Source organism: Streptomyces rubiginosohelvolus, from assembly GCF_014649875.1.
Classification (GTDB): Bacteria; Actinomycetota; Actinomycetes; order Streptomycetales; family Streptomycetaceae; genus Streptomyces; species Streptomyces rubiginosohelvolus.
The window spans coordinates 1-56,296 of the sequence record NZ_BMTW01000023.1; the positions used below are offsets into that span (position 1 = coordinate 1).

Annotated in this window: 53 protein-coding genes and 1 pseudogene (1 of these 54 cut by a window edge); 40 read left to right on the forward strand and 14 right to left on the reverse strand. The window is 72.0% G+C overall.

Annotation, left to right across the window (positions count from 1 at the left end):
* The 3 genes and pseudogenes from IE134_RS32245 to IE134_RS32255 form a co-directional block, all read left to right on the forward strand.
* Positions 1–168, forward strand: a pseudogene (locus IE134_RS32245) (allantoinase AllB); the annotation flags it as partial.
* Between the two features lie 99 nt (positions 169–267).
* Positions 268–1,389 carry an allantoicase gene (alc, locus tag IE134_RS32250; protein ID WP_030722873.1) on the forward strand — a complete coding sequence of 374 codons (1,122 nt, stop codon included), beginning with the start codon at positions 268–270 and terminating at the stop codon, positions 1,387–1,389.
* A gap of 202 nt (positions 1,390–1,591) precedes the next feature.
* A complete protein-coding gene (locus IE134_RS32255; protein ID WP_189432516.1) occupies positions 1,592–1,921 on the forward strand; it encodes a putative quinol monooxygenase in 330 nt (109 codons plus the stop codon).
* A gap of 9 nt (positions 1,922–1,930) precedes the next feature.
* Here IE134_RS32255 and IE134_RS32260 read toward each other — a convergent pair whose 3' ends face one another.
* The 3 genes from IE134_RS32260 to IE134_RS32270 all read right to left on the reverse strand — a co-directional run bounded on the left by IE134_RS32260 (position 1,931) and on the right by IE134_RS32270 (position 4,495).
* Positions 1,931–2,761 (reverse strand): aldo/keto reductase, encoded by an 831-nt coding sequence (locus tag IE134_RS32260; protein WP_030722867.1) that lies wholly within the window; start codon positions 2,759–2,761, stop codon positions 1,931–1,933.
* Between the two features lie 166 nt (positions 2,762–2,927).
* Positions 2,928–3,743, reverse strand: coding sequence for an SDR family NAD(P)-dependent oxidoreductase (locus IE134_RS32265; RefSeq protein WP_179888192.1), 816 nt, complete (start codon positions 3,741–3,743; stop codon positions 2,928–2,930).
* A 110-nt stretch (positions 3,744–3,853) separates the two neighbouring features.
* Entirely contained in the window at positions 3,854–4,495 is a 642-nt protein-coding gene (locus tag IE134_RS32270) for a TetR/AcrR family transcriptional regulator (protein WP_030722862.1), read from the reverse strand.
* Between the two features lie 185 nt (positions 4,496–4,680).
* On the opposite strand from IE134_RS32270, the gene IE134_RS32275 reads away from it, so the two are divergent.
* Complete coding sequence (locus IE134_RS32275; RefSeq protein ID WP_189432518.1) at positions 4,681–5,619, forward strand: DMT family transporter; 939 nt, start codon at positions 4,681–4,683, stop codon at positions 5,617–5,619.
* On the opposite strand, the gene IE134_RS32280 is transcribed toward IE134_RS32275, so the two are convergent.
* Positions 5,609–5,812, reverse strand: coding sequence for a hypothetical protein (locus IE134_RS32280; RefSeq protein ID WP_030722854.1), 204 nt, complete (start codon positions 5,810–5,812; stop codon positions 5,609–5,611). The genes IE134_RS32275 and IE134_RS32280 overlap by 11 nt on opposite strands.
* A gap of 145 nt (positions 5,813–5,957) precedes the next feature.
* Here IE134_RS32280 and IE134_RS32285 point away from each other — a divergent pair, with 145 nt between their 5' ends.
* The 4 genes from IE134_RS32285 to IE134_RS32300 all read left to right on the forward strand — a co-directional run bounded on the left by IE134_RS32285 (position 5,958) and on the right by IE134_RS32300 (position 10,583).
* Positions 5,958–7,178: a sensor histidine kinase gene (locus IE134_RS32285; RefSeq protein WP_089117041.1), complete on the forward strand. Its 1,221-nt coding sequence runs from the start codon at positions 5,958–5,960 to the stop codon at positions 7,176–7,178.
* Positions 7,179–7,320: 142 nt separating this feature from the next.
* On the forward strand, positions 7,321–8,058 hold the full coding sequence (locus tag IE134_RS32290; protein ID WP_030722848.1) for a response regulator transcription factor: 738 nt from the start codon (positions 7,321–7,323) through the stop codon (positions 8,056–8,058).
* Between the two features lie 52 nt (positions 8,059–8,110).
* Positions 8,111–9,283: a cytochrome P450 family protein gene (locus IE134_RS32295; RefSeq protein WP_189432520.1), complete on the forward strand. Its 1,173-nt coding sequence runs from the start codon at positions 8,111–8,113 to the stop codon at positions 9,281–9,283.
* 103 nt (positions 9,284–9,386) lie between these two features.
* A complete protein-coding gene (locus tag IE134_RS32300; protein WP_098019978.1) occupies positions 9,387–10,583 on the forward strand; it encodes a cytochrome P450 family protein in 1,197 nt (398 codons plus the stop codon).
* Between the two features lie 19 nt (positions 10,584–10,602).
* On the opposite strand, the gene IE134_RS32305 is transcribed toward IE134_RS32300, so the two are convergent.
* Positions 10,603–11,622, reverse strand: a complete 1,020-nt coding sequence (locus IE134_RS32305) for a Gfo/Idh/MocA family protein (protein WP_098895303.1) — start codon at positions 11,620–11,622, stop codon at positions 10,603–10,605.
* A 128-nt stretch (positions 11,623–11,750) separates the two neighbouring features.
* Between IE134_RS32305 and IE134_RS32310 the strand changes: the two genes are divergently transcribed.
* From IE134_RS32310 to IE134_RS32355, 10 genes are all read left to right on the forward strand, one after another.
* A complete protein-coding gene (locus IE134_RS32310; protein ID WP_189432522.1) occupies positions 11,751–12,509 on the forward strand; it encodes a GntR family transcriptional regulator in 759 nt (252 codons plus the stop codon).
* 358 nt (positions 12,510–12,867) lie between these two features.
* Positions 12,868–13,872 carry a sugar ABC transporter substrate-binding protein gene (locus tag IE134_RS32315; RefSeq protein ID WP_441350154.1) on the forward strand — a complete coding sequence of 335 codons (1,005 nt, stop codon included), beginning with the start codon at positions 12,868–12,870 and terminating at the stop codon, positions 13,870–13,872.
* On the forward strand, positions 13,869–14,924 hold the full coding sequence (locus IE134_RS32320) for an ABC transporter permease (RefSeq protein ID WP_030722836.1): 1,056 nt from the start codon (positions 13,869–13,871) through the stop codon (positions 14,922–14,924). Before IE134_RS32315 ends, IE134_RS32320 begins: the two co-directional genes overlap by 4 nt.
* On the forward strand, positions 14,921–15,766 hold the full coding sequence (locus tag IE134_RS32325) for an ATP-binding cassette domain-containing protein (RefSeq protein WP_032787113.1): 846 nt from the start codon (positions 14,921–14,923) through the stop codon (positions 15,764–15,766). Before IE134_RS32320 ends, IE134_RS32325 begins: the two co-directional genes overlap by 4 nt.
* Before the next feature lie 133 nt (positions 15,767–15,899).
* Entirely contained in the window at positions 15,900–17,066 is a 1,167-nt protein-coding gene (locus IE134_RS32330) for an ROK family glucokinase (RefSeq protein ID WP_189432531.1), read from the forward strand.
* Between the two features lie 77 nt (positions 17,067–17,143).
* Positions 17,144–17,740 (forward strand): hypothetical protein, encoded by a 597-nt coding sequence (locus tag IE134_RS32335; protein WP_032787115.1) that lies wholly within the window; start codon positions 17,144–17,146, stop codon positions 17,738–17,740.
* A gap of 621 nt (positions 17,741–18,361) precedes the next feature.
* Positions 18,362–19,678: a bifunctional 3-oxoadipate enol-lactonase/4-carboxymuconolactone decarboxylase PcaDC gene (gene pcaDC, locus IE134_RS32340; protein WP_189432563.1), complete on the forward strand. Its 1,317-nt coding sequence runs from the start codon at positions 18,362–18,364 to the stop codon at positions 19,676–19,678.
* 12 nt (positions 19,679–19,690) lie between these two features.
* Positions 19,691–20,344: an MBL fold metallo-hydrolase gene (locus tag IE134_RS32345; RefSeq protein ID WP_030722822.1), complete on the forward strand. Its 654-nt coding sequence runs from the start codon at positions 19,691–19,693 to the stop codon at positions 20,342–20,344.
* 42 nt (positions 20,345–20,386) lie between these two features.
* Positions 20,387–21,166, forward strand: a complete 780-nt coding sequence (locus IE134_RS32350) for an exodeoxyribonuclease III (RefSeq protein ID WP_030722819.1) — start codon at positions 20,387–20,389, stop codon at positions 21,164–21,166.
* A gap of 88 nt (positions 21,167–21,254) precedes the next feature.
* The gene (locus IE134_RS32355) at positions 21,255–22,001 is read left to right on the forward strand and encodes a Clp protease N-terminal domain-containing protein (RefSeq protein WP_189432533.1); all 747 of its coding nucleotides are present in this window, start codon (positions 21,255–21,257) and stop codon (positions 21,999–22,001) included.
* A 35-nt stretch (positions 22,002–22,036) separates the two neighbouring features.
* Here IE134_RS32355 and IE134_RS32360 read toward each other — a convergent pair whose 3' ends face one another.
* A complete protein-coding gene (locus tag IE134_RS32360; protein ID WP_030722813.1) occupies positions 22,037–22,816 on the reverse strand; it encodes an SDR family NAD(P)-dependent oxidoreductase in 780 nt (259 codons plus the stop codon).
* 109 nt (positions 22,817–22,925) lie between these two features.
* Here IE134_RS32360 and IE134_RS32365 point away from each other — a divergent pair, with 109 nt between their 5' ends.
* The 5 genes from IE134_RS32365 (at position 22,926) to IE134_RS32385 (ending at position 26,774) form a co-directional block, all read left to right on the forward strand.
* Positions 22,926–23,366 carry a DUF6278 family protein gene (locus tag IE134_RS32365; protein ID WP_030722810.1) on the forward strand — a complete coding sequence of 147 codons (441 nt, stop codon included), beginning with the start codon at positions 22,926–22,928 and terminating at the stop codon, positions 23,364–23,366.
* A gap of 169 nt (positions 23,367–23,535) precedes the next feature.
* Positions 23,536–24,279 carry an amino acid ABC transporter ATP-binding protein gene (locus tag IE134_RS32370; protein ID WP_030722807.1) on the forward strand — a complete coding sequence of 248 codons (744 nt, stop codon included), beginning with the start codon at positions 23,536–23,538 and terminating at the stop codon, positions 24,277–24,279.
* A gap of 11 nt (positions 24,280–24,290) precedes the next feature.
* A complete protein-coding gene (locus tag IE134_RS32375; protein ID WP_030722804.1) occupies positions 24,291–25,220 on the forward strand; it encodes a glutamate ABC transporter substrate-binding protein in 930 nt (309 codons plus the stop codon).
* Positions 25,221–25,236: 16 nt separating this feature from the next.
* Positions 25,237–25,881, forward strand: a complete 645-nt coding sequence (locus tag IE134_RS32380; RefSeq protein ID WP_030722801.1) for an amino acid ABC transporter permease — start codon at positions 25,237–25,239, stop codon at positions 25,879–25,881.
* The gene (locus IE134_RS32385; RefSeq protein WP_189432535.1) at positions 25,878–26,774 is read left to right on the forward strand and encodes an amino acid ABC transporter permease; all 897 of its coding nucleotides are present in this window, start codon (positions 25,878–25,880) and stop codon (positions 26,772–26,774) included. The genes IE134_RS32380 and IE134_RS32385 overlap by 4 nt, the downstream gene beginning before the upstream one ends.
* A gap of 32 nt (positions 26,775–26,806) precedes the next feature.
* Here the strand turns inward: IE134_RS32385 and IE134_RS32390 are convergent, their stop codons facing one another.
* Positions 26,807–28,420 carry a CocE/NonD family hydrolase gene (locus tag IE134_RS32390; RefSeq protein WP_098019983.1) on the reverse strand — a complete coding sequence of 538 codons (1,614 nt, stop codon included), beginning with the start codon at positions 28,418–28,420 and terminating at the stop codon, positions 26,807–26,809.
* Between the two features lie 148 nt (positions 28,421–28,568).
* Positions 28,569–29,777 carry a L,D-transpeptidase gene (locus IE134_RS32395; protein WP_098895307.1) on the reverse strand — a complete coding sequence of 403 codons (1,209 nt, stop codon included), beginning with the start codon at positions 29,775–29,777 and terminating at the stop codon, positions 28,569–28,571.
* 144 nt (positions 29,778–29,921) lie between these two features.
* On the opposite strand from IE134_RS32395, the gene murJ reads away from it, so the two are divergent.
* Entirely contained in the window at positions 29,922–31,580 is a 1,659-nt protein-coding gene (gene murJ, locus IE134_RS32400) for a murein biosynthesis integral membrane protein MurJ (RefSeq protein ID WP_098895308.1), read from the forward strand.
* Positions 31,581–31,595: 15 nt separating this feature from the next.
* Here murJ and IE134_RS32405 read toward each other — a convergent pair whose 3' ends face one another.
* Positions 31,596–32,339 (reverse strand): hypothetical protein, encoded by a 744-nt coding sequence (locus tag IE134_RS32405; RefSeq protein WP_189432537.1) that lies wholly within the window; start codon positions 32,337–32,339, stop codon positions 31,596–31,598.
* Positions 32,340–32,444: 105 nt separating this feature from the next.
* Here IE134_RS32405 and ggt point away from each other — a divergent pair, with 105 nt between their 5' ends.
* On the forward strand, positions 32,445–34,262 hold the full coding sequence (gene ggt, locus IE134_RS32410; protein ID WP_189432540.1) for a gamma-glutamyltransferase: 1,818 nt from the start codon (positions 32,445–32,447) through the stop codon (positions 34,260–34,262).
* Between the two features lie 81 nt (positions 34,263–34,343).
* Entirely contained in the window at positions 34,344–35,057 is a 714-nt protein-coding gene (locus tag IE134_RS32415; RefSeq protein ID WP_189432542.1) for a glycoside hydrolase family 75 protein, read from the forward strand.
* A 33-nt stretch (positions 35,058–35,090) separates the two neighbouring features.
* Here IE134_RS32415 and map read toward each other — a convergent pair whose 3' ends face one another.
* Positions 35,091–35,858 carry a type I methionyl aminopeptidase gene (gene map / locus IE134_RS32420; protein WP_189432545.1) on the reverse strand — a complete coding sequence of 256 codons (768 nt, stop codon included), beginning with the start codon at positions 35,856–35,858 and terminating at the stop codon, positions 35,091–35,093.
* A gap of 73 nt (positions 35,859–35,931) precedes the next feature.
* Here map and IE134_RS32425 point away from each other — a divergent pair, with 73 nt between their 5' ends.
* From IE134_RS32425 to IE134_RS32460, 8 genes are all read left to right on the forward strand, one after another.
* Positions 35,932–36,225, forward strand: coding sequence for a helix-turn-helix domain-containing protein (locus tag IE134_RS32425; RefSeq protein ID WP_010064058.1), 294 nt, complete (start codon positions 35,932–35,934; stop codon positions 36,223–36,225).
* Between the two features lie 41 nt (positions 36,226–36,266).
* On the forward strand, positions 36,267–36,647 hold the full coding sequence (locus IE134_RS32430) for a PPOX class F420-dependent oxidoreductase (RefSeq protein ID WP_030722778.1): 381 nt from the start codon (positions 36,267–36,269) through the stop codon (positions 36,645–36,647).
* A gap of 143 nt (positions 36,648–36,790) precedes the next feature.
* Positions 36,791–38,401 carry a hypothetical protein gene (locus IE134_RS32435; RefSeq protein WP_126931722.1) on the forward strand — a complete coding sequence of 537 codons (1,611 nt, stop codon included), beginning with the start codon at positions 36,791–36,793 and terminating at the stop codon, positions 38,399–38,401.
* A gap of 196 nt (positions 38,402–38,597) precedes the next feature.
* Complete coding sequence (locus IE134_RS32440) at positions 38,598–39,440, forward strand: nitrilase-related carbon-nitrogen hydrolase (RefSeq protein ID WP_030722694.1); 843 nt, start codon at positions 38,598–38,600, stop codon at positions 39,438–39,440.
* Positions 39,437–40,720 (forward strand): aspartate aminotransferase family protein, encoded by a 1,284-nt coding sequence (locus tag IE134_RS32445; RefSeq protein ID WP_098019942.1) that lies wholly within the window; start codon positions 39,437–39,439, stop codon positions 40,718–40,720. Before IE134_RS32440 ends, IE134_RS32445 begins: the two co-directional genes overlap by 4 nt.
* 103 nt (positions 40,721–40,823) lie before the next feature.
* Positions 40,824–42,224 carry a dihydropyrimidinase gene (gene hydA / locus IE134_RS32450; protein WP_030722698.1) on the forward strand — a complete coding sequence of 467 codons (1,401 nt, stop codon included), beginning with the start codon at positions 40,824–40,826 and terminating at the stop codon, positions 42,222–42,224.
* A gap of 11 nt (positions 42,225–42,235) precedes the next feature.
* A complete protein-coding gene (locus IE134_RS32455; protein WP_030722699.1) occupies positions 42,236–43,237 on the forward strand; it encodes a TIGR03842 family LLM class F420-dependent oxidoreductase in 1,002 nt (333 codons plus the stop codon).
* Positions 43,238–43,321: 84 nt separating this feature from the next.
* On the forward strand, positions 43,322–44,869 hold the full coding sequence (locus tag IE134_RS32460; protein WP_098895373.1) for an NCS1 family nucleobase:cation symporter-1: 1,548 nt from the start codon (positions 43,322–43,324) through the stop codon (positions 44,867–44,869).
* Here IE134_RS32460 and IE134_RS32465 read toward each other — a convergent pair.
* Entirely contained in the window at positions 44,856–45,620 is a 765-nt protein-coding gene (locus IE134_RS32465; RefSeq protein ID WP_098895372.1) for a LolA-like protein, read from the reverse strand. The two genes, IE134_RS32460 and IE134_RS32465, sit on opposite strands and share 14 nt — an antisense overlap.
* Before the next feature lie 200 nt (positions 45,621–45,820).
* Here IE134_RS32465 and IE134_RS32470 point away from each other — a divergent pair, with 200 nt between their 5' ends.
* On the forward strand, positions 45,821–46,207 hold the full coding sequence (locus tag IE134_RS32470) for a hypothetical protein (RefSeq protein ID WP_030722707.1): 387 nt from the start codon (positions 45,821–45,823) through the stop codon (positions 46,205–46,207).
* A 170-nt stretch (positions 46,208–46,377) separates the two neighbouring features.
* A complete protein-coding gene (locus IE134_RS32475; protein ID WP_189432547.1) occupies positions 46,378–47,871 on the forward strand; it encodes an amidase in 1,494 nt (497 codons plus the stop codon).
* Between the two features lie 69 nt (positions 47,872–47,940).
* On the opposite strand, the gene IE134_RS32480 is transcribed toward IE134_RS32475, so the two are convergent.
* The 3 genes from IE134_RS32480 to IE134_RS32490 form a co-directional block, all read right to left on the reverse strand.
* Positions 47,941–48,768 carry an RNA polymerase sigma factor SigF gene (locus IE134_RS32480; protein WP_050513863.1) on the reverse strand — a complete coding sequence of 276 codons (828 nt, stop codon included), beginning with the start codon at positions 48,766–48,768 and terminating at the stop codon, positions 47,941–47,943.
* Between the two features lie 263 nt (positions 48,769–49,031).
* Positions 49,032–50,039 (reverse strand): GDP-mannose 4,6-dehydratase, encoded by a 1,008-nt coding sequence (locus IE134_RS32485; protein WP_189432565.1) that lies wholly within the window; start codon positions 50,037–50,039, stop codon positions 49,032–49,034.
* A 38-nt stretch (positions 50,040–50,077) separates the two neighbouring features.
* Positions 50,078–51,286, reverse strand: a complete 1,209-nt coding sequence (locus tag IE134_RS32490; protein WP_030722715.1) for a UDP-N-acetylglucosamine--N-acetylmuramyl-(pentapeptide) pyrophosphoryl-undecaprenol N-acetylglucosamine transferase — start codon at positions 51,284–51,286, stop codon at positions 50,078–50,080.
* A 90-nt stretch (positions 51,287–51,376) separates the two neighbouring features.
* Between IE134_RS32490 and IE134_RS32495 the strand changes: the two genes are divergently transcribed.
* The 4 genes from IE134_RS32495 to IE134_RS32510 all read left to right on the forward strand — a co-directional run.
* The gene (locus IE134_RS32495; protein WP_030722718.1) at positions 51,377–52,063 is read left to right on the forward strand and encodes a response regulator transcription factor; all 687 of its coding nucleotides are present in this window, start codon (positions 51,377–51,379) and stop codon (positions 52,061–52,063) included.
* Positions 52,060–53,520 carry a sensor histidine kinase gene (locus IE134_RS32500; RefSeq protein ID WP_189432548.1) on the forward strand — a complete coding sequence of 487 codons (1,461 nt, stop codon included), beginning with the start codon at positions 52,060–52,062 and terminating at the stop codon, positions 53,518–53,520. The genes IE134_RS32495 and IE134_RS32500 overlap by 4 nt, the downstream gene beginning before the upstream one ends.
* A 132-nt stretch (positions 53,521–53,652) precedes the next feature.
* Positions 53,653–55,875 (forward strand): NADP-dependent isocitrate dehydrogenase, encoded by a 2,223-nt coding sequence (locus tag IE134_RS32505; RefSeq protein WP_030722724.1) that lies wholly within the window; start codon positions 53,653–53,655, stop codon positions 55,873–55,875.
* A gap of 160 nt (positions 55,876–56,035) precedes the next feature.
* Positions 56,036–56,296 carry the 5' portion of a molybdopterin-dependent oxidoreductase gene (locus IE134_RS32510; RefSeq protein ID WP_189432550.1) on the forward strand. It continues 1,323 nt past the right edge of the window, so 261 of the gene's 1,584 nt are visible here — the first part of the coding sequence; it begins with the start codon at positions 56,036–56,038; its stop codon lies beyond the right edge, outside the window.

The window sequence follows — 56,296 nt, forward strand, 5'->3', positions numbered from 1 at the left end:
ACCTTCACCGTCGACCCCGCCGAGCTCTTCCACCGCAACCAGGTCACCGCCTACGCCGGGAAGACCCTGCACGGCGTGGTCCGCTCCAGCTGGCTGCGCGGCGTCCGCATCGTGTCCGACGGCGTCCTCGCCGAGCCCACCGGCCGCCTCCTGGAACGGGACCGCTGAACCGGCCCCACCGGCCTCCCCTCGACCGGTACCGCTGACCGGCCCACCGGCCCCCTCCTCGAACGCGCCCCCCGACCGTGCCCGAAAGGACCCCCGACCATGACGGACGCCTCGATACCCCGCTTCACCGGCGACGCCAGCCCGTATGCGGGCGGCGACCCGTACGCCGACCACCGCACCGCAGACTTCCCCTTCACCCACCTCGTCGACCTCGCCGACCGCCGCCTCGGCGCGGGCGTCATCGCGGCCAACGACGAGTTCTTCGCCGAGCGGGAGAACCTCCTCAAGCCCGAGCCCGCCGTCTTCGACCCGGAGCACTTCGGCCACAAGGGCAAGATCATGGACGGCTGGGAGACCCGCCGCCGCCGGGGCGTCAGCGCCGCCGAGCCCCACCCGACCGCCGACGACCACGACTGGGCCCTCGTCCGGCTCGGCGCGCCCGGTGTCATCCGGGGCATCGTCCTGGACACCGCCCACTTCCGCGGCAACTACCCGCAGGCCGTCTCCGTCGAGGCCGTCGCCCTGCCCGGCTCCCCGTCCCCCGAGGACCTCCTCGCCCCCGACGTGAAGTGGACGACGCTCGTCCCCCGTACGGCGGTCGGCGGCCACGCGGCCAACGGGTTCGCCGTCGACGCCGAGCAGCGCTTCACCCACCTGCGGGTCAACCAGCACCCGGACGGCGGCATCGCCCGGCTGCGCGTGTACGGAGAGGTCGCCCCGGACCCCGACTGGCTCGCCGCCCTCGGTACGTTCGACCTCGCGGCCCTGGAGAACGGCGGCCAGGTCGAGGACGCCTCCGACCGCTTCTACTCCCCGGCCACCAACACCATCCAGCCCGGCCGCTCCCGCAAGATGGACGACGGCTGGGAGACCCGCCGCCGCCGTGACAAGGGCAACGACTGGATCAGTTACCGGCTCGCCGCGCAGTCCGGGATCCGGGCCGTCGAGATCGACACCGCCTACCTCAAGGGCAACTCGGCGGGCTGGGCGAGCCTTTCGGTACGGGACGGCGAGGACGGCGACTGGACCGAGGCCCTGCCCCGGACGCGCCTCCAGCCCGACACCAATCACCGCTTCGTGCTCGACGGGACCGTCCGCGCCACCCACGTACGGATCGACATCTTCCCGGACGGCGGCATCTCCCGCCTCCGGCTGTACGGATCGCTCACCGACGAGGGCGCGGCCGCGCTGGCGGCCCGTCACCGGGAGCTCGGCGGCTGACCCGAGCAGGGCACAAGGGTCGGGCGCACCGCGATCGCAGGGGGATCGCGGTGCGCCCGGCCGAACTCGTTGGGTGGGGGCGTGTCACCCTGGGTGAGGTGTGGGGAGCGGGCCCGGAGGGCAGGCGAACCGCACCTTTGACGCTTCCGCGTTCCCGTCCACTGACGTTTCCGGCGTTCCGCCCGCCCGACCAGGAGCCCCCATGATCTTCATCGCCGTCAAGTTCACCGCCCTCGTCGCCGAGCGCGACAACTGGCTGCCCCGGCTCGAGGACTTCACCGTCGCCACCCGCAGCGAGCCCGGGAACCTCTTCTTCGACTGGTCCTACAGCGTGGAGAATCCCAACGAGTTCGTCCTGCTGGAGGCGTTCGCCGACGCGGCGGCGGGCGAGGCGCACGTGAAATCCGACCACTTCACGGCGGCGATCGAGACGATGTCGGAGATGGTGGCAGAGGTTCCCGAGATCATCAACGTCGAGGTCGAGGGATCCGGCTGGTCCCGGATGGCGGAGGTCACTCCGCGCAACCGGTGACGACAAGCCCTAGAACTCCTCGTGGGACTCCGGGTCGCCGCCGAACCGCCGCTGCCGCCCGGACGCGATCGTCGTCAACTCCTGCGCCGTCAGCTCGAACCCGAACAGATCCAGGTTCTCGCGCTGCCGTCCCGGATCCGCCGACTTCGGGATCGGCACCGCGCCCACCTGGGTGTGCCAGCGCAGCACCACCTGGCCGGGCGTCACCCCGTGGTCGTCCGCGATCGCCACGATCGACGGGTCCTCCAGCACCTCCCGGCCCCGGGCCAGCGGGCTCCAGCTCTCCGTGACGATGCCCTTCGCCGCGTGCACCGCCCGCAGCTCCTCCTGCGGAAGCAGCGGATGCATCTCGATCTGGTTCACCGAGGGCAGCACCCCCGTCTCCCGCTCCAGCCGGTCCAGATGCGCGGCGGTGAAGTTGGAGACACCGATGGAGCGGACGAGACCGTCCTCGCGGAGCCGGATCATCGCCTTCCAGGTGTCCACGTACTTGTCCACGCGGGGGAGCGGCCAGTGGATCAGATACAGGTCGACGTACTCGACGCCCAGGCGGGCCCGTGACTCCTCGAACGAGGCGAGCGTCTCCTCGTACCCCTGATGCCGGCCGGGCACCTTCGTGGTGACGACGACCTCCTCGCGGGGGACGCCGCTGCGGGTGATGCCCCGGCCGGTGCCGGTCTCGTTGCCGTAGTTGAGGGCCGTGTCGACCAGCCGGTAGCCCAGCTCCAGGGCCCCGGCGACGGCCTCCTCGGCCGCCGCGTCGTCCAGCGGATAGGTGCCGAGCCCCACCGCGGGGAGCCGTGTGCCGTCGTTGAGCGTGTGAACCGGTGTGCCGGACATGTGCTGGTCCTGTCCTTCCCGTCGCTGCCCCGTCCCGGCCAGCGTAGGGGCGCGGCCGGCACGGGGCAGCCGGACGCGGCCGCCGGGGGAGCGCGCTCCGGCGCACGCCCGGGCGGCGGACCAGGGGTGAGCCGGGAGTACGCCGCCGCCCGGGCGGCGGCGGTGCTCAGGCCGCGTGGCCGCCGTCCGCGACGAGCTCCGTGCCCGTGATGAAGCCGGCCTCGGCGCTCACCAGGTAGGCGACGAGCGAGGCGATCTCCTCCGTCGTGCCGAAGCGGCCCAGCGCGTTCGCCGCGCGCTGGCTCTCGGCCAACGGCCCGTCGGCCGGGTTGAGATCGGTGTCCACGGCCCCCGGCTGGATCACGTTCACGGTGATGCCACGCGGCCCCAGCTCCCGGGCGAGCGGCTTGGTCAGCCCGGTCAGCGCGGACTTGCTGAGCCCGTAGAGGGTGGAGCCGGGCCCGCCCGCGTACCGGCTCAGGGCGGAACCCACGGAGATGACGCGGCCGCCGTCGGCCAGCCGCTCCGCCGCCGCGCGGCAGGCGAGGAAGACCGCTCGTACGTTCACCGTCAGCGTCCGGTCCACGTCAGGACCGGCGAGCGTGGCGATCGGTCCGAGGACGCCAATGCCCGCGTTGTTGACAAGGATGTCCAGCCGGCCGAGCGCGTCCGCCGCCCGGTGCACGGCGTCGGCGGCCGCGTCGGCGTCCGCCGCGTCGCAGCGCAGGGCGACGCCCCGGCGGCCGAAGCCCTCGATCTTCGCGACGACCGCACGGGCCGCCGCCTCGTCCTGTACGTAGGTGACGGCGACGTCCGCGCCGTCCTGGGCGAGCCGCAGCGCGATCGCGGCGCCGATGCCCCGGCTGCCCCCGGTGACCAGGGCGGCCCGGTGCGGAAGGCCGACGGGAACGTCGGTGGAAGCAGCGGCGGGAGCGGTGCCGGACAGGGTTCCGGAAGGGGTGCTGGAAGGGTTGCTGGACATGGCTGTTCCTCGCTGACGGGGATGCCGTCGCTCCGACGGCATCCCCAGCAAACGCGCGCCGGGGCCCGCGCACCGGCGGGTATCGGACGCCTACGGCCACCCGGGGCCGCTCACCGTAACGGCAGCCGCGCGGGGTCCGTCGCCGACGCCCGCAGGCGGGCCAGGATGGCGCGGGCGGCCTTGTCGTAGCCGAGATTGTTGTTCTGGAGCACCGACTCGGCGTTGGCCAGCTCCAGCAGGGCGATCACCTCGAACGCCAGCTGGCACACGTCGGTGTCCCCGGCCAGCTCCCCGGCGGCCCTGGCCTCCTCGATGGTCTCCTCCACGAAGGTGACCCAGCCCGTCTGCGCGGACGCCAGGGCGTCGTGCACCCGGCCGCTGCGGGCGTCGAACTCGGCGGTGGCGGCGTAGAAGAAGCAGCCGCCCCGGAACACCCGCTCACGGGAGTACGCGATCCACGCCTCGCACATCCGCCACACCCGCCCGAGCCCCGGCGGCACCGACCGGGCCGGGCGCAGCACATGGTCGACGTAGACGGCCACCGCTCCCCGCACGGTGGCCAGCTGGAGCCCCTCCTTCGAGCCGAACAGCGCGAACACCCCGCTCTTGCTCAGCCCCAGCTCGGTCGCCAGCCGTCCCAGTGACAGGCCCTCAAGACCTTCGACCGAGGCGATCTGCACCGCCCGCCCCAGGACCAACTGCCGGGTCTGGTTCCCCCGCTCGACCCGCCCGTCCGTTCTTACCGACGCCATGTGACCACTCCGTGCCTCAGCGTTACCTATGCGTCAGTCTAGGGAGCGGCGGGAGGCGCCCGGGAACGATCCGGCCGCCTGGACAGGTGTTCCCTTCCCGGGAAGGCGGCGGGTAGCGTGATCACTTCGCGTGCGAGCCGGTGCGGTCTCCACAACACGTTCCGTGGAGAATCCGGGAGAACCAGATGTCCGCTGCCGCCGTGCCCGCCGTGGGAAGCGTCTCCCCGCGCCGCGCCTGGGTCACCGATCTGCCCGTACTGGCGGTCGCCGTCGTCTGGGGCGCGAGCTATCTCGCCGCCAAGGGCATCACCACCACGCACACCGTCGTCGCCGTGCTCGTCCTGCGCTTCGCCTTCGTGCTGCCGGTGCTCGTGGCGGTCGGATGGCGCAAGCTGCGGGCGCTGACCGGTGCGCAGTGGCGGGGCGCCGGAGTGCTGGGTCTGGTGCTGAGCGGGATCTTCCTGCTGGAGACGTACGGGGTGGTGCACACCTCCGCCACCAACGCCGGGCTGATCATCAGCCTGACCATGATCTTCACACCGCTGGCCGAGGCCGCCGTGACCCGTGTCCGCCCGTCGGCCGGATTCGTCGCCGCGGCCGGGCTCTCCGTCTCCGGGGTCGTCCTGCTGACCCAGGGCGGCGGATTCACCAGCCCCTCGGCCGGCGACCTCCTGATGCTCCTCGCCGCCCTCGCCCGTACGGTCCACGTCCTGGCCATGGCCCGGATCAAGGCGGTACGGGACGCCGACTCGCTCTCCCTGACCACTGTCCAGCTCGGCGGCGCGGTCGCCGTCTTCGCCGTCCTCGCCGCCTTCCCCGGCACCGGGGCCTCGCCGTGGAGCACGGCCGTGGGCTTCGGCGCCCGGGAGTGGGCGGGCCTCGTCTTCCTCTCGGTGTTCTGCACGCTGTTCGCGTTCTTCGTGCAGATGTGGTCCGTACGCCGCACCTCGCCGTCCCGGGTCAGTCTGCTGCTCGGAACGGAACCGCTGTGGGCCGCCGCCGTCGGCATCAGCCTGGGCGGGGAACACCTCGGCGTCCTGGGGGTGGCCGGGGCCGTTCTCGTCCTGGCGGGCACCGCGTGGGGGCGGCGCGCCGCCTCGGAGGGGGTCCGGGTCAGGTCTTGATCGAATCCGCCGCGATCATCACGGCGGCCCCCGCCACGATCAGCACGATGTTGACGAACAGCGTGCGGTCGCTGAGGAAGTCGATGTGCCGTACCAGCGTCCAGAACCGGAACCATCCCGTCCACTCGTACAGCAGCCCGCCCACGCCCTGGATGAAGACGAGGAACCCGATCGTCTCGACGATTTTCTTCATGGGACGAGCCTCCCGCCCGCCCCGCGCCCGCCGCGTCGGCCACCGGTCCCGTCCGCCGCGCCGAAAGTAGCGCAGGGTGCGACTTTGGTAGCTCCCGCGCCGCCCGGACCCCTTTCGGGCCGTCCGGCTGCGTAACTTTGTCGACATGACGCGCACCGAGTACCGCTGGCTGCTCCCGTCGGCGATGGCCGGCCCCGAGCTGCCGGACGACCGGGTCCGGACGCGGCGGACCGTGCGGGACTGGGCCGTCGACATCACGGCCTTCCTCATCGCCGCGGGCATCGGCCTGCTGGCCCTCGGCACGATCGAGGCCGACGACACCACGGCCGACGTCGTCGTCTTCGTGGACTCGATCGTCGGCGCGCTGGCCTGCTGCGCCCTCTGGCTCCGGCGCCGCTGGCCCGTCGCCCTCGCCGTCGCCCTGACCCTCGTGTCCGTCATCGAGCCGGTGGCCGCCGGGGCCCTCCTGGTCGCCCTCTTCAGCCTGGCCGTCCACCGCCCGTTCAAGCCGGTCGCGATGGTCGGGGCGCTCGCCCTGGCTCTGGTACCCGTGCAACCGTTCCTGCGCCCCGACCCGGAGACGTCCTTCCTCGCCTCGGTCCTCTTCGGGGCCCTGCTGATCCTCCTGGTGATCAGCTGGGGCATGGCCGTACGGTCCCGGCGCCAGCTCGTCGTCAGCCTCCGCGAACGGGCCCGCCGCGCCGAGGCCGAGGCGGAGCTGCGCGCCGAACAGGCCCAGCGCCTCGCCCGGGAGGCCATCGCCCGCGAGATGCACGACGTCCTGGCCCACCGGCTGACCCTGCTCAGCGTGCACGCCGGGGCCCTGGAGTTCCGGCCCGACGCCCCCGCCGCCGAGGTCGGCCGGGCGGCCGGCGTCATCCGGGACAGCGCCCACGAGGCCCTCCAGGACCTCCGCGAGATCATCGGCGTCCTGCGCGGACCCGGCGACACCGACGAGGCCCACCGGCCGCAGCCCACCCTCGCCACGCTGGACGCCCTGGTCGCCGAATCCCGGCTCGCGGGCATGAAGGTCGCCGTCGACAACCGGGTCGCCGCACCCCAGGACGCCCCCGCCGCGACCGGCCGCACCGTCTACCGCATCGCGCAGGAGGCCCTGACCAACGCCCGCAAGCACGCGCCCGGCACCGAGGTCTCCCTCACCGTGACCGGCGGCCCCGGCGATGACCTCACCGTCGAGGTGGTGAACCCGGCCCCCACCGAACCCTTCGAACGGGTCCCCGGCTCCGGCCAGGGGCTCATCGGCCTCACCGAACGCGCCACCCTCGCCGGGGGAGAGCTGGAGCACGGCCCGACGAAGGACGGCGGCTTCGCGGTCCGGGCCCGCCTGCCGTGGCCCGCCGCGTGAGCGCCGCCGTACGGGAACGAGCGACGCCCGGCGTACGGGAGCGAGCGACGCCCGCCGTAAGGGAACGAGCAACGCCCGGCGTACGAGTACGTGCGACGCCCGCCGTTCCGGCGCCGCGCACCGGCTGGCTACGGTGGCCGTCATGAACACCCCGGCGTCCCCGACACCACCCCCGGCCTCCTCAGCGCCCGTCCGCCTGCTGATTGTCGACGACGACCCGCTGGTCCGGGCGGGGCTGACCCTGATGCTCGGCGGCGACCAGGGCATCGACATCGTCGGGGAGGGCGCGGACGGCGTCGAGGTCGAGGAACTGGTCGAGCGGCTGCGCCCCGATGTCGTCCTGATGGACATCCGGATGCCGGTCATGGACGGACTCACCGCGACCGAACGGCTGCGCCGCCGGCCCGACGCCCCCGAAGTCGTCGTCCTCACCACCTTCCACGCCGACGAACAGGTGCTCCGCGCCATCCGGGCCGGGGCGGCGGGATTCGTCCTGAAAGACACCCCGCCGGCCCGGATCGTCGACTCGGTCCGCCGGGTCGCCGCCGGGGATCCGGTCCTCTCGCCCGCCGTCACCCGCCAGTTGATGGTCCGCGCCGCCGGGGGCGGGCGCGATGACCGGGCCGACCGCGCCCACCGCGCACGCAGGCGTTTCGGCCAACTCGCCGAGCGGGAGCAGGAGGTCGCCGTCGCCGTCGGGCGCGGCGCTTCCAACGCGGAGATCGCGGCCTCCCTCTACCTCAGCGTCGCCACCGTCAAGACCCACGTCTCCCGCATTCTCGCCAAGCTCGAACTCAACAACCGTGTCCAGATCGCGCTGTTGGTCCACGATGCGGGGCTCCTCGACACGGACGACGGCGGTGGGAGCCACCTAGGGTGAAGGGAAACGGCCCGGAACGGAGCGGGCCGAGACGGGAGAGGGGCCGCTCACCATGGCCGAGCTCGATCTGCGCGACCTGCCGGACTTCACCGCCGACCCCTACCCGTACTACGCCAAGCTCCGCGCCGAAGGGCCGGTGCACACCGTGCGCACCGAGCACCTGGAGCGGCTCTGGCTGATCGTCGGACATGAGGAGGGCCGTGCCGCCCTCGCCGACCAGCGACTCGGCAAGGACTGGCGCCCCAGAGGGGGCTGGAAGGCCTCCGAGGCCCAGCTCAACGCCAACATGCTGGAGCTGGACGCCCCGCACCACACCCGGCTGCGCCGGCTCGTCGTCCGCGAGTTCACCGCCCGGCGCATCGAGGCGCTGCGCCCGCGCGTCACCGAGATCACCGACCGGCTCCTCGACACGATGGTGGCGCGGGGCTCCGCCGACCTGGTCGACGCGCTCGCCTTCCCGTTGCCGATGACCGTGATCTGCGAACTCCTCGGCGTCCCGGACATCGACCGGGACGCCTTCCGGGTGCTCTCGAACGGCATCGTCACGCCCACCCCGGAGCAGCGGGACGCCGACCCGGTCGGCGCGATGAGCGCCTACCTCGTCGACCTCATCGCGGACAAACGCCGTTCACCCGGCGACGACCTGCTGAGCGCGCTGATCCGGGCCACGGACGAGGACGGCGACAGCCTCTCCTCCGCCGAACTGGTCGGCATGGCCTTCCTGCTGCTCGTCGCGGGCCACGAGACCACCGTCAACCTGATCGCCAACGGGGTCCGGGCCCTGCTCGACCATCCCGAGCAGCTCGCCCTGCTGCGCGCAGAACCGGGGCTCATCGACGGTGCGGTCGAGGAGATGCTGCGTTACGACGGGCCCGTGGAGAACGCCACCTTCCGCTTCGCCCGGGAGCCGGTCACCATCGGCTCCACCGTGATCCCGCGCGACGCCGTGGTGCTGGTCGGCCTGGCCTCCGCCGACCGCGACCCCGACCGCTTCCCGGCCCCGGACACCTTCGACATCCGCCGCGAGCCCCAGGGACACCTGGCCTTCGGCCACGGCGCTCACTACTGCCTGGGCGCACCGCTCGCCCGGATGGAGGCCCGTATCGCGATCGGCGCCCTGCTGGAACGCTGCCCAGGCCTCGCCCGCGACGAGTCGGGCGGCGAGCTGGACTGGCTCCCGGGCCTGCTGATGCGCGGCACCCGGGGCCTGCCGGTGCGCTGGTGAGGGGCCGTAACCCGGTGACGGCCGAAACCCCCTGAGCGCAGCAACGCGGCGGGCGCGGCAACGCCGTGAAGAGTCGCCGTAACTCCTCCTGAAGGGAACCGTGTTGACCACCGAACCCCTGGTTGATCTCGCCGCGCTCGGCGAGCAGTTCACCCGCGATCCCTACCCCGCCTACGCCGCTCTGCGCGCCAAGGGCCCGGTCCACCGGGTCCGGATCCCCGAGGGCGCGGACGCCTGGCTCGTCGTCGGATACGAGGCGGGCCGCGCCCTCCTCGCCGACCAGCGGCTCTCCAAACACTGGAGCCGCGCCTCGCCCACGCTCGGGGTCAGCAAGGTGTCCGCGGGCTCCTCGATGCTCGGCTCCGACGCCCCCGACCACACCCGGCTGCGCAAGCTGGTCGCCCGCGAGTTCACCCCGCGCCGCATGGAGCAACTGGCGCCACGGATACAGGAGATGACCGACGAGCTGCTGGACGCGATGCTCGCGGCTCCGGACCGTTCGGCCGACCTCGTCGAGGCGCTGTCGTTCCCGCTGCCCATGTCCGTGATCTGCGAGCTGCTCGGCGTGCCGTTCCTGGACCGCGAGGACTTCCGTGCCTGGTCGGGCCAGGCGGTCTCCTCCATCGACCCGTCCGTGCGCGCCTCCTCCACCCAGGCCATGACCGCGTACATCGCCGGTCTGCTGGCCGACAAGCGGGAGAAGCCCGGCGACGACCTGCTGAGCGCGCTGATCCACACCGCCGACGAGGACGGCGACCGGCTGTCCGGCGAGGAACTGATCGGCATGGCGTGGCTGTTGCTCGTCGCCGGGCACGAGACGACCGTCAACCTCATCACCAACGGCGTGCACAACCTCCTCGCGCACCCGGATCAACTGGCTGCCCTGCGCGCGGACTTCTCCCTGATCGACAACGCCGTCGAGGAGATCCTGCGCTTCGAGGGGCCGGTGGAGACCCCCACGTACCGCTTCACCACCGAACCGATCGAGGTGGGCGGCACGGTGATCCCCGGCGGCGGCGAACTGGTCCTGGTCGCGATGTCGGACGCCAACCGGGACCCCGACCGCTACCCCGGCGGGGACCGCTTCGACATCACCCGGGACGCCCGGGGCCACATCGCCTTCGGGCACGGCATCCACTACTGCCTGGGCGCGCCGCTGGCCCGCATCGAGGCCCGGATCGCCATCCGGTCGCTGCTGGAGCGCTGCCCGGAGCTGCGGCTGACCGCCGACCCGGCGACGCTGACCTGGCGCGCCGGGATGCTGATGCGGGGCCCGCTGAGCCTGCCGGTCGCCTGGTAGCGGGTGGTCTCCGGGAGGCTCAGCCGCCGGGGATCTCGGTCATCGCCACCGGCCGGCGCTCACGGCGGGAGACCTCGCACGCCTCGGCGATCCGCAGGGCGTGCAGGGCCTCCCGCCCGTCGCACGGATTGGCCAGCTCGCCGCGGACCACGCGCAGGAACGCGTCCAGCTCCGCCTCGTACGCCGGGGCGAACCGTTCCAGGAAGCCCGGCCAGGGCTTCGTCGGGGCGCCGGGGCCGCCCGGCTCGGCCGAGGTCAGCGGCGTACGGTCGTCCAGGCCGACGGCGATCTGGTCCAGCTCGCCGGCCAGCTCCATCCGTACGTCGTACCCGGCGCCGTTGCACCGGGTCGCGGTGGCGGTGGCGAGCGTCCCGTCGTCGAGGGTGAGCAGGGCGGCGGCCGTGTCAACGTCCCCGGCCTCGCGGAACATCGCGGGCCCGGTGTCCGAGCCGGTGGCGTACACCTCGCTCACCTCGCGGCCCGTCACCCAGCGCAGGATGTCGAAGTCGTGGACCAGGCAGTCGCGGTACAGCCCGCCGGAGAGCGGGAGATAGGCGGCGGGCGGCGGCGTGGGATCGGAAGTGACCGCCCGCACGGTGTGCAGCCGGCCCAGCCGCCCGCCCCGCACGGCGGCCCTGGCCTCGCCGTACCCGGCGTCGAAGCGCCGCATGAAGCCGAGCTGGAGCAGGCTCCCCGCCGCCTCGACCTCCGCCAGCGCTGCGAGCGTGCCGGGCAGGTCCAGGGCGATCGGCTTCTCGCAGAAGACCGGCAGCCCGGCGCGGGCGGCCCGCGCGATGAGCCCGGCGTGGGCGGCGGTCGCCGAACAGATCACGACGGCGTCGGGCAGGCCCCCGGCCGCGCCCGCCCTGGTGAACAGGTCGTCCACGGAGACGGCCGTGGCCCCCGTCCGCCCGGCCGCGGCTGCCGCCCGCTCGGGGTCCGCGTCCGCCAGCAGCAGGGCGTCCACGGCGGGGTGACAGCTCAGCACCTCCGCATGGAATGTGCCGATCCGTCCCGTTCCGATCAGTCCGATGCGCATGGGCCCCAAGGTGGCGTTCGCCCGGTCGTCATGTCAAGCGTTTGTCCTGACAAACGGGGGCCGCGTCGACCGGGTTCCCGCCCCGGTGCGCCATGGCTTTGTCCGGACAAGCGAACTACGCTCGCCCCGTGACCGCACATGGAACCGACCGGCCGCTGCCGCTGAGCGTGGACCGCACCAGCCCGGTGCCGCTCTATTTCCAGCTCGCGCAGCAGCTGGAGGCAGCCGTGGAACAGGGCCGGCTGGCCCCCGGCGCCCTGCTCGGGAACGAGATCGACCTCGCATCCCGCCTCGGCCTGTCCCGGCCGACCGTCCGCCAGGCCATCCAGACGCTCGTCGACAAGGGCCTGATGGTGCGCCGGAGGGGGGTCGGCACCCAGGTCGTCCACAGCCAGGTCCGCCGCCCGCTGGAGCTCAGCTCGCTCTACGACGACCTGGAGGCGGCGGGCCAGCGCCCCGCCACCGAGGTCCTGCGCAACACGACGGAACCGGCCACGGCCGAGGTCGCCGCCGCGCTCGGGGTCGCCGAGGGCAGCGAGGTCCACCTGGTGGAGCGGCTGCGCAGCGCGCACGGCGAACCGGTGGCGCTCCTGCGCAACCACCTGCCGCCGGGGCTGGTGCCCCTGCGCACCGAGGAACTGGAGGCCACCGGCCTCTACCGGCTGATGCGCGCCGGTGGCATCACGCTGCACAGCGCCCGCCAGTCGGTGGGGGCGCGCGCCGCGACGGTGGGGGAGGCGGGTGTCCTGGACGAGGAGCCGGGGGCGCCGCTGCTGACGATGGAGCGGGTGACGTACGACGACACGGGGCGGGTGGTGGAGTTCGGTTCCCACGTCTACCGGGCGGCGCGCTACGCGTTCGAGTTCCAGCTCCTGGTCCGCCCGTAGCCCACCCCAGCCCGTCCGGCGCTTGAGGGCGGAACCGTTGCGATGGTGTCGGCCGCGCCCGTGAGGTTCCTGTGCCCCAGGCCCCTGCGGTCCGCGGGCCCACCACCCCGAGGGTTCCGTCCTCAATCGCCGGACGGGCTTGAAAGGGCGCGGGCCCGCCCAGGCGCGCCGGACGGGCTTGGTACAGGTCCGGGCACACGGGTTGCGCTCGGCGACTCCGTGCACCACGCTCCTGTGACCGTCGGCCACCCGCGCAAGGCCCCTGGGCAGGGCTCAGGGATACTGGGCAGCCGGCCCCGGACCGTACACCCGGCCCGGCCGGGCGAAGCGCACAGCAGCAGAAGAAGGGCACGGTGTCGTGGCAAGGGTTCGGACAGGGGTACGCGCGATGGGCGCCGTGCTGGCAGTGATGCTGGCAGCCGCGGGATGCAGCAGCACCGGCGGCAAGCGGGCGGAAGAACGCGCGGCCGAGGCCGCCGAGGGGCGGGCCGCGGTGAACACCCCGCGCTGGACCTTCGCCATGGTCACCCACTCGGGAGACGGTGACACCTTCTGGGACATCGTCCAGAAGGGCGCCGAGCAGGCGGCCGTCAAGGACAACATCAACTTCCTCTACTCGCACAACGACGAGGCCAACCAGCAGGCCCAGCTCGTCCAGACCGCGATCGACAAGAAGGTCGACGGGCTGATCGTCTCGCTGGCCAAGCCGGACGCGATGAAGGCCGTGGTCGCCAAGGCCGTCAAGGCGGGCATCCCGGTCGTCACCGTGAACTCCGGCTCCGCCGAGTCGAAGGAGTTCGGGGCGCTCACCCACATCGGCCAGGACGAGACCATCGCCGGTGAGGCCGTCGGCGACGAGCTGAACAGCCGCGACCGCAAGAAGGTCCTGTGCGTTCTGCACGAGCAGGGCAACGTGGGCCACGAGCAGCGCTGCGCCGGCGCGAAGAAGACCTTCGACGGCACCATGCAGAACCTGTACGTCGACGGCACCAACATGCCCGACGTCACCGCGTCCATCGAGGCCAAGCTCCAGTCCGACAAGAGCATCGACGCGGTCGTCACCCTCGGCGCCCCCTTCGCCGACGCGGCCGTCCAGGCCAAGCAGACGGCGGGCAGCAAGGCCGAGATCGACACCTTCGACCTCAACGCCAAGGTCGCCACCGGGCTCCAGAGCGACAAGCTCGGCTTCGCCGTCGACCAGCAGCCCTACCTCCAGGGGTACCAGGCCGTCGACCTGCTCTGGCTCTACCGCTACAACCGCAACGTGCTCGGCGGCGGCCAGCCCGTCCTGACCGGCCCGCAGGTCATCACCAAGGACGACGCCGACGCCCTGGCCGACTTCACCAAGCGGGGCACCCGATGAGCGGCTCCACCGCCGCCCCGGAGAAGCCCGCGCAGCTCGATGAGCGGCTCGTCCACACCTCGTCGCTCCGCAAGCTGCTCGGCCGCCCCGAGCTGGGCTCGGTCGTCGGCGCGGCAGCCGTCTTCCTGTTCTTCGCGATCGTCGCCGACAGCTTCCTCCAGGCGTCCAGCTTCGGCACCGTCCTGTACGCGGCCTCGGTCCTCGGCATCATGGCCGCCCCCGTCGCCCTGCTGATGATCGGCGGCGAGTTCGACCTCTCCGCGGGCGTCCTGGTGACCAGCTCCGCGCTGATCTCGTCGATGTTCAGCTACCAGATGACGGCCAACGTCTGGGTCGGCGTCCTCGTGTCCCTGCTGGTCACGCTCGCCATCGGCGCGTTCAACGGCTTCATGCTGACCCGCACCAAACTGCCGAGCTTCATCATCACGCTCGGCACGTTCCTGATGCTGACCGGTCTGAACCTCGGCTTCACCAAGCTGATCAGCGGCACCGTCTCGACCAAGGCGATCGGCGACATGGAGGGCTTCGACTCGGCCCACGCCCTGTTCGCCTCCACGCTGACCGTCGGCAGCGTCGAGTTCAAGGTGACCATCCTGTGGTGGATCGCCCTCGTCGCCCTCGCCACCTGGATCCTGCTCCGTACCCGCTTCGGCAACTGGATCTTCGCCGTCGGCGGCGAGGCCGACGCGGCCCGCGCGGTCGGCGTCCCGGTCATCCGCACCAAGATCGGGCTCTACCTCGGCGTCGCGTTCGCCGCCTGGATCTCCGGCCAGCACCTGCTGTTCAGCTACGACGTCGTCCAGTCCGGCGAGGGCGTCGGCAACGAGCTGACGTACATCATCGCCGCCGTCATCGGCGGCTGCCTGATCACCGGCGGCTACGGCTCCGCGATCGGCTCGGCGGTCGGCGCCTTCATCTTCGGCATGACCAGCAAGGGCATCGTCTACGCCGAGTGGAACCCGGACTGGTTCAAATTCTTCCTGGGGGCGATGCTGCTCCTGGCCACCCTGCTCAACGCGTGGGTGCGCAAGCGCGCGGAGGCGACGGCATGACGGCCACCCCTGAAGAGACCGCGGGTCCCCTCGTCGAGCTGGACGACGTGTCCAAGTTCTACGGCAACATCAAGGCCCTGGAACACGTCTCGCTGGAGGTCCACGCGGGCGAGATCACCTGCGTCCTCGGCGACAACGGCGCCGGCAAGTCCACCCTCATCAAGATCATCGCAGGGCTGCACGGACACGACGCCGGACGCTTCCTGATCGAGGGCGAGGAGACCACCCTCGCCAACCCGCGCGACGCCCTGGACCGGGGCATCGCCACCGTCTACCAGGACCTCGCCGTCGTCCCGCTGATGCCGGTCTGGCGGAACTTCTTCCTCGGCTCCGAGCCCACGACGGGCGTCGGCCCCTTCAAGCGCCTCGACGTCCGGAAGATGCGCGAGACGACCCGTACGGAACTGCTCCGCATGGGCATCGACCTGCGCGACGTCGACCAGCCCATCGGCACCCTGTCCGGCGGCGAGCGCCAGTGCGTGGCCATCGCCCGCGCCGTCTACTTCGGCGCCAAGGTCCTCGTCCTGGACGAGCCGACCGCCGCGCTCGGCGTCAAGCAGTCCGGTGTGGTGCTCAAGTACGTGGCGGCCGCTCGTGACGCCGGCCTCGGCGTGGTCCTCATCACGCACAACCCGCACCACGCCCACCTCGTCGGCGACCGGTTCGTCCTCCTCAAGCGCGGAGTGATGTCCGGCAGCCACACCAAGGACGACATCACGCTCGACGAGCTGACCCGGCAGATGGCGGGCGGCAGCGAGCTGGAGGAGCTCAGCCACGAGCTGGAGCGCACCCCCACCCCCACCCTCCCGGGCAGCCACGGCGCGAAGGACGGGACTTCCTGAGCCCCGACCGTCCCGGCGCGGCCGACCCCGCCCATCGGCCCGCCGGGGCCGGGCAGTGGCAGAATCGAGCGCGGCGGGCGCCGTCCGCCGCCGGCCGCGACAGCGGCCCGGCCCCCCAGACCCCGCAGGGACGATGAGCACGTACCGCGACTTCGCCCACCGCGGCTCCGCCCGCGCCACCGTCCTCAAGACGGTCGGCACCAAGGAACGCCGCTCACACCTGTCCGCGCCCCGCGTCCCCACGGTCGGGATCGACATCGGCGGTACGAAGGTGATGGCGGGCGTCGTCGACGCCGACGGCAACATCCTGGAAAAGGTCCGCACCGAGACGCCCGACAAGTCCAAGAGCCCCAAGGTCGTCGAGGACACCATCGTCGAGCTGGTCCTGGACCTCTCCGACCGGCACGACGTCCACGCGGTGGGCATCGGTGCGGCGGGCTGGGTCGACGCCGACCGCTCCAAGGTCCTCTTCGCCCCGCACCTCGCCTGGCGCGACGAGCCCCTGCGCGACGCCATCGCCTCCCGCCTCGTCGTCCCCGTCATGGTCGACAACGACGCCAACACCGCCGCCTGGGCGGAGTGGCGCTTCGGCGCGGGCCGCGGCGAGGACCACCTCGTCATGATCACCCTCGGTACGGGCATCGGCGGCGCGATCCTGGAGGACGGCCAGGTCAAGCGCGGCAAGTACGGGGTCGCCGGTGAGTTCGGCCACATGCAGGTCGTGCCCTCGGGCCACCGCTGCCCCTGCGGCAACCGGGGCTGCTGGGAGCAGTACAGCTCCGGCAACGCCCTCGTCCGCGAGGCCAAGGAGCTGGCCGCCGCCGACTCCCCGGTCGCCCACTACCTGCTGGACCGGGTGAAGGGGAACGTCTCCGACATCACCGGGCCGCTCATCACCGAACTGGCCCGCGAGGGCGATGCGATGTGCATCGAACTCCTCCAGGACATCGGCCAATGGCTCGGCATCGGCATCGCCAATCTGGCCGCCGCGCTCGACCCCTCCTGCTTCGTGATCGGAGGCGGTGTCAGCGCCGCCGACGACCTCCTGATCAACCCCGCCCGGGACGCCTTCAAGCGCCACCTCACCGGCCGCGGCTACCGCCCCGAGGCCAGGATCGCCAAGGCGCAGCTCGGCCCCGAGGCGGGTATGGTCGGCGCCGCGGACCTGGCGCGGCTGGTCGCCCGCCGCTTCCGCCGCGCCAACCGGCGGCGCGTCGAGCGGTACGAGCGGTACGCCCAGATCTACGACCAGGCGGCGAGCACCATCCGCAACACGCGGTCCACCCGCACCGCCGACTGAACCGCGACCGCCCTTTCCGGCGTCCACCCCTCCGTACGCCTCGTCACGTCGCCGCAGCACCTAGGGACCACCTGATCATGATCGCAGCCGAGCACCCCGTGGTGCCGCACCAGTCGGAGTCTCCGGGCGACGGCGAGGGCAAACCGCCCGAGGACCGCCGGCGCGTGTTCAAGCGGCGCTTCATCACCGCCACGATCATCGTGCTGCTGATCGGCATCCCGGCCGGCTACCTGCTGATCTCGGCCGGACAGAGCCGCCGCTCGGGCATGGACAAGGAGACCGAGGCGGCCGCCTCGGGGCTGCGCGAGGGCTGGCCCTCCAAGATGCAGCGCCGGATCTTCGAGATTCCGATCCCGGGCAACGGACAGGGCGTCCAGTACTACGAGACGAACAACTGGAAAGCCAGCCGGATGTACGCGAAGTTCCGGACCACCTCCGCCGGTCTCGACCGCTTCCTGACCGGAATGGGCACGGGACGCGCGGCGCTGGAGCCGGACAAGATCACGATCAGCCCGCGGGACATCAAGATCACCGGCTGGTCCTTCGGCCCGGGCGAGCACTGGGCCGGCACCACGCACAGCAACAAGAAGCCGCGCCCCACCCAGAACATCACGGTCAATATGACCGATCCGGCCAGTCCCGTCGTGTATGTCGTCTCGGCGGCGACCCCCTGACCTGGGACCGGAGGGGCGCTCAGTAACCTGGAGCGAGTGAGCGAAGTGAGCGAGACGACCCCGCAGCCCGTGCAGGCCCCCCACCCCGGTGGGCCCGCCCCGCATCCCGGAGCGCCTCACCAGGCGGTTCCGGCCCCTCACCAGGGACCGGACGCCGTGCCCGCGCCGGGCGCCCCGGGATCCTCCCCGGCGCCCTACCCGCCCTTCGGCGGCGGAGCCCCCGGCTTCCCGGAGGCCGCCGTAGCCCCGGGCTTCCCGGAGGCCGCGCAGCCGGGCAGGACACCGCTCGCCCCGCCCGCCCCCCAGGGCCCGTTCGCACCGCAGCCGCCGCACATCGCCTCCGTACCGCAGACCGCTGAGGCCGGTCAGCCGGGTCCCGGCCCGCAGACCGCCCCGGGCTCCCAGGCCGCCCCTGGGCCCCTGGCCGCCCCCGGCCCGCAGACAGCGCCGGGCTCCCAGGCCGCCCCCGGCCCCCTGGCTGCCCGCGGCCCGCAGACTGCCTCCGCACCGCAGACCGGTCAGGCGAGTCCCGGCCCGCACACCACCCCCGTACCCCAGGCCGCGCACGCCGCCCCCGCCCCCGCCCCGCAGGGAACGCAGGGCGGCACCCAGGGAGCATCCGTGCCGTCCGCCCCACAGGGGGCGCAGGCGGCGACCGGGCTCCCGCGGACCCTTCAGTACCGCTTCGACGGGCCCGAGGACGCCCCGGTCCTGGTCATCGGGCCCTCGCTCGGCACGACGTGGCACATGTGGGACCGCCAGATACCCGAGCTGTCCCAGCACTGGCGGATCTTCCGCTACGACCTCCCCGGCCACGGCGGCGCGCCCGCCCACGCCGCCGCCTCCGTCGCCGAGCTGGGCGACCGGCTGCTCGCGACCCTGGACGGCCTCGGCGTCCAGCGCTTCGGCTACGCGGGCTGCTCGATCGGCGGGGCGGTCGGCGCGGACCTGGCCCTGCGCCACCCGCACCGGGTCGCCTCGCTGGCGCTCGTCGCCTCCTCGCCCCGGTTCGGCACGGCCGACGAGTTCCGCCAGCGTGGGGTGATCGTCCGCACCAACGGCCTGGAGCCGATGGCCCGCACCGCGCCCGAGCGCTGGTTCACCCCCGGCTTCGCCGCGGCCCAGCCCGCCATCGTGGAATGGGCCGTGCAGATGGTCCGCACCACCGACCCCGGCTGCTACATCGCCGCCTGCGAGGCGCTCGCGGCGTTCGACATCCGTGGCGCCCTGGGCCGGATCGGCGTCCCCACCCTGGTGCTGGTCGGGGCGGAGGACCAGGTCACCGGGCCCGCCGAGGCCCGCACGCTGGTCGCCGGGATACCGGACGCCCGCCTCGCGCTCGTCCCCGGCGCCTCCCACCTCGCGCCCGTCGAACAACCCGCCGCCGTCAGCGACCTGCTGCTGATGCACTTCTCCACCGCCTGGCAGCAGGACACCTCGGCCGCGATCCCCGTACTGCCCCACATCACCGCGCCCGCCGCCCCCAGCACGCCGTTCGTCCCGGTGGCCGAGATCGCCCCGGCCGTCTCTGCGCCCGACGCCGTCGCGCCGACCCCGGACGACCGGTACGAGCAGGGCACGAAGGTGCGCCGCGAAGTGCTGGGGGACGCCCATGTCGACGCGGTGAACGACACGGCCGACGCCTTCACCGAGGACTTCCAGGAGCTGGTCACCCGGTACGCCTGGGGCGAGGTCTGGAGCCGCGACGGCCTCGACCGCCGCACCCGCAGCGTCATCACGCTCACCGCGCTCGTCACCTCCGGCCACCTGGAGGGCCTGGCCGCGCACACCCGGGCCGCCCTGCGCAACGGCCTGACGCCCGCCGAGATCAAGGAAGTTCTCCTCCAGACCGCCGTCTACTGCGGCATCCCCGCCGCCGGAGCCGCCTTCGCCGTGGCGCAGAAGGTGATCCAGGAGGAAACCACGCCGCCCGCGTAGCAGGATGGGGTCATGAACGCATCGCCCGGGGCACTCACCCTCACCAAGAAGACCCACTCCTGCGTCCGGATCGAGAAGGAGGGGCGCGTCCTGGTCATCGACCCCGGGGGCTTCTCCGAGGACGACGCGGCGCTCGGCGCGGACGTCATGCTGGTGACGCACGAGCACCCGGACCACTTCAACGAGGCGAGGCTGCGGGCGGGTCTGGAGGCGAACCCCGCGGCCGAGGTCTGGACGCTGCGCAGCGTCGCCGAGCAGCTCTCGGCCGCCTTCCCGGGCCGGGTGCACACCGTGGGCGACGGGGACGCGTTCTCCGCCGCCGGATTCGACGTCACCGTGCACGGCGAGCTGCACGCGGTGATCCACCCGGACATCCCGAGGATCACCAACGTCGGCTTCCTCGTGGACGGTTCGGTCTTCCACCCCGGCGACGCGCTCACCGTTCCCGAGCGCCCCGTGGACACGCTGCTGCTGCCGGTGATGGCCCCCTGGAGCAAGATCTCCGAGGTCATCGACTACGTACGCGAGGTGAAGCCGCGGCGCGCCATCGACGTCCACGACGCCCTGCTGACCGATCTGGCCCGCCCGGTCTACGACAACCAGATCGGGGCCCTGGGCGGCGCGGACCACGGCCGGCTGGCCCCGGGCGGCACCACCGAGCTGTGAGCCCGGCGGCCGCTGTCAGTGGGAGCGGCTAGGTTGGCTGCCATGCGCATCGCCACCTATAACGTCAATTCGATCACCGCCCGGCTGCCGAGGCTTCTGGCCTGGCTGGAGAGCAGCGGCACCGATGTGCTGTGCATCCAGGAGACCAAGTGCACGGCGGAGCAGTTCCCCGCCGAAGCCCTGCGCGAGGCGGGGTACGAATCCGCCGTCAACGCCACGGGCCGGTGGAACGGGGTCGCGCTGCTCTCCCGCGTCGGTCTCACCGACGTCGTCACCGGGCTGCCCGGCGGCCCGGAGTACGACGGCGCGCAGGAGCCCCGCGCGATCTCGGCGACCTGCGGCCCGCTGCGCCTCTGGTCGGTGTACGTGCCCAACGGTCGCGAGGTCGAGCACGAGCACTACGCGTACAAGCTGCGCTGGCTGGAGGCCCTGCGGAAGGCCGTGGCGGCGGACGCCGCGGGGGCCCTGCCCTTCGCGGTCCTGGGCGACTTCAACGTGGCCCCGACCGACGAGGACGTCTGGGACCCGGCGCTGTTCGAGGGCGCCACGCATGTGACGCCCGCCGAGCGCGCCGCCCTCGCTGCCCTGGAGGCGGAGGGCCTGAGCGAGGTCCACCCCCGCCCCCTCAAGTACGACCGCGCCTACACCTTCTGGGACTACCGCGAGCTGCGGTTCCCCAAGAACAAGGGCATGCGGATCGACCTGACCTTCGGCAACGCCCCGTTCACCGCCGCGGTCAAGGACAGCTACGTCGACCGCGAGGAGCGCAAGGGCAAGGGCGCGTCCGACCACGCCCCGGTGGTCGTCGACCTGGACCTCTGAGCAGGGTCGGACGGAGATGGGCGAGCGGCCGCACAGCAAGTGACAACCCAAGGTTGACACCCTCTGGGTGTCAACCTACGGTTGTCACATGACGCAGCCTCTTCCCGTCACCCCTTCCGTACGCCTCGACGATCTGATCGAGGCCATCAAGAAGACCAACGACGACGCCCTGGAGCAGCTCTCCGGCGCGGTCCTAGCCGCCGACCACCTCGGAGACGTGGCCGACCACCTCATCGGCCACTTCGTGGACCAGGCCCGCCGCTCCGGCGCCTCCTGGACCGACATCGGCCGCAGCATGGGGGTCACCCGCCAGGCCGCCCAGAAGCGCTTCGTGCCCAAGAAGGCCGACAGCTCGTCGGACCTCGACCCGAACGAGGGCTTCAACCGCTTCACCCCACGCGCCCGCAATGTGGTGGTCGCCTCCCACAACGAGGCCCAGGCCGCCCGGCACGCCGAGATCGTCCCCGCCCACCTGATCCTCGGCCTGCTCGCCGAGCCCGAGGTGATCGCCGCCCGCGTCCTCGTCGGGCAGGGCGTGGAGCCGGACGCCCTCCGCGAGGCGGCGGCTGCGGCACTGCCCGCCCCGGTGGACGAGGTGCCCGAGCTGATCCCGTACGACCCCGACTCCCGCAAGGTCCTGGAGCTGACCTTCCGCGAGGCGCTGCGCCTCGGCCACAACTACGTCGGCACCGAGCACATCCTGCTGGCCCTGCTGGAGTTCGAGGACGGCTCCGGAGTGCTGACCGGCCTCGGCCTGGACAAGGAGGCCGTGTCCGCCGCGGTGGAGCGGGCGGTGAGCGAGGCGGCGGGGGCCCTCCGGCAGCAGAACCCCTGAGCTCCCGAGCGACCCCGTGATCGTGGACGGCGGCCTCAGTGCACCGAGAACCCGCCGTCCACGAACAACGACTGCCCGGTGATGTACGCCGACGATCGCCCCGCCAGGAACACCGCGGCCCCGGCGAAGTCCTCCGCGAGTCCGTTCCGGCCGACCATCGTCCGGGCCGCCAGCGACGCCACCTTCTCCGGGTCCGACTGGAGGCGCGCGTTCAGCGGGGTCAGCACGAACCCGGGCACCAGGCTGTTCACGGTGACTCCGTGCGGCGACCACGCCTCGGCCTGCGAGCGGGTCAGCGACTCCAGGCCGCCTTTGGACACCCCGTAGGCGCCGCTGCTCACGAAGGCCCGGTGCGCCTGCTGCGACGTGATGTGGATGATCCGCCCGTACCCCCGCTCGGCCATGCCCGGCCCGAACCGCTGCCCGAGCAGGAACGGCGCCTTCAGGTTCACCGCCATCGTGGTGTCCCAGACGTCCTCGCCGAGCTCGGTCATCGGCGGGCGCAGATTGATCCCCGCGCAGTTCACCAGGATGTCCGGCTCCCCGAACGCCGCCGCGGCCTCCTCCGCCCCGACGCGCACCCCCTCGGCGGTGCTCAGGTCCGCGCTCACCCAGGCCGCCCGGCAGTCCTCCGAGGCCAGCTCGTCCACGGTCTCCCGCAGCTCCGCCTCCCGGCGGGCCACCACGACGACGCTCGCACCGGCCCGGGCCAGTGCGCCGGTGATCGCCCGGCCGATGCCGGAGCTGCCTCCGGTGACCACCGCCACCCGGCCTTCCAGCGAGAACAGTTCCGAGACGTAGCTCTGTGCACTCATGTACGCACTTTAGATATGCGCTCGGATCTCCGTCCGGGCCGGGGTGGGGGACCGGTGAACGCCGCGCGCCCTGTGGTGCGGAACCTGGCCGGGATGGGACCCTAGTGGTATGAACATCCCTTTCTTGGACAACTGGCGTAAGCGTCAGGGTGGTACGCAGCCGGGCACGCTCGCCGCCGCCGTCGAGTCGGACCCCGACGGTGTGGCCGAGCTGCTGGCCGAGTGCGAACTGCTGCGCGTCCGGGCGGGGCAGCAAGGACTCGAACTCGACGACACACCCGCCTCGTTGGCCGCTCTCGACCAGCTACCGCCCCGCTGGCGCGACGACCCCGAGGAACTGCCCTGGCTCGGCAACGACGCCGGCCTCTATCTCGGCACGGTGATCGTGCGGACGGTGCCGGGCGCCGCGTGGGACATCTGGCCGAGCGGCCAGCCCGTGGTGCGGCTGGAGTCCGGGCGGGAGATCGACGTCGTCGCGGCCGGACTCGACTGGGCCATGGCGGGCAGCCCGGAGCTCTCCCAGGTGTACGCGGAGTCCGCCGAGAACTGAGCGGGGAGCCGCCGGACCCCCCGCCCTCGTCGCCCGACCGCCCCGCTCTCCTCGCCTAATCCAGTTAAAAAGCCTTTTGCGCCATTTACGCGTGTCGGGTGCGAAGTCCCTTTTCGCGATGGATAGTTTGCGCTGACCTCGACACAGCGACAAGTGGGTAGGGCAGCGCATGGCCGTCGATCCTTTGATCGAACTGAGGGACGTCAACAAACACTTCGGAGAGTTGCACGTACTTCAGGACATCAACCTCACCGTCGGCCGCGGGGAGGTGGTGGTGGTCATCGGCCCCTCCGGCTCAGGGAAATCCACGCTGTGCCGGGCGATCAACCGACTGGAGACGATCGAGTCCGGCAGCATCACGATCGACGGCAGACCCCTCCCCGAGGAGGGCAAGGGCCTGGCCCAGCTCCGCGCCGAAGTCGGCATGGTCTTCCAGTCGTTCAACCTCTTCGCCCACAAGACCGTGCTGGACAACGTCTCGCTGGCCCAGCTCAAGGTCCGCAAGCGCAAGAAGGACGAGGCCGACAAGCGCTCCCGGGAACTCCTGGACCGGGTCGGCCTGGCCGCCCACGCCGACAAGTTCCCCGCCCAGCTCTCCGGCGGCCAGCAGCAGCGCGTTGCCATCGCCCGCGCCCTGGCCATGGACCCCAAGGCGCTCCTGTTCGACGAGCCGACCTCGGCGCTCGACCCGGAGATGATCAATGAGGTGCTGGAGGTCATGCAGCAGCTGGCCAGTGACGGCATGACGATGATCGTCGTCACCCATGAGATGGGCTTCGCCCGCTCCGCCGCCAACCGTGTGGTGTTCATGGCCGACGGCTGCGTCGTCGAGGACCGCGTCCCGGAGGACTTCTTCACGTCCCCGTCGAGCGACCGCGCCAAGGACTTCCTTTCCAAGATCCTCAAGCACTGAGGGGGGATTCCATGTTGCGTACGAGGAACACGCGTACGGGCAGGGCCGTCGCCCTCGTGGCCGGTCTCCTGCTCGCCGCACTCGCCGCGGGCTGCGGCAAGGACGGCAGCCCGCCGGTCAAGGGACCCAAGGCCGAGGCCCTGCCGGTGTACCAGGTCGACACCGGCTTCGAACTGCCCGACTCCCGCACCTGGACCAAGGCGAAGCGGCGCGGCTATCTGATCGTCGGTGCCAAGGAGGACCAGCCCTACCTGGGGGAGAAGGACCCGGCGAGCGGGATCTACTCCGGGTTCGACATCGAGATCGCCCGCATGATGGCGGCCTCGCTCGGCTTCGAACCGGACACGATCCGTTTCCGCACGATCGCCTCCGCCAACCGCGAGACGGCCCTGCAGAACGGTCAGATCGACTACTACGTCGGCACCTACACCATCAACGACATGCGCAAGAAGCTCGTCGGCTTCGCCGGCCCGTACTACATGGCCGGCCAGGGACTGCTGGTGCGCACCGACGAGGACGACATCAACGGGCCCCAGGACCTGGCGGGCAAGACCGTCTGCTCGGCGGCCGGCTCCACGCCCTACCAGCGGATCGCCGCCGACTACCCCAAGGCGACCCTCGTCGCGTACGACACGTACTCGATCTGCGTCGACAACCTCCTCACCTACCAGGTCGACGCCGTCACCACCGATGACGCGATCCTGCTGGGCTTCGCCGCCAAGGCGCCCGACGAGATGAAGGTCGTCGGCAAGCCCTTCTCGGAGGAGCCGTACGGCATCGGCGTACCGCGCGGCGACAACGCCCTGCGCAACGCCCTCAACGACGCCCTGGAGGCCAACGAGAAGAACGGCAACTGGAAGAAGGCGTACGACGCGACGCTCGGCCTCTCCGGAGCGCCCGCGCCGACCCCGCCGCCCATCGACCGCTACCCGGCGACCTGAGGGGACGGCCCCACCCATGGATGTACTGACAGAGAACTTCTCCCTCTACGGCAAGGGCTTCCTCGGCACCGTCGAACTGACCGTCTACGCCTCGGCACTGGCGCTCGTCCTCGGCTTCCTGATGGCGTCCTTCCGGGTCGCGCCCGTCGGCTCCTTCCGGGTGCTGGGCACGGTCTGGGTCACCGTGCTCCGCAACACCCCGCTGACGCTGCTGTTCTTCGCGGTCCTGCTGGGCCTGCCCCGCTTCGGGCTCGTCCTGCCGTTCCAGCTCTTCGCCGTCATCGCCCTCGGCTGCTACACCTCCGCGTTCATCTGCGAGGTGCTGCGCTCCGGCATCAACACCGTGCCCAGGGGCCAGGGCGAGGCCGCCCGCAGCCTCGGCATGAACTTCGGTCAGACCCTGAGCACCGTGGTCCTGCCGCAGGCGTTCCGGTCGGTGATCCCGCCGGTCGGCTCGACCCTGATCGCGCTGGCGAAGAACTCCGCCATCGCCGGGGCGTTCAGCGTCACCGAACTCCTCGGCACCTACAAGACGCTCAACGAACTGGGCTACAGCATCATCTGGTCCTTCATCTGGATCGCCGTCGGCTACCTGATCATCACCCTGACCATCAGCGCCGTGTTCAACGTGATGGAGAAGCGCTGGGGAGTGGCACGATGACCAAGGCCCTCACCCGCAGGACGTCCCGGGCTTCGGCGCCGGAGGCCACCGCGCTCTACGACATCCCGGGACCGGTGACCCGCAGACGGCACCTGATGTACGGGATCGCCTCCACGGTCCTGATCGTGGCGCTGTTCGGCTGGATCGTCTATCTGCTCTTCGACACCGACCAGTTCACCGCGCAGAAGTGGACGCCCTTCGAGTACAAGGGCATTCAGGAACTGCTGCTGCGCGGGCTCGGCAACACCCTCAAGGCGTTCGCGTACGCGGCGGTCCTCTCCCTCGCGCTCGGCGCCGTCCTCGCGGTCGGCCGGCTCTCCGAGCACCGGGTGCTGCGCTGGATCTCCACCCTGCTGGTCGAGTTCTTCCGGGCCATGCCCGTGCTCGTGATGATCTTTTTCATCTTCGTGGCGCTGAAGGTCCAGCCGCTGCCCGCCCTCGTCGCCGGGCTGACCCTCTACAACGGCTCGGTCCTCGCGGAGGTGTTCCGCACCGGGATCAACGCCGTGGACCGGGGCCAGCGCGAGGCGGCGTACGCACTCGGGATGCGCAAGACCCAGGTCACCACGTACGTCCTGGCGCCCCAGGCCGTACGCGCGATGCTGCCGACCATCATCAGCCAGCTGGTGGTCGCGCTGAAGGACACCTCACTGGGCTATCTGATCACTTACGAGGAATTCCTCCACGCCGGAAAGCTGATCGCGTCGAATCTCGACTACGATCTTCCCTTCATCCCCGTCGTGATGGTGATCTCTCCGATCTACATCGGGATGTGCATGCTGCTTTCCTGGTTCGCCACCTGGGTGGCCAAGAGGCAGCGGCGCAACCTGAAAACCAGAGCGGTCGGGGTGGCCCCGGCCGAACCGGGGACGCTGCTGCCGGGAGGGCAGTAGCCGGGCAGTGCCCGCCCGGCAGCAGTCGGTGATCACTTCTCGCGCAGCGGGACCGAGAGATGACTCGGGTCCGTGCCGGGCGAGGAGAAGGTCAGCTGCGCGCCGGTCGGGTTGTGCTCGATGTACAGCGGATCGACGGTGTCGATCACCAGGGCGAGCCGGTGACCGGCCGGGACGTCGTAGGCCGTGGAGAACAGCTCCAGGTCGACGGGGAACGGCCGGCCCGGCGTCTGTCCGTGGAAGGTGTACGGAGCATTGCTGACCAGTTTGCCGATCCCGAGCGGCCCCACGTCGTAGAGATACGCGACGAGGGTGCCGCTCGGCTTCGTGCTGGTGACCGTGGTGTGCAGCGTGGAGGTCCCCCGGATCCGCTGCTCGGTGGCGTACCGCTCCGACTGCCACACGCTCGCGAACGTCCGCGGCAGGAGCGGTACGGAGACCGTCGGCGGCAGTTTCAGGAACTGGTCCAGCGCGTTGGACAGGATCGAGATGCCCCCGTTCGCACCGGAGTCGACGTTGGTCCACACCTTCTTGGTGCCGTCCAGCGGGATCCGGTTCTTGAGTGCGCCGACGGACTTCCAGTCCGGGTAGCCCTCGTACCCCTTGTCGGTGCGGGACTTGAGCTGGACGGGCTGCTCGGTGTCGATGCCGTTGCGCTCGCCCTTGAGATAGCGGTCGAACCAGCGGCGGGTGCTCGTCCAGGTGTCGTTGGGCAGCCCGAGCAGTCCGGTGGCCTCGGCGGTGGCGTGGTCGCCGGGGCGGAACTCCAGGCGCTTGGGGCCGGTGAGCTTGTCGTAGAACGAGGCGTACTGGTTGGGCGGGAAGATGGTGTCGCCCCAGGCGTTGCCCATCATGATCGCCGCGCCGTTGGCGTTGATCCGGTCCAGATACGTCAGAGGGGAACGCTTCTTCCCCCAGGCGATCATCTCCGGCTCCTTGTCCAGCTTGGAGCCGAGGAAGTCCTTCAGTGTCTGCGTCAGTTCCTCGCTGGGCCGCCCGGTGAGGACGCCCGCGCCGCCGAGCAGGGCGGCGGCCTGGAGATGCTGGGTGCGCCCGCTGTAGATCGAGTCGATCAGATCGGCCCAGCCGCTCAGCGCTGCGACCGCCTTGATCCGCGGGTCGTGCCCGGCCGCCAGCAGGCTGATGCCCGCCCCGTAGGAGACGCCGCCCATGCCGATACGGTCCGGATCGGCGGAGGTGTGCTCCAGCGCCCAGTCGATGACGGCGGAGGCGTCCGCGATGTCCGGCGGCCCCGCCACCTCGATCTTCCCGCCGGAACGCCAGAAGCCGCGCGAGGTGTAACTCACCACGACGTAGCCGGAGTCGGCGAGTTTCTGAGCCTGCGCCAGATACTCGATCTGGGGCATGGCCCAGCTCGTCGGGAAGACGATGAGGGGGTGCTTCGCCCCGGCGGCGGACCCGGAGGGGGCTCCGGCCGGGGTGAACACGTTGCCCTTGAGCGTGATGCCCCCGGAGCCGGGGATGTCGTGGAACGTCAGGTCCCCGCCCGCCGTGCTCGCGGGCGCGGCGAGAGGGGCGGGGGCGGCGCCCGCCGAGGGCGCGGCGACGAGCGCGCCCCCGGCGAGCAGGGCGACGGCGGTGGTGATCGAAGCGGTGGTGCGCAGTGCCGGTTTCGGACGTACCACGGGTCACTCCTCACGCGTGTCAGTGCAAAGTGACCCGACGGTAACCCCGGTTGTTTACCCCTGGTAACTACTCGTCGTGTTGCGCGAAGGTAACGATTGTTGGACGTGGCGTCAGTAGCGTGTCCGGTACGGAACGGGCGCTACCGGGTCACTTCAGGGCGCTCTTGGCCTGCCAGTCCGCCCACGAGACGTTCCACGCGCCGTAGCCGTTGCCCTCGGCGACCGTGCCCTTGGCTTCCGCGCCGGTGATCTCGAACGGGTCGCCCACGCGTACCTGCCCGTACAGCGCGGAGGCGTTGGCGTCGCTCATCCCGAGGCAGCCGGAACTCCGGTTGGCCTGGCCGAAGTAGTTCGCGTTCCAGGGCGCCGCGTGGGCGTACATGCCCGACCAGGTCAGCCGCATCGAGTAGTCGACCATCTTGTCGTAGGCGTCGCCGAGGCCCACCGTCTCGGAGCGCATGTTGATGGTGCCCTCCTTCGACATCAGGACCGCCGTGCCCCGCCAGGACGCCTTCTCGCCGCCCGGCGTGCCCGCCGACATCGGCAGGTCCATGACCTGCTTCCCGTCCCGGTGCAGCGCGAGACGGTGCCCGTCGAGGTCGACCTTGACCACCTGGGCGGCGCCGATCGTGAACGTCGTCGCGTAGTCGCGGACGAACCAGCCGCCGTCCGCCCCCGTGTCGACGCCGTTCAGCTGCGCGTCCAGGGTGACCTTCGTGCCCGGCTTCCAGTACTCCTTGGGCCGCCAGTCGACACGGTCCTTGCCCGAGTAGTCCTGCAGCCAGCCCCAGGAGCCCTCCGTGTCGTTGGAGGTGGACACCTTCAGGGCCTTCTCGACCGCAGCCTTGTCCTTCACCGGGTGGTCGAAGACGACGGACAGCGGCTGCGCGATGCCCACGGTCGTGTTCTTGCCCGGCGCCAGCGACAGCTTGTTGACCTTCTCGGCCTCGGCGGTGGCGAACGTCGCCCGGTCGCTGCCGCCGTCCGCGTCCGTCGCCTCGACCGTGTACGCGGTGCCCGGCGCGGCGACCCGGTCGGACGTCCAGGTCCGGCCGTCAGCGGATATCTTCCCGGCCAGCGGGCCGCCCTCGCCCGGCTTCACCGACACGGCCTTGAGCTTCCCGTGCGCGAGCGTCACCTTCACCGGCCCGCCGGGCGCCGCCGCCTCGCCCCGGAGGTTCACCGTGATGCTGGTGTCGGGGGCCTTGCCGTCCCCGCCCACCTCGGCGGAGCCCGAAGCGCCGCCCGAGCACGCGGTGAGCGCGGCGGCGAGCAGCGCCGCGGGCCCGGTGAGGGCGAGCCGGGTCCTCCGGCCGGCCGGGGCGGAACGACGGATGCGCGGGCGTGCGGAACTCACGGAAAGACCTCCAGGGCTGGGTGCTCAGCAGGGGAGAGGTGATTTCCCCCATGTCGGGTTCCTTCCGCGCACCGCAAAAATCCGGCTGCTTTCCCCGCGTTACGATCGCCCGTCGGCCGACACGAGGAACGCGGGGGACCAGCAGTGAGCGCGACCGTCGACGAAACCACGCACACCACCGGGCCCCCGGCCCGGACCGCCTCGGTGCTGCGGAGCGGCGCCGTGATGGCGGCCGGGTCCGTCGTCTCCCGCGCCACCGGCTTCGTCCGCTCGGCCGTCGTCGTCGCCGCGCTCGGCACCGCCCTCACCGCCGACGGCTACACGGTCGCCAACACCGTCCCCAACATCCTCTACATCCTCCTCATCGGCGGCGCGCTCAACGCCGTCTTCGTCCCCGAACTGGTGCGCGCCGCCAAGGAGCACGCCGACGGCGGAGCCGCGTACACCGACCGGCTGCTCACCCTGTGCACCGTCGGCCTCCTCGCCCTCACCGCGCTCGCCGTGGCGGCGGCGCCCCTCATCGTCGGCCTCTACACCGACTACGACGGCCGCCAGGCCGAACTGACCACCGCGCTGGCCCGCTACTGCCTGCCGCAGATCCTCTTCTACGGGCTCTTCACCCTGCTTGGCCAAGTCCTCAACGCCCGCGGCCGGTTCGGCGCGATGATGTGGACGCCGGTCCTCAACAACATCGTGATCATCGGGGTGTTCGGCCTCTACATCGGCGTCGCCGCGAACGCCGACGGCACCCTCACCGACACGCACGCCCACCTGCTCGGCTGGGGCACCACCGCCGGGATAGCCGTGCAGACGCTCGCCCTGATCCCCGCGCTGCGCGCCGCGAAGTTCCGCTGGCGGCCCCGGTTCGACTGGCGCGGCAGCGGACTGACCCGGCCCATGCGCGCGGCCGGCTGGCTGGTGCTGCTCGTCCTCACCAACCAGCTCGCGTACTGGGTCGTCACCCGGCTCTCCACCGCCAGCGGGCTCCACGCCGTCGAGCAGGGCGTCGCGGGCGGGGCGGGCTACACCGCGTACAGCTACGCCTATCAGCTCTGGGTCGTCCCGCAGGGCATCATCACGGTCTCGCTGGTCACCGCCCTGATGCCCCGGATGAGCCGGGCTGCCGCCGACGGCGACCTCGCCGGGGTGCGGCGCGACGTCGCGTACGCCCTGCGCACCAGCGCCGCCGTCGTGGTGCCCGCCGCCACCGCTCTGCTGGTGCTCGCACCGTGGGTGATCGGCTCCGTCTTCGGATACGGGCGCACCACCACCGCGGACATCACGGTGATGGCCGGAATCATGATGGCCTTCGCGCCCGGACTGATCGCCTTCTCCGGGCAGTACGTCCTCTCGCGCGGCTTCTACGCCATGAGCGACACCCGCACCCCCTTTCTCCTCAACCTGGTGATCGCCGCCGTCCAGGCGGGCCTGACGGCCGCCGCCTACCTGCTGCTCCCGGCACGCTGGGCGGTGACCGGGATGGCCGGGGCGAGCACGGTGGCCTTCTGCGCCGGGTTCGCCGTCACCGCCCATGTCCTGTCCCGTCGGCTCTCGGGGCCCGGCGCCGGTTCCCTGCTGCGCTCACCGACCCTCGGCGCGCACGCCCGCCTGATCGCCGCCTGCCTGCCCGCCGGAGCCCTGGCGTACGGCGCGGGGCGCGCGGCGGAGAGAGCGGGCGACGTGGCGGCTGCCGGGGCCGGGACGCTCACCCTTCTCCTCGCCGTGGTGCTGCTGGCCCGGCCGCTCGGGATAGCGGAGATCACCACGATGCTGACGGCCGGCCGGGCACGGCTGCGCCGCTGAGGCGGGTCGGTCCGGTCAGCTGCTCGCCCGGTGCGAGGCGGGCGTGCTGGGGGTGGGGGCCTGGGCCTCGCGGGTCACGTCGCCGACCAGTTCGACCACATCGGGGCCGTACGCCTGGGAGTTGACGACCTTCAGCAGCAGGCAGAACGACTTGTTGCCGTGCTTGCGGCGCAGCTTGTCGTAGTTGCGGGCGACGTAACGGGTGGCCGCCTGGTTGGTGATGGCCCGCTGCCCGCAGAACAGGAAGACCGGGCGCGACTCCTGACTTCCCGTCAGGCGGGCCAGCAGGACGTACTCCGCGGTGCCCGGCTCCATCCGGTAGCGCTCCGAACCGACCTGGAACGCCACCCGGTCCGGCCCCGGATCCTGCTCGACGTTGATCCGTATCCCGGGCAGCAGGGTCCGCAGATGCGCCGCCATCCGCTGGTTGGACGTGGGGCCGCCGACGCAGTACTCCGTACGCTCCCCGAACCCCTGCTGGGCCGTGTCGTGGGTGACGATCTGCGCATGGGCCCCGCAGTCCTTGATGAGCGCGGAGAGTTCGAGCAGGGCGAAGGCGTCATGCCGGTGCACCGCACCCTCGGCGCCCGCGTAGCGGTTGACGACCAGCAGGCATTCGGAGTTCGTCGGCAGCCCGAAGAAGGCCTGTCTGCCGCGGAGTCCCCGCCGCCAGAGGTACGTTCGGGCGATCCAGCCCAGCGAGGCACTGATTCCGGCGGCTATCACGCCCAGCACGATGTTGCGCACGTCGTCCGTCATGGGCGCGCATGGTATCGGTCATTCGGGTAACCGTTCGAGGCGGTCCTGACGATCCGGGTTTCCCGGGGCTACCCTGCGGCGGAGATCCGTTGACTGGAGGTACGTATGCGCCGTTCCGTCGGTCGGAACACATCCCTGTTGGCCGTACTCGCCGTGGTCGCCTCGGTCGGGGCCGCCGCCCCGGCGACCTCGGCGGCGGGCGCCCCGCCGCGCCCCGCGCCGCCCAAGTCCCCGGTGGCGGTGGGGCATGGGGGAGCGGTCGCCAGTGTCGACCCGGACGCTTCGGCCGCCGGGATCGAGGTGCTGCGCAAGGGCGGCAACGCGGTGGACGCGGCCGTGGCGACCGCGGCGGCGCTCGGTGTGACGGAGCCCTATTCGGCGGGCATCGGCGGCGGCGGCTACTTCGTCCACTACGACGCGAAGACGCGCCAGGTGCGGACCGTCGACGGCCGCGAGACCGCCCCGCGCAGCGCGGACGCCTCCCTGTTCCTGGAGAATGGCAAGCCGATCCCGTTCGAGGAAGGGGTGACCAGCGGCCTCGGCGTCGGCACCCCCGGCACCCCGGCCACCTGGGAGCGGGCGCTGGACGCCTGGGGCTCCAAGTCCCTGCGCACGCTGCTGAAACCAGCCGAACGTCTCGCCCGGGACGGCTTCGCCGTCGACGGCACCTTCCGCTCGCAGACGGCCTCCAACCAGGCCAGGTTCGCCGACTTCCCGGCCTCCGCGAAGCTCTTCCTGCCGGGCGGTGAACTCCCCGTCGTCGGCTCGGTGTTCAAGAACCCGGACCTGGCGCGTACGTACGAGAAGCTCGGCCGCGAGGGCGTCGGCGCGCTGTACCGGGGCGCGTTGGCCGACGACATCGTCCGTACGGTGCGCAAGCCGCCCGTCGACCCGGACGCCACCCGGGTCGTCCGCCCCGGCGATCTGACCCGCAAGGACCTGGCTTCCTACCGGACCCTGCGCAAGGACCCGACCAGGGTGAAGTACCGGGGCCTGGACGTCTACGGCATGGCCCCCTCCTCGTCCGGCGGCACCAGCGTCGGCGAGGCCCTCAACATCCTGGAGTCCACGGACCTCTCCCGGGCCGACCGGACCCAGTACCTCCACCGGCTCATCGAGGCGAGCCGGATCGCGTTCGCCGACCGGGGCCGCTGGGTCGGCGACCCCGCCTTCGAGGACGTACCGACCAAGGAACTGCTGAGCCAGCGGTTCGCGGACTCCCGGGAGTGCCTGATCCGCGACGACAAGGCGCTGACCAGTCCGCTGGCGCCGGGTGACCCACGCAACCCGGAGCGGTGCGGCAGGGGTGGCACGGCCGCGCCGACGACGTACGAGGGTGAGAACACCACCCACCTGACGACGGCCGACAAGTGGGGCAACGTCGTCGCCTACACCCTGACGATCGAGTCCACCGGCGGCAGCGCCATCACCGTGCCCGGCCGCGGCTTCCTGCTCAACAACGAGCTGACGGACTTCTCCTTCGCCCCCGCCAACCCGGCGGTCCACGACCCGAACCTGCCGGGGCCGGGCAAGCGGCCGCGCTCCTCGATCTCCCCGACCATCGTGCTGAAGCACGGCAAGCCGGTGCTCGCCCTCGGCTCGCCGGGCGGCGCCACGATCATCACGACCGTGCTCCAGTCGCTCACCGGGCACCTGGACCGGGGGCTCCCGCTGGTCGACGCGATCGCCGCGCCGCGCGCCAGCCAGCGCAACGCGCCGACGACCGAGATCGAGCCGGGCCTGTGGAACAGCCCGGTCCGCGCGGAGCTGGAGAAGCTCGGCCACGCCTTCAAGCAGAACCCGGAGATCGGCGCCGCCACCGGGGTGCAGCGGCTGCCCGACGGCCGCTGGCTTGCGGCGGCGGAAAAGGTGCGGCGGGGCGGGGGCTCGGCCATGGTGGTGCATCCGGGCGGCAGGCACTGAGACGGGAGGGGTGCGCCACCGGACGCGTCGTCAAGGGGACCCGTACGGGCCCCTCGCCTACGGGAAGGGTCCTTCCGCACCATGCGCACCCGCATGCTCGCCCTGACATCCGCCGTCTGCGGCGCCGCGCTCCTCGGAGCGGCGGCGCTGCCCGCGTCCGCTTCCGGCTCGTCTTCCGGCTCCGCGCAGGAGCCGGAAGCGGACGCGGGCGTCGTGACCGCCGCCGAACTGCTCGCCGAAGTCCGCGCCTGTTCCCGGATCTCGAAGGGCAGATACCGCACCGACAGCGGCAGCGCGAAGGCCACGGCCCCGGTCTGCGGCACGCGGGACGCCGTGTTCTGGAAGGCGGACATGGACATCGACTGCGACGGCCGGAAGACCAGGGCCTGCAACCGGAAGACCGATCCGTACTTCCTGCCGGAAACCGCGTTCCAGAGCTCCCGCGGCGAACCCCTCGACTCCGCCGCCCTGCCCCATGTGGTCGTACCGGGCCCGAGCAAGGTGTGGGACTACCGGAAGTCGGGGCTCACCGGCGGCAGCGTCGTGGCGGTCGTGTACCGGGACCGGGTGCGGTACGGCGTGATCGGCGACACCGGCCCCACGGGCATCATCGGCGAGGCGTCGTACGCCATGGCGAAGACGCTGGGCATCGACCCCGACCCGTCAACCGGAGGCGCCGAGTCCGGCGTCACCTACATCGCGTTCAAGAACTCCCGCATCTCCCCGATCGAGAGCCGCGCGCGGGCGCAGAGCCGGGGAGCGGCCCTGGCCCGGGAGTTCGTCGGGCGCTCGTAGCCCGCCCGGGGCCGGGGTCGCCCGGAGGGGTGCTCAGAGTGCGGTCAGCACGCGCGGGCCGTCGTTCGTGATCGCCACCGTGTGCTCGGCGTGCGAGGCCCGGCTGCCGTCCGTCGTCCGCAGCGTCCAGCCGTCCCGGTCGTGGCGGAACTCGTCGAGGCCCCCGGCGAGCAGCATCGGCTCGATCGCCAGGACCATGCCGTGCCGCAGCACCATGCCGCGCCCCGGCCGTCCCTCGTTCGGCACGGAGGGGTCCTCGTGCATGGACCGGCCGATGCCGTGGCCGCCGTAGCCCTCCAGGATGCCGTAGCCCGCGTCGCGGCAGACCGTGCCGACGGCGTGGGCGATGTCGCCGATCCGGTTGCCGACCACGGCCGCGGCGATACCGGACTCCAGGGCCTCGTTCGCGGTGGCGATGAGCCGGGTGTCCTCCGGGCGGGCCTCGCCCACGGTGAAGCTGATCGCCGAGTCGCCGGCCCAGCCGTCGAGGAGGGCGCCCGCGTCCACGCTGACCAGGTCCCCGTCCCGCAGCGGCTCGGCGGACGGGACGCCGTGCACGACCGCGTCGTTGACCGAGACGCAGATGACGGCCGGGAACGGGGTGGGCGCGAAGTGCGGCTTGTAGTTCAGGAAGGGGGAGGCGGCTCCGGCCTTGCTCAGCACCTCGCGGGCGGCCTCGTCCAGCTCGCGGGGGGTCACGCCGACCGCCGCCACCTCCCGCGCCCGGGTCAGGATCTGCGCGACGACCCGGCCGGCCTCGCGCATCGCGTCGATCTGTGTGTCTGTCTTGATGTGCACCATGCCCATTACTATACCGGTCGGAGCGGTATAGTAATGACGGTATAGAAATGGCATGCCGTAGTAGGATGGGCCCATGGTCCGCACCCCTCTCACCCCCGAAGAGCGCCTGCGTGGCGAACGGCTCGGCGCACTGCTCCGCGCGGCGCGCGGGGAGCGCAGCATGGCCGCCGTCGCCGCGAGCGCCGGAATCTCCGCGGAGACCCTCCGGAAGATCGAGACCGGCCGCGCCCCCACGCCCGCCTTCTTCACCGTGGCGGCCCTCGCCGGCGCGCTGGGTCTCTCGCTGGACGAGATCCTCGGCAGCTGCGCAGCGGAACCGGCCGTGGCGCCGGCTCCTGTCCCTGCCGCGGTGCCGCTGATCGCGTAGCGGCTCGGCGGCCTGAACAGGCAGGGCGTAGGGTCACGCCCGTGACTCTCCAGGACTTCGCGCGCAGCGAGTACGTCAGCCTGACCACGTACCGTAAGAACGGCACACCCGTCGCCACGCCCGTCTGGGCCGCCGCCGAGGGGGACGTGCTGTACGTCTGGACCCGCTCCGACTCGTGGAAGGTGAAGCGGCTCCGCAACAACGGCAAGGTCCTCGTCACCGTCTGCGACGTACGCGGCAGGATCGCCGAAGGGGCCCCCAGCGCGGAGGGCACGGCCCGTCTCCTCGACGAGGACGGCACCCGCGCGGCGCGCAAGCTCCTGGCCCGCAAGTACACCTGGAAGTTCTGGCTCGTCGACTGGCCCGCCACCATCGCCCGGCTCGGCAAGCGGCCGCACACCGGGATCGCCATCACCTTCTGAGCGCCGGGGGCGCGGCCCGGCGGCCGTGCTCCCGCCGCAGCGCGCCCGAAAGCTGCGCGTAGCCGCCCTGTAACACGGCTGCGGTCGAATGCCTCCGGACTGGAAGGCTCCAGTCGACGGTCGGCGGGTCGGCGAGGGCGACGATGACGGTGCATCAGCAGGCGTACGAAGTAGGGGCGTTCGCGCAGTACCTGCGGGATCTGGTGGCGCGCCTGGACCCCGGTCGGGGGTGGTACGGGGTCTTCGCCCGGCGCGACCCTGCGGGTATGCGGTCCTGCCTCGACGGGGTGGAGATCCCGCCCTGGGACGTCGTGGAGTCGCTGCTCGCGGACCTCGCGGCCCTGCACGGCGCCCGCTTCGCCGAGCAGGTCTCGGTCCGCGCCGCCGCGCTCTACTCCGCGTCTGCCGCCGCCCACGACCGGCGGCCCGGCGGTCGCCAGGAGCTCGTCCACCGGCTGGAGTTGATGGTCCGCGAGCAGCACCGGGCGGCGGAGCGCCTGCGCGGCCCGGACCCGGCCGAACCGGACGCCCTGGCCTGGGCCCGCGACGACCACGACCGGGCCACGGCCCGCTGCGCGGAGCTCCGCAAGCGGCTGGCGGCGGTGGCGGCCCCCGAGGGCTGGTTGCGGTCGGAGGACGGCGAGGGGCCGCGCGCGGGGGCGGGCGGGACGGCTGGGTCCGCCGGGGTGGGCGGGGTGGCTGGGGCGGCAGGGATTGCCGGGGCTGCGGTCTCCGGTTCCGCCGGGCCCGCCGGGGCGGGCAGAGTTCCGCGGCCGCGCGCCGAGGCCGGGGACGCGGTGGCCGGGCGCCCGCACGGCCGGGGTGCGGGGACCGAGGGTGAATCCTGGGCCGACACCCCCACCCAGGAGGCCCCCGCCGAGGTCCCCGGGGGCGCCGAACCCGACGAGGCGCCCGAGCCCCCCAAGTACCCAGACGCCTCCACCCCCGCCCCCCGCCGCAAGAAGCCCCGCGGCGCCCGGTTCGCCGGGCTGGAGGTCGACGACGAAGTGGCAGCCGGCTACGCCCCGCCGCTGCCCGGCCCGCCCGAACCCGATCGCTCCGGCGCACCCGCCCCACGCGGCGCCCGCTTCGGCGGTGCGGCGGCGGAGACGGAGGACCACGGAGGCCGAGGGGGTCAGGGCGGTCACGCGGGCCGAGGCCGGGGACGTACCGGGCGGGACCGGCCGGCGGACGGGGCAGCGGATCCGGTCGCCCCGGATCCGGCCGCCGGGCAGGCCGTCGCCGGGGCCGTGGCCCAACTGGTCCGGCTGCGCGCCGACGGCCGCAGCGGCGAGGCGCACGTCGTGCTCTGCGAGGTCGCGGCCTGGCCCGCGCCCCGGCTGCCGGTGCTCGCCCTCGCCCTGCACCGCGCCGGCCTCGCCGCCGACTGGACGACCCTGCTCTGGGAGGTGTCCTCGCTCCCGCCCGCCGGGTTCGCCGCCGCGGCGGGTGCGCTGGCGGCCGCCGGGCGTGAGGCGGACTGCGGGCTGCTCCTGCGTCAGGGGGTGGCCCGGCCCGCCGCCGAGGTGGCCGATGCGGCGCTCGCTCTGGACGGCTCGGGCCGTGACGACCGGGCACGGGACCTGCTCGGCGCCTTCGTCCGCGTACGGACTCCGCGGGAAGCCGCCCAGCTGGCCCTGTCCGGCGGGACCCGGTTGCTCCCGCTCCTCCTGGCGGCGGCCCGTGAGGTGTCGGGGGAGGCGGAGTGGGACCTGGTCCACGCGCTGCGGGTGGCGGGTGTTCCGGGGGTCTGAGGCCGCCGGAACACCGTCGAGGATCGAAGCGTGTCCGTTGTGGACCGGTCGGGTGCGAAACATGATCGACTCCGCCGGTTCACGGCGATGGTCTTGCCCCGCCGGACGGAGGGGCTTACGTTCTCCATCCATGCACCGATCTACGTGCGTAGAGAACGCGTGCAGGCTCTCTGACGCCGCGTCGAAGGAGCAGCTCATGTCCCACGTCGTACGCGCCGCACTCGTCCAGGCGACCTGGACCGGCGACACCGAATCCATGATTGCCAAGCACGAGGAGCACGCGCGCGAGGCCGCCCGGCAGGGGGCGAAGATCATCGGCTTCCAGGAGGTGTTCAACGCCCCCTACTTCTGCCAGGTCCAGGAGCCCGAGCACTACCGCTGGGCCGAGCCGGTCCCCGACGGGCCGACCGTCAGGCGTATGCAGGACCTGGCCCGCGAGACCGGCATGGTCATCGTCGTCCCGGTCTTCGAGATCGAGCAGTCGGGCTTCTACTACAACACCGCGGCCGTGATCGACGCCGACGGCTCCTACCTCGGCAAGTACCGCAAGCACCACATCCCGCAGGTCAAGGGATTCTGGGAGAAGTACTACTTCAAGCCCGGCAACGCCGGCTGGCCGGTCTTCGACACCGCCGTCGGCAAGGTCGGCGTCTACATCTGCTACGACCGGCACTTCCCCGAGGGCTGGCGGCAACTCGGACTCGGCGGAGCCCAGTTGGTGTACAACCCGTCGGCCACCTCGCGCGGACTCTCCAGCCACCTCTGGCAGTTGGAACAGCCCGCCTCCGCCGTCGCCAACGAGTACTTCGTCGCCGCGATCAACCGCGTCGGCCGCGAGGAGTACGGCGACAACGACTTCTACGGCACGAGCTACTTCGTCGACCCGCGCGGCCAGTTCGTCGGGGAGGTCGCCAGCGACAAGGAGGAGGAACTCGTCGTACGCGACCTGGACTTCGACCTGATCGAGGAGGTCCGCACCCAGTGGGCCTTCTACCGGGACCGACGGCCCGACGCCTACGACGGGCTGGTGGAGCCGTGAGCGGACTGTACGAGCGCCATCTCGCTGTCAGCCCCGAGTGGCTGGCCCTCTACTACCGCCACCCCATCGAACTCACCCACGGCGAGGGCCGCCACGTCTGGGACGCCGACGGCAACCGCTACCTCGACTTCTTCGGCGGCATCCTCACCACCATGACCGCCCACGCCCTGCCCGAGGTGACCAAGGCGGTCGCCGAGCAGGCCGGGCGGATCATCCACTCCTCCACGCTCTACCTCAACCGCCCCATGGTGGAGATGGCCGAGCGGATCGCCACCCTCTCCGGCATCCCCGACGCCCGGGTCTTCTTCACCACCTCCGGCACCGAGGCCAACGACACGGCCCTCCTGCTCGCCACCGCGTACCGCGGGTCCAACCAGATCCTCGCGATGCGCAACAGCTACCACGGCCGGTCGTTCTCCACCGTCTCGATCACCGGCAACCAGGCCTGGTCGCCCACGAGTCTGTCCCCGCTCCAGACCTTGTACGTCCATGGCGGCGTCCGCACCCGGGGCCCGTACGCCGAGTTGAGCGATGAGGCGTTCATCCGGGCGTGCGTCGCCGATCTGGAGGATCTCCTCGGGCACACCCGCAACCCGGCGGCCCTGATCGCCGAACCCATCCAGGGCGTCGGCGGGTTCACCTCCCCGCCCGACGGGCTGTTCGCCGCGTTCCGTGAAGTGCTGGACCGGCACGGGGTGTTGTGGATCTCCGACGAGGTGCAGACGGGCTGGGGCCGGACCGGTGAGCACTTCTGGGGCTGGCAGGCGCATGCCGAGAACGGGCCGCCGGACATCCTCACCTTCGCCAAGGGCATCGGCAACGGCATGTCGGTCGGGGGAGTGGTGGCCCGCGCCGAGGTGATGAACTGCCTCGACGCCAACTCCATCTCCACCTTCGGCGGTTCACCGATCACCATGGCGGCCTCGCTCGCCAATCTCTCGTACCTCCTGGAACACGACCTCCAGGGCAACGCCCGGCGTGTCGGCGGACTCCTCATCGAGCGGCTGCGGTCCGTCGCCGCCGCTTCCCCCGCCGTACGCGAAGTGCGCGGCCGGGGACTGATGATCGGCATCGAGCTGGCGAAGCCCGGCACCGACGAGGCCGACCCGGAGGCCGCCGCGGCCGTCCTGGAAGCGGCCCGCGCGGGCGGGCTCCTCATCGGCAAGGGCGGCGGCCACAACACCAGCGTGCTCCGCATCGCCCCGCCGCTGACCCTGACCGTCGCCGAGGCCGAGGAAGGCGCGGCGATCCTCGCGGACGCCCTGCACGCGGCGGGCTGACCCCCGCCTCCACCGGCCCGTACGTACTCGAACCGCGCGGGGCGGCCCCCGGCGCCGCGCCCACCCGGGCCGGCGCGGGGGCGCCCCGAGTTGAGGAGATCCCATGAGTCGCACCGTCATCCACGGTGGCCTGGTCATCACCGCGTCCGACGAGATCCACGCCGACGTACTCGTCGAGGGCGGCCGTATCGTCGCGCTCGCCGCCCACGGGACCGACGCCGCCGAGAGCTGGAGCGCCGACCGGCGGATCGACGCGACGGGCAAGTACGTCATCCCGGGCGGCGTCGACGGCCACACCCACATGGAGATGCCGTTCGGCGGAACGTACGCTGCCGACACCTTCGAGACCGGCACCCGCGCCGCCGCCTGGGGCGGCACGACCACCATCGTCGACTTCGCCATCCAGAGCGTGGGCAAGTCCCTGCGCGAAGGGCTCGACGCCTGGTACGCCAAGGCCGACGGCAACTGCGCCATCGACTACGCCTTCCACATGATCCTCGCGGACGTGAACCCGTCCTCGCTCAAGGAGATGGACCGCCTCGTCGCCGAAGGCGTGACTTCCTTCAAGCTGTTCATGGCCTACCCCGGGGTCTTCTACAGCGACGACGGCCAGATCCTGCGCGCCATGCAACAAGCCTCCGGCAACGGCGGGTTGATCATGATGCACGCCGAGAACGGCATCGCCATCGACGTCCTGGTCGAGCAGGCCCTCGCCGCCGGGCACACCGACCCCCGCTACCACGGCGACGTCCGCAAGGTCGCCCTGGAGGCCGAGGCCACCCACCGGGCCGTCCAGCTCGCCCGGGTCGCCGGATCCCCCCTCTACGTCGTCCACGTCTCCGCCGACGAGGCCGTCGAGGAGATCGCCGCCGCCCGCCACAAGGGCCTCCCCGTCTTCGGCGAGACCTGCCCGCAGTACCTGTTCCTCTCCACCGACAACCTCGCCGAGCCCGACTTCGAGGGAGCCAAATACGTCTGCTCCACCCCGCTGCGCCCCAAGGAACACCAGGAAACCCTGTGGCGGGGCCTGCGCAACAACGAACTCCAGGTCGTCTCCACCGACCACTGCCCCTTCTGCTTCTCCGGGCAGAAGGAGATGGGCCGAGGCGACTTCTCCAAGATCCCCAACGGCATGCCCGGCGTCGAGCACCGCATGGACCTGCTGCACCAGGCCGTCGTGGACGGGCACATCACCCGCCGCCGCTGGATCGAGATCGCCTGCGCCTCCCCGGCCCGGATGTTCGGCCTCTACCCGAAGAAGGGCACCATCGCGCCGGGCGCCGACGCCGACATCGTCATCTACGACCCGGAAGCCGAGCAGATCCTCTCCGCCGAGACCCACCACATGAACGTCGACTACTCGGCGTACGAGGGGAAACGCATCACCGGCCAGGTCGAGACCGTGCTCTCGCGCGGCGAAGTCGTCATCGACGGACGGAAGTTCACCGGCCGCGCCGGCCACGGCAGCTACACCCCCCGCGCCACCTGTCAGTACCTCGACTAGGAGATCCCGCCATGGACTTCGGACTCGTCCTCCAGACGGACCCGCCCGCCTCCGCCGTCGTCGGCCTGATGCGGCGCGCCGAGCGCAACGGGTTCCGCTACGGCTGGACCTTCGACTCGGCGGTGCTCTGGCAGGAGCCGTTCGTCATCTACAGCCGCATCCTGGAGCACACGGAGAAGCTGATCGTGGGCCCGATGGTCACCAACCCGGGCACCCGCACCTGGGAGGTCACCGCCTCCACCTTCGCCACCCTGAACGACATGTACGGCAACCGCACCGTCTGCGGCATCGGGCGCGGCGACTCCGCGATGCGCGTCGCGGGCCGCCGGCCCAACACCCTGGCCCGCCTCGGCGAGGCCACCGACGTCATCCGGGACCTCGCCGAGGGCCGGGAGGCGACGGTCGACGGGCAGCCGGTGCAGATCCCCTGGGTGAAGGACGGGCGGCTGCCGGTGTGGATGGCGGCGTACGGGCCCAAGGCCCTGGCGCTGGCCGGGCAGAAGGCCGACGGCTTCATCCTCCAGCTCGCCGACCCCTTCCTCACCCAGTGGATGATCAAGGCGGTACGGGACGCGGCGGCCGACGCCGGACGCGACCCCGACTCCGTCACCATCTGCGTCGCGGCCCCCGCCTACGTCGGCGACGACCTCGACCACGCCCGGGAACAGTGCCGCTGGTTCGGCGGGATGGTCGGCAACCACGTCGCCGACCTGGTCGCCCGCTACGGCGAACACTCGGGCATGGTGCCGGACGAGCTGACCGCGTACATCGCAGGACGCTCCGGCTACGACTACAGCCACCACGGCCGCACCGGAAACCCGGACACCGCCTTCGTCCCCGACGAGATCGTCGACCGGTTCTGCCTCCTCGGGCCCGCCGAGGCGCACATCGAGAAGCTGCGCCATCTGAAGGACCTCGGCGTCGACCAGTTCGCCGTCTACAACATGCACGACGCCCGCGAGGCGACCATCGACGCCTACGGGGCCGAGATCATCCCCGCCCTGACCGACTGAACCTCGCCTCCCCGCTGCCCGTCCGCACGCGCCCGCCCGCATCGCCCCGCACGGCACCGCTCCCGAGCGAAGGGCTCCACCGCCATGACCGCCACCGTCCCGCCCACCCCACCGCCCCCGGACGCGATACCCGCGCCCGCCGCCGCGTCCGGCCGCGTCGAACTCGCCCCCGGACAGCTCCCCGACGACCCCCGCTTCGCCAACGACGACCTGCTGCCCGTCCCCGTGGAGCGGCGCACCTGGACGACGTACAACTTCGCGGCCCTGTGGATCGGGATGGCCCACAACATCCCGTCCTGGCTGCTCGCCTCCGGCCTGGTGGCGCTCGGCATGGACTGGAAACAGGCCGTGTTCACCATCGCGCTCGCCAATGTGATCGTGCTGGCCCCGATGCTGCTGACCGGCCACGCCGGACCCAAGTACGGCATCCCCTTCCCCGTCCTGGCCCGCGCCTCCTTCGGTCTGCGCGGCGCCAATCTGCCCGCCCTGATCCGGGCCGCCGTCGCCTGCGCGTGGTTCGGCATCCAGACCTGGATCGGCGGCGTCGGCATCTTCACGCTGCTCGGCAAGATCTTCGGCGGCTGGGCCGGTGCGGCGGAGATCGGCGGGCAGCCCTGGACGCTCTGGCTCTGCTTCGTCCTCTTCTGGGCCCTCGAACTGACCATCATCTACCGGGGTATGGACACTCTGCGCCGCTTCGAGAACTGGGCGGCGCCCTTCGTCCTGGTCGGCGCGGTCGTGCTGCTCATCTGGGTCGCGGCCAAGGCGGGCGGCTTCGGTCCGCTGCTGGACCAGCCGTCCGCGCTCGGCTGGGGCGCCGACTTCTGGCCGGTCTTCTTCCCCTCGCTGATGGGCATGATCGCCTTCTGGTCGACGCTCTCCCTCAACATCCCCGACTTCACCCGCTTCGGCGCGGGCCAACGCGCCCAGATCTGGGGCCAGTCGCTAGGTCTCCCGACCACGATGACCTTCTTCGCCCTGCTCTCCGTCTTCGTCACCTCCGGTTCGCAGGCGGTCTACGGGGTGGCCCTCTGGGACCCGGTCCAGCTCGTCGCCCGGACCGACAACGTCTTCGGTCTCGTCTTCGGTCTGGTCACCGTGCTGATCGCGACGGTCTCGGTGAACATCGCGGCGAACGTGGTCTCTCCGGCGTACGACCTGGCGAACCTCGCACCGAAGCTCATCAGTTTCCGGACCGGGGCGCTGATCACGGGGGTGATCGGGGTCGTCATCATGCCGTGGAAGCTCACCGAGACGCCCGAGCTGTACATCTTCACCTGGCTGGGCCTGGTCGGCGGCCTGCTCGGTACGGTCGCGGGCATCCTGATCGCCGACTACTGGATCGTCCGCCGCACCGTCCTCGATCTGCCCGACCTCTACCGGCCGGGCGGCCGGTACTGGTACCGGAACGGCTGGAACTGGCGGGCGGTGGTGGCCTTCGTGGTCGGCGGCGTCCTCGCGGTGGGCGGTTCGCACTCGGCACCCGGCAAGGGCCCGTTCCCCGCCGACGGACTGATCCCGTTCCTGAAGCCGCTGGCCGACTACGGCTGGGCGGTCGGGCTCGCCTCCTCGCTGCTGCTGTACGTGGCGCTGACGCGTCGGCCGACTACCCGGCCGGTCACACCGGTTTGACGCTGCGGCCCAGCAGCGCCGTGACGTCCACCGTCTCGTCCGCCGAGGGAGTGGCCGTGGGCACCGGCCGGTCGAAGCCGGAGAAGTCCACGGTCCCTTCCCCCTCCGCGTTCCGCACGGTGATCCGCACCGGGTACGGCGTGCCCTCGGCGGCCACATAGGCCGTCAGGCGCTCACTGCCGCCCTCGGCCCGGGTCACCGGGACGGTCGGCGCGCCGTTCACATCGGTCCTGGCGCCCTTCGTCAGCGTGTCGAGGTCGGCCGTGCCGACGTTGTCCGTGATCAGCTCGCGGAACGTGTCGAGGTCGCAGACCTCGGTCACCTCCAGCAGCCGGGGGTCGTCGGCCGAGGCCTTCATGTAGCGGCCGTCGAGGATCGCGTCGAAGGTGGAACCGCCGATCGGCACATGGGTGCTCCAGAAGGCGGCGTCCGGCTTCAGCCAGACGTCGTCGCCGCGTTTCACGATCTCCACCGAACCGTCGTCACCCATGTCCACCCCGCCCGCGCAGTTCCCCTCGCGGTCCAGCGTGAGGTCGATGCTCATGTCCTCCCCGGTCCCGTCGACGCTGCCGCGTGCGCTCAGATGCAGGGACCGGACGTCGACGAGGGCGTCGCGGGCGCGTTCGGCGATCTCCTCGGCGGGGAGCCTGTCGATGTCGTCGTCAGCCTGCGCGAGGGTGCCACCCGTCACGGTGAGAGCGACGGCCGCCGCACCCGCGGCCGCCCGGGCGGCCCATCGGTGTCCGCTCACGTCGCCTCCTCGGAAAGGCCCCGGTCAGGGCGTGCGAACCAGGATGACCGGCACATTCGAGCGTACGCCGGGAGAGGGGGCGCCGCCCGGCGCGCGTACGGAGAGTGAAGCGCCACGGTGTTTTCGACCACGGAGCGTGGGCAAAGCTGCGGTGATCCCGCCCGGGGTCACGTACGCACGCAGCATGAAGGAGACCATCGATGAACCTGTTCACGGGGACGAGGCGCAAGGGCGGCACGGCCGCGGGGAGGCGCTCCCGGTCCGTCCTGCGGGCGCTCGCCGCCGCGGCGACGGTGTCCGCACTGGCGGTTTCCGTCACGTCGGCGACCGCGACCGCCGCCCCGGCCGCGATCCCGCCCGGCCTGTCCTGCGACACCGGCAAGCACGCCATCGACGAGTACACGGGCTTCGCGCTCTGTCGTAACAACGGCAGCCAGACGCAGACCTTCTGGGTCCATCTGGTCTGCGGCTGGGCCCCGGACGTCGACGGCAACCACGTCACTCTGAGGCCCGGCGAGTCCGGCCAGTCCACCGCCCACTGCGGGAAGATCGGCACCGGAATCGGCGAGATCCACGTACGACCGTGATGCCGGAGATGTGAGAACCGGCAGCATCCGCTGCAGCGGCAATACCCGCAACGGCCCGGACGGCCCGAACGGTTGAGCGTGCCGCCTCCTCTCGTTACCCTCCAGTAAGGAGATGTGGGCGCAGCCGGGACGACCGGCCGGCCCCGCGACACGAGGGAGGCGGCACGCCCATGTCCTCAGCGGAGCCCACCGAAGCGGGACGCACCGAGCAGACCGGCCCGGCCGTACGGGAGCCCGGTCGCGCCCCCCGTCCGGCGGCCCCCGTCCCGTCGCCGCTCCCCGGACTCGCGGAGAGCGCCCGCCTGCTCGCCGACGCCACCACCACCTCCACCGCACTCGTGGCCGACGCCCTCGCCCGGATCGAGGCCACCCAGCCCACCCTCAACGCCTTCCGGCACCTGCGGGCCGCAGCCGCGCTCGCCGAGGCCGCGGAGGCCGACCGCAGGCTCGCGGCGGGGGAGCGGCTGCCGCTCCTGGGCGTGCCGGTCGCCGTCAAGGACGACACCGATGTGGCGGGCCTGCCCACGCACTTCGGCTGCGACGGCGAGCGGCCCCCGGTGGCATCCGACAGCGAGGCGGTCCGCCGGCTGCGCGCCGCCGGAGCCGTCGTCGTCGGCAAGACCAACTCCTGCGAACTGGGCCAGTGGCCCTTCACCGAGGGAACCGCCTTCGGCGCCACCCGCAACCCGTGGAACACCGCGCACACCCCGGGCGGCTCGTCCGGCGGTTCCGCCGCCGCTGTCGCCGCCGGGCTCGTCCCCGCCGCCCTCGGCTCGGACGGCGCCGGCTCCGTGCGCATCCCCGCCGCGTGGACGCACCTCGTCGGCATCAAACCGCAGCGCGGGCGCATCTCGGTCCACCCGCACAGCGACGCCTTCCAGGGCCTCACCGTGAACGGCCCCCTCGCCCGTACGGTCGCCGACGCCGCGCTGCTCCTGGACGCCGTCGCCGGGGCCCACCCCGAGGACTTCCACCGCCCGCCCGCCGTGCGCGCCGCCGACGCCGCCCGCCGCGACCCGGGCCGGCTGCGTATCGCCCTCGCCTGGCGTCCCCCGCTCACCCTCACCGGCGCCGGACCGGACCCGGAGGTGCGCCGGGCCGTCACCGCGCTCGCCGACACCCTCGCCCGGCTCGGCCACCACGTCGAGGAGGCCCGCCCCCGGTACGGGCTGATCGGCCTCGCCTTCGTGCCCCGCGCCACCGTGGGCATCGCCGAGTTCGCCGCCCGGCACCCCGAACCGGCCCTGCTCGACCCGCGCACCCGCAGCGCCCTGCGCACCGGGACGCGGCTGGGCGGCCGGGTGGTGCGGGCCGCCCGCGCCCGCGAAGTGCGCCAGCACCGCAGGATCGGCGCCCTCTTCGACGCCTCCGGGTTCGACGTGCTCCTCACCCCGACCACGGCCGCGCCGCCGCCCCGGATCGGCAGGTTCGACGACCTGAGCGCCTGGCGCACCGACGTCGCGATGGCCGCCGCCTGCCCCTACGCCTGGCCGTGGAACGTCCTCGGCTGGCCCGGGGTGAACGTCCCGGCCGGATTCACCCGCTCCGGCCTCCCGGTCGGGGCCCAGCTGCTCGGCCCCTCCCGCAGCGAGGAGCGGCTGATCGCGCTCGCCGCCCAACTGGAGGACGACCGGCGCTGGTTCGAGTACCGGCCGCCCGCCTGACAGATGGCGCTCACGCCCGGGCCGACGGCCCGGGCGTGAGCGCCATCTGTCACCTTTCCCTCTTGCTGGTCACTTCTCGGTGAGCATGTCCTTGCGGAGTTTCGTGAGCAGCCGGGACAGCAGTCGGGAGACATGCATCTGGGAGATGCCGAGGTGCTCGCCGATCTGGGCCTGTGTCATCTCCTGGCCGAACCGCATCGCGACGATCTCCCGCTCCCGTTCGTCCAGCTGCTCCAGCAGCGGAGCCAGTGTGTGCAGGTCCTCGACCAGTTCCATGGCCGGGTCGACGTCCCCCTTGATGTCGCCGTAGGTGACCGTTTCGGCGCTGTTCTGGTCCGCGCCGATGGGCAGGTCGAGGGAGCCCGCCGTGTAGCCGTTGGCGGCTATGAGCCCCTCGATGACCTCTTCCTCGGTGAGTTCCAGATGCTGGGCGAGTTCGGCGACCGTGGGCTCGCGGTCCAGACGGGTGGAGAGCGCCTCGCGGGTCTTGGCCAGGGTCACGCGCAGTTCCTGCAGACGGCGCGGCACGTGGACGGCCCACGTCGAGTCGCGGAAGAACCGCTTGATCTCGCCGACGATGTACGGGATGGCGAACGAGGTGAACTCGACCTCCCGGCTGAGCTCGAACCGGTCGATCGCCTTGATCAGCCCGATCGTGCCGACCTGGATGATGTCTTCCATCTCACCGCTGCCACGGTTGCGGAAGCGCTTCGCCGCGAAGTGCACCAGCGAGAGGTTCATCTCGATCAGGGTGTTCCGCGCGTACTGGTACTCGTGTGTGCCCTCTTCCAGCACCTGCAACTGGTCGAAGAACAGTACCGCCAGCTTCCGTGCGTCCTTCGGTGCGATCTTCCCGGGGTCATCGATCAGCGGAAGGGCCGTGGGAGCGGCGGGCATGTCGTGTTCCGGGGTGGTGGAGAGCTGAGGGTGCTGCGTTGTGGTCGGCACGAGAGTCTCCCGGTGACGGATGTGTGTGGACAACACGGGAGGGCACCGACAGGGAACACCTCACGGCGGCCGATGCCGCTCCCATGAGTGTGTGCCTATCTGCCTAAGCACGCTGGTTCCGCTTCTGTCCCCGATCGGTGTTCTCAAACACAGCCGTTTCCCTGCTCCCTGTTGGGGCCCGGCGGATCCTGGTCGGGCCCCAACAGAGGGCTTCAGACCTGGTAGCGCCCCGGTGCGAAGAGGTGCAGATGCTCCGCCACCCAGGCGGACGTCCGTTCCAGGCCTTCCTCCAGGCCGACCTCCGGTTCCCAGCCCGCCCAGGTGCGGGCGCGGGTGTTGTCGGAGAGCAGGCGGTGGACCTCGCTGCCGGAGGGCCGCAGCCGCGCCGGGTCCACGACGATCTCGGCGTCCCGGCCGGAGGCGGTGATGAGGGCCTTCGCGAGGTCCCCGACCGAGATCTCCCGGCCGGTACCGAGGTTGACGCTCTGTCCCAGCGCCCGGTCGCAGCCGGCCAGGGCCAGGAATCCGGCGGCGGTGTCGGTGACGTAGGTGAAGTCGCGGGTCGGGGTCAGCGAGCCGAGGCGAATCTCCCGTGCCCCGGAGTGCAGTTGGGCGAGGATCGCCGGGATCACGGCCCGGGCGGACTGGCGCGGCCCGTAGGTGTTGAACGGCCGTACGACCGTCACCGGCAGCTCGAAGGCATGCCAGTGGGACAGCGCCATCATGTCCGCGCCGATCTTCGATGCGGAGTAGGGCGACTGCGACTGGAGGGGGTGGTCCTCGCTGATCGGCGCCGTCAGGGCGGTCCCGTACACCTCGCTGGTGGAGGTGTGCAGGAGGCGTCGGACAGAGTGGCGGCGGCAGGCCTCGGCGATGTTCTCCGTGCCGACCACGTTCGTGCGGACGTAGGCGCCGGGGGAGTCGTAGCTGTAGGGGATGCCGATGAGCGCGGCGAGGTGGAAGACCGTGTCACAGCCCTCGACCGCGTCCATCACGCGGCCCGCGTCGCCGACGTCCCCGGCGATGAACTCGACCGGGCCGTGCGGGTCGTCGAGGTAGCGGGCGAGGTGGCCCTTCTCGGCGTACGGCTTGTAGTGGACGAACGCCCGGACGCGCGCGCCGCGTTCGACGAGCAGGTCCACGAGGGTCGAGCCGATGAAGCCTTCGGCTCCGGTGACGAGGACGGTTCGGCCGGTCCAGTCGACGGCGGTGCTGTCCATGGCGACGGCGGTGCTGTCCACGTCGGCGGTGGTGCTGTTCATGAGGTGAACTCCCTTGTGGTGGTGGGTTGTCCGGTGAGGCGGATGACCGTTTCCGCGAGCAGGTCGGCCGCCCGGGCGTGGTGTCCCGGGTCGGCGGCGCGCCCCATCACGGCGAGCCGTGCGGGGTCGGCGAGCAGTGGGTCGAGGATGTCGGCGAGGCGGTCGGCGGTGGTCTCGGCGTCGGGGACGAGGTGGGCCGCGCCCGCGTCGGAGAGGACCCGGGCGTTGTGGGTCTGGTGGTCGCCGGGGGCGTGCGGGTACGGCACGAGGACGGCGGGGACCCCGGTCGTGGCGAGCTCGGCGATCGTGGCCGAGCCCGCCCGGCAGACCACCAGGTCGGCGACCGCGTAGGCGAGGTCCATCCGGTCCAGGTAGGGCACCGCCTGGGCGACGGGCCCCACGCCCGCGTCGGCCCCCTGTGAGTGCCCGGGGCCATGCGGGTGCCCGGCCGGCTCCGCCCCCGCGTCGATCAGCTTCCGCCGGGTCTCCGCGAGCGCGGCCGGGCCCGTCTTGATCAGGAGGTGGACGTCCCCGCGGCCCCGCCAGCGGGCGGCGAGGCCCACGGCGGCGGCGGTGAGCCGGGCCGCGCCGAGGCTGCCGCCGTTGAAGAGGACGACCCGCGCCCCCTCGGGTATCCCGAAGGCGCGCCGGGCCTCCTCGCGCAGGGCCGGCCGGTCGAGGGCGGCCAGGGACGCGGCGATCGGCATGCCGACCGTCCGCGCCCGCTCGCCGCCCGAGAGATGGGCGCGGCTGCCGTCGAAGGCGACGGTGAGGTGTTCGGTGAGCCGGGCGGCGAACTGGTTGGCCCGGCCCGGGACCGCGTTGGACTCGTGGATCACGCTGGGCAGCCCGGCCATCTTCGCCCCGACGATCGCCGGGGCGCTCGGGTAGCCGCCCATCCCGACGACGACCTGCGCCTTCTGGGTGCGCAGGACCGAACGGGCCTGGGCTCCCGAGCGCAGGAGGGCGGCCGGGAGGAGGAAGCGCTTCGCGCCGAGCGCGGGGTCGAAGGGGATCATGTCGACGGTGTGCAGCCGGTATCCGGCCGCCGGGATCAGGGTCGTCTCCAGACCGCGTTCGGTGCCGATGAAGGAGATGACCGCGTCCGGGTCGGCGCGGCGCAGGGCCTCGGCGAGGGCGAGGCCCGGGTAGATATGGCCGCCGGTGCCGCCCGCACCGATCACGACGGAGAGTGGTGTGCGCATGGCCGCCACTCTCGGGAAGCGGCTTAAGAGGGTTCTAAGAGTCCGGTTTGGCAGGCTTCAGGCATGAGCGGCAGGAGTGGCACGAGTGGCATGCGCGGAGCGGGCAGGATTCTGGTGGCCGAGGACGAGCCGGACGTACGGGCCGCCGTCGAGGACGGGCTGAGCGTCGAGGGGTACGAGGTCCGCGGCGTCGGCGACGGCCTGGCGGCCCTGTCGGCGGTGGCCGCCTGGGAGCCGGACGCGCTGGTGCTGGACGTGATGATGCCGGTGCTCGACGGTCTCGCGGTCTGCCGGAGGCTGCGGGCGATGGAGGACCGGACGCCGGTGCTGGTGCTGACCGCGCTGTCGTCGGTGAGCGAGCGGGTGGACGGTCTTGAGGCGGGGGCTGACGACTATCTGGTGAAACCCTTCGCCCTGGACGAACTGGTCGCGCGGGTCAGGGCGTTGCTGCGGCGGGCCGCGCCACCCGCTCCGGACCGGGACCTGGCCTTCGCGGATCTGACGCTGGACCCGGTGACGCGGACAGGGCGGCGCGGCGGCCGCCCGGTGGAGTTCAGCCGCACCGAGGCCGCCCTGCTGGAGCTGCTGCTGCGCCACCCGGGGCAGGCGCTGCCGCGCGAGGTGATCCTGGAGCGGGTCTGGGGCCAGGACTTCGGGCCCGACTCCAACTCGCTCGCGGTGTACGTGGGATATCTGCGGCGGAAACTGGAGGCGGGCGGCGAGCCGCGCCTCGTCCATACCGTGCACGGGCTCGGCTACCGGCTGGACGTGGCGTGAGCGGGGTGCGGCGGCTGGGCGCCCGCTGGCGGCGCAGGCGGCCCCTGCGGACGCGGCTCGCGGTGGCGGCATCGGCGGCGGTGGCGCTGGTCGCGGTCGGGGTGTGCGCGGCGGCCTTCTTCGTCATCCGCTACGAGCTGCTGCACCAGCTCGACCTCTCCCTCACCCAGTCCGCGACCCGGGTGATCCAGGAGAACCGGGGCGAGGGCCCGCAGATCGTGGCGGGCGAATGCCGCTACCTGTCCGCGCCCGCCTGCGCCCAGATCGTCCCGGCCGACCCGGCGGCGGACCCGGACGCGGCGTATCTGCTGCCCGTCTCCACCCCCGTACGCGAGGTGGCGGCGGGGACGCGGGCCCCGTACTACAGCAACGTCACCCGCTTCGGGCAGTCGCTGCGGATGCTGACCACCCCGTTCGGGGACGGGCGGGCGCTCCAGGTGGCGCTGCGGGCGGACCCGGTGGAGAAGGGCGTGCGGCAGGCGGCCGTGCTGCTCGCGGCGGTCGGCGGGGCGGGGGTGCTGCTGGCCGGACTCCTCGGCTACGCCGTCTCGCGCACCGGCCTGGCCCCGGTGGCCCGGCTGACCTCGACCGCCGAGCGGATCGCGGCGACCCGGGACCCGCGCCACCGCATCGAGCTGCCGCCGGGCCCGCCGGGACGCCAGGACGAGGTGACCCGGCTGGCGGCCAGCTTCAACACGATGCTCGGGGAGCTGGAGCAGTCGGTGAGCTCCCAGCGCCGACTGGTCGCGGACGCCTCGCACGAGCTGCGGACCCCGCTGACCGCGCTGCGCACCAACGCGGAGCTGCTGGCGCGCGGCGACCGGCTGACGCCCGCGCAGCGCGAGCGGGCGTCGGGGGCGCTGGGGCGGGGCATCCGGGAGGTGACCGGGCTGGTCAACGATCTGATCGAGCTGGCCCGGGACGAGGAGCCGCTGCCGCTCCTGGAGGATGTGCGGATCGCGGAGGTGGTGGAGCACGCGGTGGCCGTGGCCCGGACGCACTGGCCGCAGACCCCGTTCCCGCTGGAGGTGGGGGCGGGCGCGGCGGAGGCGGTCCGGCCGGGGGTTCCGTCGCGGCTGGCCCGGCTGCTGACGAATCTGCTGGACAACGCGGCCAAGTTCAGCCCGCCGGGCACCCCGGTGGAGGTGGCGCTGAGCGCGTACGGGAGCGGGGGCAAGGGCGCCGGCGGGCCAGGGGGCGGGACCGGCCTTGAGCTGACCGTCCGGGACCACGGTCCGGGGATTCCCGCCGCAGACCTCCCGTACGTCTTCGACCGCTTCTACCGTGCCGAGGCGGCGCGGGCCCTGCCCGGCTCGGGTCTCGGTCTGGCGATGGCCCGGCAGATCGCCCGCGCGCACGGGGCGGAGCTGACGGCGGGGGCGGCGCCGGGCGGCGGGGCGCTGTTCACGCTGACGTTCGGTGCCCAGGGCCCGCCGGGAGGATCTCACTCACCGTGAGCGCGCGGTCACGGCCCCGCTCGACCGCCCGGCGTCCCCGCCGTGAAGCCGCGCGGGGGCCTTGTGGAGCCCGGCACGCCGAAGAGATATCTTGATGTCAAGCAATGTTGCAGACGTGGAGCGGAGCACCCGGTGACTGACTCGACCATCATCTATACGCACACCGACGAGGCCCCTGCCCTGGCGACCTACTCGTTCCTGCCCGTCGTCGAGGCCTACGCCTCGACCGCGGGTGTCACGGTCGAGCGCCGTGACATCTCCCTCGCGGGCCGGATCATCGCCAGTTTCCCGGAGCACCTCAAGGCCGAGCAGCGTATCGATGACGCACTCGCCGAGCTGGGCGAGCTGGCCAGGACGCCCGGCGCGAACATCATCAAGCTGCCGAACATCTCGGCGTCGATCCCGCAGCTCAAGGCCGCCATCGCCGAGCTGCAGGAGCAGGGCTACGCGCTTCCGGACTACCCGGACGACCCGCGGACCGACGCGGACAAGGACGTCCGCGCCCGCTACGACAAGGTCAAGGGCAGCGCCGTGAACCCGGTGCTGCGCGAGGGCAACTCCGACCGCCGCGCCCCCGCCTCCGTCAAGAACTACGCCAAGGCCCACCCGCACCGCATGGGCGCCTGGACGGCCGACTCGAAGACGAACGTCGCCACCATGGGCGTCGACGACTTCCGCTCCACCGAGAAGTCCGCGGTGCTCGCCGAGGACGGCACGCTCCGCATCGAGCTGCACGGCGACGACGGCACCACCACCGTGCTCCGCGAGTCCGTACCCGTCCTGAAGGGCGAGGTCGTCGACGCGGCCGTCATGCGCGTCGCCGCGCTGCGCGAGTTCTTCACCGCGCAGGTCGCCCGTGCCAAGGCCGAGGGCGTGCTCTTCTCCGTGCACCTCAAGGCCACGATGATGAAGGTCTCCGACCCGATCATCTTCGGCCACGCGGTCCGCGCCTTCTTCCCGAACACCTTCGCCAAGTACGGCGACCAGCTCGCCGCCGCCGGCCTCACCCCCAACGACGGTCTGGGCGGCATCCTCAAGGGCCTCGGCTCGCTGCCGGACGTCGGCGCCGAGATCCAGGCGTCCTTCGAGGCCGAGCTCGCCGAGGGCCCCGCCCTCGCGATGGTCGACTCCGACAAGGGCATCACCAACCTGCACGTCCCCAGCGACGTCATCGTCGACGCCTCCATGCCCGCCATGATCCGCACCTCGGGTCACATGTGGGGCCCGGACGGCAACGAGGCCGACACCATCGCCGTCCTCCCGGACAGCAGCTACGCCGGTGTCTACCAGGTCGTCATCGACGACTGCCGCGCCAACGGCGCCTTCGACCCGGCCACCATGGGCTCGGTGCCCAACGTCGGTCTGATGGCGCAGAAGGCCGAGGAGTACGGCAGCCACGACAAGACCTTCGAGATCCCCGCCACCGGCACCGTGCGCGTCGTCGACGCGAGCGGCGCGGTCGTGCTGGAGCAGGCCGTCGGAGCCGGCGACATCTTCCGCATGTGCCAGACCAAGGACCTGCCGATCCAGGACTGGGTCAAGCTCGCCGTCACCCGCGCCCGCGCCACCGGCAACCCGGCCGTGTTCTGGCTGGACGAGACCCGCGCGCACGACGCCAACCTGATCGCCAAGGTGACGACGTACCTCGCCGACCACGACACGGACGGCCTGGACATCTCCGTCAAGTCCCCGGTCGAGGCCACCGCCTTCTCCCTGGAGCGCATCCGCCGCGGCGAGGACACCATCTCCGTCACCGGCAACGTGCTCCGTGACTACCTCACGGACCTCTTCCCGATCCTGGAGCTGGGCACCAGCGCCAAGATGCTCTCCGTGGTCCCGCTGATGAACGGCGGCGGCCTCTTCGAGACCGGCGCGGGCGGCTCGGCCCCCAAGCACGTTCAGCAGCTCGTCAAGGAGAACTACCTCCGCTGGGACAGCCTGGGCGAGTTCCTGGCCCTCGCGGTCAGCTTCGAGCACCTGGCCACCACCACGGACAACGCGCGGGCCCAGGTCCTCGCCGACACCCTGGACCGGGCGACGGGCACCTTCCTCAACGAGGACAAGTCCCCGAGCCGTCGCCTCGGCGGCATCGACAACCGCGGCAGCCACTTCTACCTGGCCCTCTACTGGGCCCAGGAGCTGGCGCAGCAGACCGACGACGCCAAGCTCGCCGAGGCGTTCGCGCCGCTCGCCAAGACCCTGGCCGAGCAGGAGGAGACCATCGTCGCCGAGCTCATCGCGGTGCAGGGCTCCCCGGCCGAGATCGGCGGCTACTTCCAGCCCGACCCGGCCAAGGCCGCGGCGGTCATGCGCCCGTCCGCCACGTTCAACAACGCGATCGCGTCCCTCGCCTGAGGTGACGTGAGCCGGGGGCGGCCGCGCCGCCCCCGTCCGTGACCGCCCCGGTCGGCCCTGGTGCCGGCCGGGGCGGTTCGCGTGTGCGTCTCCCCCCCAACGGGTGGAGTTGCGGAGCCGTACGGGGGTTCGGAGCAATCCGGCGGCCTTCCGGTTCCGAATGAGGACCGTGAGGATCAACCGCACCGCCCTGACCCGCAACACCCTCGCCGCCCTGAGCGGACTGCTCGCCGGCTTCGCCGCGCTGACCGTCGCCGAACTCGTCTCGGCCGCCGTCAGACCCGAGGCGAGCCCCGTCACGGCGGTCGGCGGAGCCGCCATCGACCGCACACCCACGGGGGTGAAGGACTGGGCGATCCGCACGTTCGGCGAGAACGACAAGATCGTCCTCCAGCTCGGCATCGTCGCCACGCTCGCCCTC

Excerpts from the sequence above, each read along its gene's own strand:
- IE134_RS32470 (WP_030722707.1), top strand. The coding sequence starts at position 45,821 with ATGAACCTGTTCACGGGGACGAGGCGCAAGGGCGGCACGGCCGCGGGG.
- IE134_RS32415 (WP_189432542.1), top strand. The coding sequence starts at position 34,344 with ATGCGCACCCGCATGCTCGCCCTGACATCCGCCGTCTGCGGCGCCGCG.
- IE134_RS32320 (WP_030722836.1), top strand. The coding sequence starts at position 13,869 with ATGAGCGGCTCCACCGCCGCCCCGGAGAAGCCCGCGCAGCTCGATGAG.
- IE134_RS32330 (WP_189432531.1), top strand. The coding sequence starts at position 15,900 with ATGAGCACGTACCGCGACTTCGCCCACCGCGGCTCCGCCCGCGCCACC.
- IE134_RS32350 (WP_030722819.1), top strand. The coding sequence starts at position 20,387 with ATGCGCATCGCCACCTATAACGTCAATTCGATCACCGCCCGGCTGCCG.
- hydA (WP_030722698.1), top strand. The coding sequence starts at position 40,824 with ATGAGTCGCACCGTCATCCACGGTGGCCTGGTCATCACCGCGTCCGAC.
- IE134_RS32460 (WP_098895373.1), top strand. The coding sequence starts at position 43,322 with ATGACCGCCACCGTCCCGCCCACCCCACCGCCCCCGGACGCGATACCC.
- IE134_RS32370 (WP_030722807.1), top strand. The coding sequence starts at position 23,536 with ATGGCCGTCGATCCTTTGATCGAACTGAGGGACGTCAACAAACACTTC.
- IE134_RS32265 (WP_179888192.1), bottom strand. The coding sequence starts at position 3,743 with ATGTCCAGCAACCCTTCCAGCACCCCTTCCGGAACCCTGTCCGGCACC.
- IE134_RS32425 (WP_010064058.1), top strand. The coding sequence starts at position 35,932 with ATGGTCCGCACCCCTCTCACCCCCGAAGAGCGCCTGCGTGGCGAACGG.
- IE134_RS32455 (WP_030722699.1), top strand. The coding sequence starts at position 42,236 with ATGGACTTCGGACTCGTCCTCCAGACGGACCCGCCCGCCTCCGCCGTC.
- IE134_RS32280 (WP_030722854.1), bottom strand. The coding sequence starts at position 5,812 with ATGAAGAAAATCGTCGAGACGATCGGGTTCCTCGTCTTCATCCAGGGC.
- IE134_RS32270 (WP_030722862.1), bottom strand. The coding sequence starts at position 4,495 with ATGGCGTCGGTAAGAACGGACGGGCGGGTCGAGCGGGGGAACCAGACC.
- IE134_RS32440 (WP_030722694.1), top strand. The coding sequence starts at position 38,598 with ATGTCCCACGTCGTACGCGCCGCACTCGTCCAGGCGACCTGGACCGGC.
- IE134_RS32495 (WP_030722718.1), top strand. The coding sequence starts at position 51,377 with ATGCGCGGAGCGGGCAGGATTCTGGTGGCCGAGGACGAGCCGGACGTA.
- map (WP_189432545.1), bottom strand. The coding sequence starts at position 35,858 with ATGGTGCACATCAAGACAGACACACAGATCGACGCGATGCGCGAGGCC.
- IE134_RS32485 (WP_189432565.1), bottom strand. The coding sequence starts at position 50,039 with ATGGACAGCACCGCCGTCGACTGGACCGGCCGAACCGTCCTCGTCACC.
- IE134_RS32275 (WP_189432518.1), top strand. The coding sequence starts at position 4,681 with ATGTCCGCTGCCGCCGTGCCCGCCGTGGGAAGCGTCTCCCCGCGCCGC.
- IE134_RS32435 (WP_126931722.1), top strand. The coding sequence starts at position 36,791 with ATGACGGTGCATCAGCAGGCGTACGAAGTAGGGGCGTTCGCGCAGTAC.
- IE134_RS32375 (WP_030722804.1), top strand. The coding sequence starts at position 24,291 with ATGTTGCGTACGAGGAACACGCGTACGGGCAGGGCCGTCGCCCTCGTG.
- IE134_RS32335 (WP_032787115.1), top strand. The coding sequence starts at position 17,144 with ATGATCGCAGCCGAGCACCCCGTGGTGCCGCACCAGTCGGAGTCTCCG.
- IE134_RS32360 (WP_030722813.1), bottom strand. The coding sequence starts at position 22,816 with ATGAGTGCACAGAGCTACGTCTCGGAACTGTTCTCGCTGGAAGGCCGG.
- IE134_RS32355 (WP_189432533.1), top strand. The coding sequence starts at position 21,255 with ATGACGCAGCCTCTTCCCGTCACCCCTTCCGTACGCCTCGACGATCTG.
- IE134_RS32290 (WP_030722848.1), top strand. The coding sequence starts at position 7,321 with ATGAACACCCCGGCGTCCCCGACACCACCCCCGGCCTCCTCAGCGCCC.
- IE134_RS32380 (WP_030722801.1), top strand. The coding sequence starts at position 25,237 with ATGGATGTACTGACAGAGAACTTCTCCCTCTACGGCAAGGGCTTCCTC.
- IE134_RS32490 (WP_030722715.1), bottom strand. The coding sequence starts at position 51,286 with ATGCGCACACCACTCTCCGTCGTGATCGGTGCGGGCGGCACCGGCGGC.
- alc (WP_030722873.1), top strand. The coding sequence starts at position 268 with ATGACGGACGCCTCGATACCCCGCTTCACCGGCGACGCCAGCCCGTAT.
- IE134_RS32405 (WP_189432537.1), bottom strand. The coding sequence starts at position 32,339 with ATGACGGACGACGTGCGCAACATCGTGCTGGGCGTGATAGCCGCCGGA.
- IE134_RS32365 (WP_030722810.1), top strand. The coding sequence starts at position 22,926 with ATGAACATCCCTTTCTTGGACAACTGGCGTAAGCGTCAGGGTGGTACG.
- IE134_RS32345 (WP_030722822.1), top strand. The coding sequence starts at position 19,691 with ATGAACGCATCGCCCGGGGCACTCACCCTCACCAAGAAGACCCACTCC.
- IE134_RS32475 (WP_189432547.1), top strand. The coding sequence starts at position 46,378 with ATGTCCTCAGCGGAGCCCACCGAAGCGGGACGCACCGAGCAGACCGGC.
- IE134_RS32480 (WP_050513863.1), bottom strand. The coding sequence starts at position 48,768 with ATGCCCGCCGCTCCCACGGCCCTTCCGCTGATCGATGACCCCGGGAAG.
- IE134_RS32325 (WP_032787113.1), top strand. The coding sequence starts at position 14,921 with ATGACGGCCACCCCTGAAGAGACCGCGGGTCCCCTCGTCGAGCTGGAC.
- IE134_RS32255 (WP_189432516.1), top strand. The coding sequence starts at position 1,592 with ATGATCTTCATCGCCGTCAAGTTCACCGCCCTCGTCGCCGAGCGCGAC.
- IE134_RS32285 (WP_089117041.1), top strand. The coding sequence starts at position 5,958 with ATGACGCGCACCGAGTACCGCTGGCTGCTCCCGTCGGCGATGGCCGGC.
- IE134_RS32260 (WP_030722867.1), bottom strand. The coding sequence starts at position 2,761 with ATGTCCGGCACACCGGTTCACACGCTCAACGACGGCACACGGCTCCCC.
- IE134_RS32385 (WP_189432535.1), top strand. The coding sequence starts at position 25,878 with ATGACCAAGGCCCTCACCCGCAGGACGTCCCGGGCTTCGGCGCCGGAG.
- ggt (WP_189432540.1), top strand. The coding sequence starts at position 32,445 with ATGCGCCGTTCCGTCGGTCGGAACACATCCCTGTTGGCCGTACTCGCC.
- IE134_RS32305 (WP_098895303.1), bottom strand. The coding sequence starts at position 11,622 with ATGCGCATCGGACTGATCGGAACGGGACGGATCGGCACATTCCATGCG.
- IE134_RS32295 (WP_189432520.1), top strand. The coding sequence starts at position 8,111 with ATGGCCGAGCTCGATCTGCGCGACCTGCCGGACTTCACCGCCGACCCC.